At 60.8% G+C, this 57,671-nt stretch carries 49 protein-coding genes, 3 tRNA genes, 1 pseudogene and 1 riboswitch (2 of these 54 cut by a window edge); of the genes and pseudogenes, 39 read left to right on the top strand and 14 right to left on the bottom strand.

Annotated elements, in window-relative coordinates:
- Positions 1-1,224 carry the 3' portion of a DNA recombination protein RmuC gene (gene rmuC / locus CPA56_RS04380; protein WP_182040815.1) on the top strand. The gene continues 297 nt to the left of window position 1, outside the view, so the window shows 1,224 of its 1,521 coding nt (coding positions 298-1,521); its start codon lies off the left edge, out of view; the stop codon is at positions 1,222-1,224.
- Positions 1,225-1,235: 11 nt separating this feature from the next.
- On the opposite strand, the gene CPA56_RS04375 is transcribed toward rmuC, so the two are convergent.
- The 4 genes and pseudogenes from CPA56_RS04375 to CPA56_RS04360 form a co-directional block, all read right to left on the bottom strand.
- Positions 1,236-2,210 (bottom strand): flagellin, encoded by a 975-nt coding sequence (locus CPA56_RS04375; protein ID WP_182040814.1) that lies wholly within the window; start codon positions 2,208-2,210, stop codon positions 1,236-1,238.
- A 330-nt stretch (positions 2,211-2,540) separates the two neighbouring features.
- Positions 2,541-3,455, bottom strand: a pseudogene (locus tag CPA56_RS04370) (fumarylacetoacetate hydrolase family protein).
- Positions 3,452-4,561, bottom strand: a complete 1,110-nt coding sequence (locus CPA56_RS04365; RefSeq protein ID WP_182040813.1) for a glycosyltransferase — start codon at positions 4,559-4,561, stop codon at positions 3,452-3,454. Before CPA56_RS04365 ends, CPA56_RS04370 begins: the two are co-directional and overlap by 4 nt.
- 64 nt (positions 4,562-4,625) lie before the next feature.
- The gene (locus CPA56_RS04360; RefSeq protein WP_182040812.1) at positions 4,626-6,830 is read right to left on the bottom strand and encodes an FUSC family protein; all 2,205 of its coding nucleotides are present in this window, start codon (positions 6,828-6,830) and stop codon (positions 4,626-4,628) included.
- Between the two features lie 210 nt (positions 6,831-7,040).
- On the opposite strand from CPA56_RS04360, the gene CPA56_RS04355 reads away from it, so the two are divergent.
- Together CPA56_RS04355 and CPA56_RS04350 are read left to right on the top strand one after the other, a co-directional pair.
- Positions 7,041-7,523 (top strand): MucR family transcriptional regulator, encoded by a 483-nt coding sequence (locus CPA56_RS04355; RefSeq protein ID WP_182040811.1) that lies wholly within the window; start codon positions 7,041-7,043, stop codon positions 7,521-7,523.
- Between the two features lie 133 nt (positions 7,524-7,656).
- Complete coding sequence (locus CPA56_RS04350) at positions 7,657-7,944, top strand: HU family DNA-binding protein (RefSeq protein ID WP_182040810.1); 288 nt, start codon at positions 7,657-7,659, stop codon at positions 7,942-7,944.
- On the opposite strand, the gene CPA56_RS04345 is transcribed toward CPA56_RS04350, so the two are convergent.
- Positions 7,925-8,869, bottom strand: coding sequence for a LysR family transcriptional regulator (locus CPA56_RS04345; protein ID WP_182040809.1), 945 nt, complete (start codon positions 8,867-8,869; stop codon positions 7,925-7,927). The two genes, CPA56_RS04350 and CPA56_RS04345, sit on opposite strands and share 20 nt — an antisense overlap.
- A gap of 295 nt (positions 8,870-9,164) precedes the next feature.
- Entirely contained in the window at positions 9,165-10,136 is a 972-nt protein-coding gene (gene trxB / locus CPA56_RS04340) for a thioredoxin-disulfide reductase (RefSeq protein ID WP_182040808.1), read from the bottom strand.
- Between the two features lie 302 nt (positions 10,137-10,438).
- On the opposite strand from trxB, the gene CPA56_RS04335 reads away from it, so the two are divergent.
- Both CPA56_RS04335 and CPA56_RS04330 read left to right on the top strand, forming a co-directional pair.
- A complete protein-coding gene (locus tag CPA56_RS04335) occupies positions 10,439-10,903 on the top strand; it encodes an Lrp/AsnC family transcriptional regulator (protein ID WP_182040807.1) in 465 nt (154 codons plus the stop codon).
- The gene (locus tag CPA56_RS04330) at positions 10,836-12,299 is read left to right on the top strand and encodes a glycosyltransferase family 39 protein (protein WP_182040806.1); all 1,464 of its coding nucleotides are present in this window, start codon (positions 10,836-10,838) and stop codon (positions 12,297-12,299) included. Before CPA56_RS04335 ends, CPA56_RS04330 begins: the two co-directional genes overlap by 68 nt.
- A 61-nt stretch (positions 12,300-12,360) precedes the next feature.
- On the opposite strand, the gene rpsU is transcribed toward CPA56_RS04330, so the two are convergent.
- Positions 12,361-12,564 (bottom strand): 30S ribosomal protein S21, encoded by a 204-nt coding sequence (gene rpsU, locus CPA56_RS04325; RefSeq protein WP_026294133.1) that lies wholly within the window; start codon positions 12,562-12,564, stop codon positions 12,361-12,363.
- Between the two features lie 281 nt (positions 12,565-12,845).
- Between rpsU and CPA56_RS04320 the strand changes: the two genes are divergently transcribed.
- The gene (locus CPA56_RS04320) at positions 12,846-13,304 is read left to right on the top strand and encodes a MarR family winged helix-turn-helix transcriptional regulator (protein ID WP_182040805.1); all 459 of its coding nucleotides are present in this window, start codon (positions 12,846-12,848) and stop codon (positions 13,302-13,304) included.
- A 62-nt stretch (positions 13,305-13,366) separates the two neighbouring features.
- On the opposite strand, the gene CPA56_RS04315 is transcribed toward CPA56_RS04320, so the two are convergent.
- Positions 13,367-13,921, bottom strand: a complete 555-nt coding sequence (locus tag CPA56_RS04315) for an outer membrane protein assembly factor BamE (protein ID WP_182040923.1) — start codon at positions 13,919-13,921, stop codon at positions 13,367-13,369.
- Between the two features lie 264 nt (positions 13,922-14,185).
- On the opposite strand from CPA56_RS04315, the gene CPA56_RS04310 reads away from it, so the two are divergent.
- The 7 genes from CPA56_RS04310 (at position 14,186) to CPA56_RS04280 (ending at position 20,061) form a co-directional block, all read left to right on the top strand.
- The gene (locus CPA56_RS04310) at positions 14,186-14,788 is read left to right on the top strand and encodes a DUF177 domain-containing protein (RefSeq protein WP_182040804.1); all 603 of its coding nucleotides are present in this window, start codon (positions 14,186-14,188) and stop codon (positions 14,786-14,788) included.
- 220 nt (positions 14,789-15,008) lie between these two features.
- Positions 15,009-15,212, top strand: a complete 204-nt coding sequence (rpmF, locus tag CPA56_RS04305; RefSeq protein ID WP_182040803.1) for a 50S ribosomal protein L32 — start codon at positions 15,009-15,011, stop codon at positions 15,210-15,212.
- A gap of 113 nt (positions 15,213-15,325) precedes the next feature.
- Positions 15,326-16,429 (top strand): phosphate acyltransferase PlsX, encoded by a 1,104-nt coding sequence (plsX, locus tag CPA56_RS04300; RefSeq protein WP_182040802.1) that lies wholly within the window; start codon positions 15,326-15,328, stop codon positions 16,427-16,429.
- A gap of 8 nt (positions 16,430-16,437) precedes the next feature.
- Positions 16,438-17,433 (top strand): beta-ketoacyl-ACP synthase III, encoded by a 996-nt coding sequence (locus CPA56_RS04295; protein ID WP_182040801.1) that lies wholly within the window; start codon positions 16,438-16,440, stop codon positions 17,431-17,433.
- 107 nt (positions 17,434-17,540) lie between these two features.
- The gene (locus CPA56_RS04290) at positions 17,541-17,852 is read left to right on the top strand and encodes an integration host factor subunit alpha (RefSeq protein ID WP_182040800.1); all 312 of its coding nucleotides are present in this window, start codon (positions 17,541-17,543) and stop codon (positions 17,850-17,852) included.
- The gene (locus CPA56_RS04285; RefSeq protein ID WP_182040799.1) at positions 17,849-19,909 is read left to right on the top strand and encodes a MerR family transcriptional regulator; all 2,061 of its coding nucleotides are present in this window, start codon (positions 17,849-17,851) and stop codon (positions 19,907-19,909) included. Before CPA56_RS04290 ends, CPA56_RS04285 begins: the two co-directional genes overlap by 4 nt.
- Before the next feature lie 75 nt (positions 19,910-19,984).
- A tRNA-Pro gene (locus tag CPA56_RS04280) sits at positions 19,985-20,061 on the top strand.
- Positions 20,062-20,074: 13 nt separating this feature from the next.
- Here the strand turns inward: CPA56_RS04280 and CPA56_RS04275 are convergent.
- The gene (locus CPA56_RS04275) at positions 20,075-21,193 is read right to left on the bottom strand and encodes an AI-2E family transporter (protein ID WP_182040798.1); all 1,119 of its coding nucleotides are present in this window, start codon (positions 21,191-21,193) and stop codon (positions 20,075-20,077) included.
- A gap of 80 nt (positions 21,194-21,273) precedes the next feature.
- A complete protein-coding gene (locus tag CPA56_RS04270) occupies positions 21,274-22,116 on the bottom strand; it encodes an NUDIX hydrolase (protein ID WP_182040797.1) in 843 nt (280 codons plus the stop codon).
- A gap of 152 nt (positions 22,117-22,268) precedes the next feature.
- Between CPA56_RS04270 and CPA56_RS04265 the strand changes: the two genes are divergently transcribed.
- The 4 genes from CPA56_RS04265 to CPA56_RS04250 all read left to right on the top strand — a co-directional run bounded on the left by CPA56_RS04265 (position 22,269) and on the right by CPA56_RS04250 (position 28,341).
- Complete coding sequence (locus CPA56_RS04265) at positions 22,269-24,074, top strand: ATP-binding cassette domain-containing protein (RefSeq protein ID WP_182040796.1); 1,806 nt, start codon at positions 22,269-22,271, stop codon at positions 24,072-24,074.
- 134 nt (positions 24,075-24,208) lie between these two features.
- Entirely contained in the window at positions 24,209-24,514 is a 306-nt protein-coding gene (gene rpmB / locus CPA56_RS04260) for a 50S ribosomal protein L28 (RefSeq protein WP_043559888.1), read from the top strand.
- Between the two features lie 150 nt (positions 24,515-24,664).
- On the top strand, positions 24,665-26,776 hold the full coding sequence (gene fusA, locus CPA56_RS04255) for an elongation factor G (protein WP_182040795.1): 2,112 nt from the start codon (positions 24,665-24,667) through the stop codon (positions 26,774-26,776).
- Positions 26,777-26,881: 105 nt separating this feature from the next.
- Positions 26,882-26,966: riboswitch (Fluoride riboswitch) on the top strand.
- 43 nt (positions 26,967-27,009) lie between these two features.
- Entirely contained in the window at positions 27,010-28,341 is a 1,332-nt protein-coding gene (locus tag CPA56_RS04250) for a voltage-gated chloride channel family protein (RefSeq protein ID WP_182040794.1), read from the top strand.
- Between the two features lie 213 nt (positions 28,342-28,554).
- Here CPA56_RS04250 and CPA56_RS04245 read toward each other — a convergent pair whose 3' ends face one another.
- The gene (locus CPA56_RS04245) at positions 28,555-31,347 is read right to left on the bottom strand and encodes a phosphoenolpyruvate carboxylase (protein ID WP_182040793.1); all 2,793 of its coding nucleotides are present in this window, start codon (positions 31,345-31,347) and stop codon (positions 28,555-28,557) included.
- Between the two features lie 223 nt (positions 31,348-31,570).
- On the opposite strand from CPA56_RS04245, the gene CPA56_RS04240 reads away from it, so the two are divergent.
- The 8 genes from CPA56_RS04240 to CPA56_RS04205 all read left to right on the top strand — a co-directional run bounded on the left by CPA56_RS04240 (position 31,571) and on the right by CPA56_RS04205 (position 38,944).
- Positions 31,571-32,827: a DUF445 domain-containing protein gene (locus CPA56_RS04240; protein WP_182040792.1), complete on the top strand. Its 1,257-nt coding sequence runs from the start codon at positions 31,571-31,573 to the stop codon at positions 32,825-32,827.
- Positions 32,828-32,963: 136 nt separating this feature from the next.
- Positions 32,964-33,458, top strand: a complete 495-nt coding sequence (locus CPA56_RS04235; protein ID WP_182040791.1) for an SUF system Fe-S cluster assembly regulator — start codon at positions 32,964-32,966, stop codon at positions 33,456-33,458.
- Complete coding sequence (gene sufB, locus CPA56_RS04230; protein WP_182040790.1) at positions 33,433-34,914, top strand: Fe-S cluster assembly protein SufB; 1,482 nt, start codon at positions 33,433-33,435, stop codon at positions 34,912-34,914. The genes CPA56_RS04235 and sufB overlap by 26 nt, the downstream gene beginning before the upstream one ends.
- Positions 34,915-34,917: 3 nt before the next feature.
- On the top strand, positions 34,918-35,688 hold the full coding sequence (gene sufC, locus CPA56_RS04225) for a Fe-S cluster assembly ATPase SufC (protein ID WP_043559896.1): 771 nt from the start codon (positions 34,918-34,920) through the stop codon (positions 35,686-35,688).
- Positions 35,685-36,884: a Fe-S cluster assembly protein SufD gene (sufD, locus tag CPA56_RS04220; RefSeq protein ID WP_182040789.1), complete on the top strand. Its 1,200-nt coding sequence runs from the start codon at positions 35,685-35,687 to the stop codon at positions 36,882-36,884. The genes sufC and sufD overlap by 4 nt, the downstream gene beginning before the upstream one ends.
- Positions 36,877-38,088 (top strand): aminotransferase class V-fold PLP-dependent enzyme, encoded by a 1,212-nt coding sequence (locus CPA56_RS04215; RefSeq protein ID WP_182040788.1) that lies wholly within the window; start codon positions 36,877-36,879, stop codon positions 38,086-38,088. The genes sufD and CPA56_RS04215 overlap by 8 nt, the downstream gene beginning before the upstream one ends.
- 7 nt (positions 38,089-38,095) lie before the next feature.
- Positions 38,096-38,542, top strand: a complete 447-nt coding sequence (locus tag CPA56_RS04210) for an SUF system Fe-S cluster assembly protein (RefSeq protein ID WP_182040787.1) — start codon at positions 38,096-38,098, stop codon at positions 38,540-38,542.
- Positions 38,543-38,587: 45 nt separating this feature from the next.
- On the top strand, positions 38,588-38,944 hold the full coding sequence (locus tag CPA56_RS04205; protein ID WP_086441810.1) for a HesB/IscA family protein: 357 nt from the start codon (positions 38,588-38,590) through the stop codon (positions 38,942-38,944).
- A gap of 39 nt (positions 38,945-38,983) precedes the next feature.
- Here the strand turns inward: CPA56_RS04205 and CPA56_RS04200 are convergent, their stop codons facing one another.
- Both CPA56_RS04200 and CPA56_RS04195 read right to left on the bottom strand, forming a co-directional pair.
- Complete coding sequence (locus tag CPA56_RS04200; RefSeq protein ID WP_182040786.1) at positions 38,984-40,282, bottom strand: class I SAM-dependent RNA methyltransferase; 1,299 nt, start codon at positions 40,280-40,282, stop codon at positions 38,984-38,986.
- Entirely contained in the window at positions 40,279-41,871 is a 1,593-nt protein-coding gene (locus tag CPA56_RS04195) for a DEAD/DEAH box helicase (RefSeq protein ID WP_326831293.1), read from the bottom strand. Before CPA56_RS04195 ends, CPA56_RS04200 begins: the two co-directional genes overlap by 4 nt.
- Positions 41,872-41,908: 37 nt before the next feature.
- Between CPA56_RS04195 and CPA56_RS09470 the strand changes: the two genes are divergently transcribed.
- Entirely contained in the window at positions 41,909-42,622 is a 714-nt protein-coding gene (locus tag CPA56_RS09470) for a hypothetical protein (RefSeq protein WP_229707401.1), read from the top strand.
- Positions 42,623-42,793: 171 nt separating this feature from the next.
- On the opposite strand, the gene CPA56_RS04190 is transcribed toward CPA56_RS09470, so the two are convergent.
- Positions 42,794-43,237 carry a cytochrome ubiquinol oxidase subunit I gene (locus CPA56_RS04190; RefSeq protein WP_182040785.1) on the bottom strand — a complete coding sequence of 148 codons (444 nt, stop codon included), beginning with the start codon at positions 43,235-43,237 and terminating at the stop codon, positions 42,794-42,796.
- A 60-nt stretch (positions 43,238-43,297) separates the two neighbouring features.
- Here CPA56_RS04190 and CPA56_RS04185 point away from each other — a divergent pair, with 60 nt between their 5' ends.
- The 13 genes from CPA56_RS04185 to CPA56_RS04125 all read left to right on the top strand — a co-directional run.
- Entirely contained in the window at positions 43,298-44,752 is a 1,455-nt protein-coding gene (locus tag CPA56_RS04185) for an NAD(P)H-hydrate dehydratase (RefSeq protein WP_182040784.1), read from the top strand.
- 182 nt (positions 44,753-44,934) lie between these two features.
- Positions 44,935-45,019 (top strand) — tRNA-Leu (locus CPA56_RS04180).
- 66 nt (positions 45,020-45,085) lie between these two features.
- Positions 45,086-46,414: a trigger factor gene (gene tig, locus CPA56_RS04175; RefSeq protein ID WP_182040783.1), complete on the top strand. Its 1,329-nt coding sequence runs from the start codon at positions 45,086-45,088 to the stop codon at positions 46,412-46,414.
- A gap of 148 nt (positions 46,415-46,562) precedes the next feature.
- On the top strand, positions 46,563-47,204 hold the full coding sequence (locus CPA56_RS04170) for an ATP-dependent Clp protease proteolytic subunit (protein ID WP_182040782.1): 642 nt from the start codon (positions 46,563-46,565) through the stop codon (positions 47,202-47,204).
- A gap of 70 nt (positions 47,205-47,274) precedes the next feature.
- A complete protein-coding gene (clpX, locus tag CPA56_RS04165) occupies positions 47,275-48,537 on the top strand; it encodes an ATP-dependent Clp protease ATP-binding subunit ClpX (protein ID WP_182040781.1) in 1,263 nt (420 codons plus the stop codon).
- A gap of 167 nt (positions 48,538-48,704) precedes the next feature.
- Positions 48,705-51,308, top strand: a complete 2,604-nt coding sequence (gene lon, locus CPA56_RS04160; protein ID WP_182040780.1) for an endopeptidase La — start codon at positions 48,705-48,707, stop codon at positions 51,306-51,308.
- A gap of 127 nt (positions 51,309-51,435) precedes the next feature.
- Positions 51,436-51,723, top strand: coding sequence for an HU family DNA-binding protein (locus tag CPA56_RS04155; RefSeq protein WP_182040779.1), 288 nt, complete (start codon positions 51,436-51,438; stop codon positions 51,721-51,723).
- Between the two features lie 91 nt (positions 51,724-51,814).
- A tRNA-Val gene (locus CPA56_RS04150) sits at positions 51,815-51,889 on the top strand.
- A 20-nt stretch (positions 51,890-51,909) separates the two neighbouring features.
- Positions 51,910-52,656, top strand: coding sequence for a biotin--[acetyl-CoA-carboxylase] ligase (locus CPA56_RS04145; RefSeq protein ID WP_182040778.1), 747 nt, complete (start codon positions 51,910-51,912; stop codon positions 52,654-52,656).
- A gap of 10 nt (positions 52,657-52,666) precedes the next feature.
- Positions 52,667-53,500, top strand: coding sequence for a type III pantothenate kinase (locus CPA56_RS04140; RefSeq protein ID WP_182040921.1), 834 nt, complete (start codon positions 52,667-52,669; stop codon positions 53,498-53,500).
- 18 nt (positions 53,501-53,518) lie between these two features.
- The gene (locus tag CPA56_RS04135; protein WP_182040777.1) at positions 53,519-55,177 is read left to right on the top strand and encodes a ribonuclease J; all 1,659 of its coding nucleotides are present in this window, start codon (positions 53,519-53,521) and stop codon (positions 55,175-55,177) included.
- Between the two features lie 12 nt (positions 55,178-55,189).
- Positions 55,190-56,506, top strand: a complete 1,317-nt coding sequence (gene proS / locus CPA56_RS04130; RefSeq protein WP_182040776.1) for a proline--tRNA ligase — start codon at positions 55,190-55,192, stop codon at positions 56,504-56,506.
- A gap of 2 nt (positions 56,507-56,508) precedes the next feature.
- Positions 56,509-57,671 carry the 5' portion of a lipoprotein-releasing ABC transporter permease subunit gene (locus CPA56_RS04125; protein ID WP_182040775.1) on the top strand. It continues 85 nt past the right edge of the window, so 1,163 of the gene's 1,248 nt are visible here — the first part of the coding sequence; its start codon is at positions 56,509-56,511; the stop codon falls past the right edge of the window.

The raw sequence follows: 57,671 nt of genomic DNA, 5'->3' as shown, positions 1-57,671 counted from the left end.
ACGGAACGGGGCGGACAGTATGAGGCCCTCCTGCAGAAATATGGCATGCTGGAAAAAGAGCATGTGGAAATCAGGACGACGCTGGAGCGGAAAGAGGAACATTTCCGGGAGCAGATGCAGCAGCTTGGCGAAACCAGGCAGTCACTGGGGAAAGAGTTCGAAAATCTGGCCAACAGGATATTCGAGGAAAAAGGTAGGAGCTTCGCCGATGCCAGTCAGGTCAGTCTGTCGTCCATGCTGAAGCCGTTCCGGGAGCAGATCGAAGGTTTCCAGAAGCGGGTCAATGAGGTGCATGATGCGTCCCTCCAGGGGAACAGTACCCTCAATGCCGAGATCAGGAAGGTTCTGGAGATCGGCCTGAAGATGAGTCAGGAGGCCACCAACCTGACGTCAGCCCTGAAGGGGGATTCCCAGCAGCGTGGTGCCTGGGGGGAGGCGCAGCTTCGCCGGACCTTGGAGATGAGCGGTCTTGTGGAAGAAGCCCATTATGAGGTCCAGAGTTCCTTCCGGGATGCGGAGGGGCGGCAGAAGCAGACGGATTATCTGATCCGGCTGCCAGAGGGCAAACACATCATCATCGACAGCAAGGTGTCACTGAATGCCTATGACCGGGCCGTGGGGGCGGAGAGCCAGACGGAGCACGAGGCCGCTCTCAGGGAGCATGTGAAATCCGTCCGCCGGCACATGGATGATCTGGCCTCCAAGGACTACACGAACCTGATCGGAATGCGCAGTCCCGGTTTTGTCCTCATGTTCATGCCGATCGAGCCGGCCTACATCAGTGCCCTGAAGGTGGACCGGGACCTGTTTGACTACGGGTACCGGAAAGGTATCGTGCTGGTGTCCCATACGACACTCATTCCCATCCTGCGGACGGTCGCCAATTTGTGGATGATCGAGCGGAGCAACCGGGAAGCCCGTGAGATCAGCGAGAGGGCGGGGGACATCTACAATTCGGTCTGTCTTGTGGCCGAAAGGCTGAATAAGCTGGGCGGAAGCCTGAACACGGCAAGCAACCATTATAACGGTGCCGTCAGGGCACTGGCCGGGCAGCAGGGTCTGTATGGCCGGGTGGACCGCTTCAGGCAGCTTTCAGCCAAGGTCAGCAAGGACCTGCCCCGGCTGGAGGCCCAGCACATGGATTTTGAAACGGAACGTCTCGGCCTTATCGTGGAACCGGTGGAAGACGGCACCGGGCAGCCGGTACCGGTGACCGGTGCCTGAGCACACCGCCCTTACTGGAAGAGGGACAGGATGTTCTGGGACTGCCCGTTGGCGATGGACAGGGACTTGATGCCAAGGGACTGCTTGGTCTGAAGGGAGGTCAGGCGGGCGGATTCGGCGGACATGTCGGCATCCGTCAGCGCACCGGATGCCGCCGTGAGAGAATCGGACGATTTCTGGCCGTAGGAACTCATGGATTCGATGAGCTGCTGGTTGGCACCAAGGTCGGACGTGACGTTGGTCATCGCCTGGATGGCGTTCTGCGTTATCTGGATCATTCTGGGAAGACGCTGTGCCGTGGCCGCTGCATTGAAACCGTCGCTGATGCGGGCACCGTCAGGAGTGGCCGTCAGGAAGTTGTTCACGGTGGGGTCTTCCCCAGGCATTGCGCTGCCGGGTGTCATGCCGAACAGTTCCGTCATGATGTGGCCGATCCCGTAACCGGTCGTGAGGCCGATCATGTAACCGTAGCTGTTCAGGGTCTGCGTGTCTCCCTGAAGGCTGGTGACAAAGGTCAGGCTATTGGAGGTGATGCCCATTCCGTCTCCCGTGCCGCTCAGCGTGCCGCCGGAAAGAAGGTTGACGCCTTTCACCGTGGCATTGCGGGCGATGGTGTCGATGCTCTTCATGTAGCCCGTCAGCTCCTTGTTGAGCTGACCGAGAGAGGCGGCGTTGCCGATGTTGTTGCCCACGGTCGTCACGGCATTCTGGACGTCCTGCAATATCTTGATGATGCTGTTGGCCGCAGTGTTGGTGGCACTGATGACCTGGGAGGCATAGCTCAGCCCGTCATTGACGGCACTCTGCCCGGCGATGTCCCCGCCAATCTGTGAGGCGATGCCGAAAGCCGCAGGGTTGTCGGAAGAGTCGGCCACTTTCTTGCCGGTGGAAACGGCATTTTCCGTATGGGCCAGATCGGTCTGCGTGGTGTTCAGTGTTTCCAGGGCGACCATGGAAGACTGGTTTGTGTTGATGGAAAGACTCATGGTCCTTTCTCCCGGTGTCATTGAACGGAACCAACGGAACCTCTGCTGGCGGGGAGGGAGGAGAACACGAAAATTTTACGTGATTCTTAAATCCTGAATGAAAAATGGTTGTCCGTCCATTTTTCGCAAGTCATGTTAGAGCATCATTAAGATTGCCTGTGCCGATACATGATCCTTTACAATGAAACAACATGAGTGATCTTTTAACGGCATGAGCAGGTTTCTTGATGATTTTCGTCCGGTGTACGGATGTCCGTATTTATTCGGGACAGACACGGGTGCGGATTGACCTAAGCATCCGTGTCCTGAGGCCGGATCAGGCCAGACATTTCAGCGTGTCCATCGCACCAGTGTCTGCTTCTGTTCCCCCAGCCCCTCAATGCCAAGCCGCATTTCGTCACCTTCCTGCAACCACAGGGGCGGCTTGTGTCCCATTCCGACGCCGGGCGGTGTCCCGGTGGTAATGATGTCGCCGGGCAGGAGCGTCATGTACCGGCTGAGATAGGCGATGATCTCACGGACGGAGAAGATCATGGTGGCTGTCGAGCCGTCCTGACGACGGGTTCCGTTCACGTCCAGCCAGAGGCGCAGGTTCTGCGGATCCCGCAATCAGTTCAGGATATCCCAGTTCACGTTCACGTCCAGCCAGAGGCGCAGGTTCTGCGGATCAGCGATCTCATCAGCCGTGACAAGGAAGGGGCCGACAGGTCCGAAATTGTCGCAGCCCTTGCCCTTGTCCCATTGTGAGGACTGCATCTGGAAACTGCGTTCTGACACATCATTGACGATGCAGTAGCCTGCCACATGCTCCAGAGCCTTCGCTTCCGTCACATGGCGGGCTGTGCTGCCGATGACGATGCCCAGCTCGACTTCCCAGTCCACTTGTGAAGCATGGGGCGGGATGGGGATGTCGTCATGGGCACCGCAAAGGGCGGAAGGAGCTTTCAGAAAGACGATCGGTTCCTGCGGGATGGGAAGACCGGCTTCTTCGGCATGATCGGCATAGTTCAGGCCAATGCAGACGCATTTGGAGACATGGCTGACGGGCACCCCGAACCGGGGAGAGCCTTCCACGGCTGGCAGGGTCGTTTCATCAATGGCGGCCACCTGGGCAAGGGACTGTGGAGAGAGGCGTTCCGGCGTCAGGTCATCCCAGAGTCTGGAAAGGTCACGCAGCGTACCGGAACGGTCGATCAGTCCGGGCTTTTCGGAGCCGGGGTGTCCATAGCGGCAGAGTTTTGTCATGACGGGTTTTTCCCTGAGGATTGAGGATCGGCCATCCTCTCCAGTTTTTCCACGATCGTTCCGCACCGCTGCATGAAGGCCTCCCGGCTGTAATGCTGGTCGATGTGTTGTTTTGCTGCCTTGCCATAGGCGTGCAGCAGGGCCGGGTCCTGAAAAATCTCCGCCAGCGTGTCGCAGAAAGTTTCAGGAATCCTGTCAGGCTTCAGCAGGAAGCCCGCCCGGCCGGGCTGGACGCTGTTGCGCATCTCCCCGACAGGCGTTGCCACGACGGGCAGGCTCATGTTCATGGCCTCATGGGCAGCCAGACACATGCCCTCATAGCGTGAGGGCTGTGCGTAAAGCTGGAGCGTGCGGAGAAAGGCGGGAACATCCGTCTGGAAGCCCTTCAGCGAGACGTGGTTTTCCAGCCCGTGCTGACGGATGAGGGTTTCAAGTTCCGCCCGCTGGGGGCCATCCCCGGCGAATGAAAGATGCACGAGGTCCGCCCATTGGGGATGGGTCCTGCGGAACAGGGCCAGACCTTCGATGAGCAGGGGATAGTTCTTTACTTCATGAAGCCGCCCTGTGCTGCCGATGTGCAGAGGCGTGCTGCCATCCCAGTCCGGAGCCGGGTGATTTTCAGGAGCAGCGACGTAGAGAGGCCAGGACGTGATTTTCTCCGGCGGAATGTTCATCTTTTCCCGGAGGAACTGCGCCACATATGAGGAATCTGCCACCCAGAGCCGGGTGATGCGGCGGCCTGCCGTGGTGGTGAAGCGGATGCTGGCACTGTTCTTCCAGCTCACGACCGGAATGTTGAGGATTTTCCCGGCCAGCTGCCCCAGCAGCGTGGCCCGGCTCAGCGATGTCCAGATGATGTCTGGCCTGTTCCGGTGGAACAGGCGCAGGATGCGGAAAAGAGTGAGGAAGAAGCTGCGGCGTCTGGTGTCCAGCAGGCGGTAAGGGATGCCTGCCCGTTCCAGATGGGGGGCCGCTCCCATGTCACGAGGTTCGCAGGCGGTGACGTCCACCTGATGGCCGAACTCTTCCAGAGCCTTCACGATGTCGGGGATGGCAAATTCGGCACCGCCCGTTTCCAGACTGGTGACAAGATAATGAATTTTCATGGAGCGGCAGGGTCTCGGGCTGGATGGGACGATCGTGGGAGACTGACGTCATAAGGGCGGGAGATCAAGCCTTTTCCGGGACCGTTTCGTGTGGAGGTTCATGACCGGGAAAGACCGAGAATCCCGTGCCGAGGAAAGGGCGGCTGGCATCGAGGAAATCCTCGTTGGTGCGCAGCGTATGTTCGACCACCACGAGATGGGTCAGGGCACGGGTGATCTCCAGCCGGATGATGGCCTCATGGTCCTGCGTGTCCAGTTCACGCAGGCGGCGGATGGCCGCACGGGTGAGCCGGGCGGCACGGTCATGCCGACGGGACGAATGTTCGATGTGATAAAGGACGAGCGTGATGGGGCGGCGGGCACTTTCCGGCAGATATTCACGGTTCAGCAGGCCACGCAGGCGGATGACGTTCAGCCCCAGTGTCAGGGTAGCCAGCGTGCCCTGTATGCCTGCCTCCACGAGGGGGGTCATGACGGTGGCGTGGCGGAGCAGGCGGGAGAAGCGGTCTGTGCTGTGGCCGATCCATGTGCTGATCTGGGGCGTGCTGTTCAGGTTGGCGAGGTTGCGGAGTTCCCGCAGCGTGGCCTTGCGGAGGCGGAAACCTTCGGCCCGGCTGTCGAAGGGCAGGATGCTGCGGAAAATCAGGACGGCCGTGATGCCGGACAGCATGATGGCCAGATTCGTGTTGTAGAATTTCGTCTCGTCGATGATGTGGTGATTCTGTATGCCCAGCATGAGGGGCATGAGCAGGTTGAAGGCCGAGGCGGCGGGAGCCGTGGCCGGATTGGCCCGGGCGAGACCGCCTATCATCATGGCGCAGGAGAGGATGAGCACCAGCGGCTCATAGGTCGTGACCATGGGGATGAAGATGAAACAGAGCACCCACGCCACGCACCAGCCCACCGCCAGCCCCTTGAGGAACTTTACGGTGCCCAGGACGGGGTTTTCCTTCGTGGCGAACAGGCCGCAGATCAGGGCCGTGATGCTGATGAGGGTGTTGCCGTTGGACCAGGCCGTCACCTCATAGATCAGGGACGTGACCAGAATGGCCAGGGCCGCCCGGAAGCCGTTGTTGAAGGCAAGGCGGCCATCCCGGTAGGTATGATGCCGGAACTGGAAATGATCCCCGCGGATGGTGTGGGTGCTGGCATGATATTCCGTGATGGCTTCTTCCAAGTCACCGATCAGGTCCCCGAGGGATGAGAAGAGGATGCGCTCATCCAGGGCGGAATTGGTGATGACGGTGGACTGTTCCTCCTCATGCGTTTCCATCATGGCCGTGGGGATGACCCGGCGGCGGTGCGGCGTGGCATAGCGGCGGCAGATGTCGCGCAGATGCTGGAGTTCGGCCAGAAGTTCGGAGATCTCCTCCTCCTTGCCCAGCCGTTCCGAGAATGTCCGCAGGAACTGGCTGAAAGCCCGGACGACCGTGTCGAAATCCCTGTGATTGCTGGAGAGGAGGGCAAGCCGGGCCGCCATGCCGAAACTGCGGGACAGGAGGGCGGACACGGCGGCCAGGGCGGCACGGGCATGGTCGCCTTCGTGCCCGTGGGCTCCCATTTCCACCTCGGCAAATTCGATCTGGTCATTGATGGACAGGATGGTGCCGAAGAGATTGCGGGCTTCCGTCAGGGCACCGGCATCCTGCTGGAGGATGTGGTAGAGGGTGTCGGCCACCAGGGTGAGGGCTGATTCCAGTTTCTGCCGTATCTTGAGATGCGCCAGCCTGTCCTGGTTGAAGGCGAACAGAAGACCTATGAAGGCTTCGCAGAGAACACCCAGGATGATGTAGCTGGCCCGGGACACGGCAAATATGAAGATGTCGCCCGTATGGGGCACGACGTCCATGCAGATGATGGCGCAGGTATAGCCTGAAAGGACAAGGGCATAGGAGCGGAAATTGCTGACGAAGGTCGCCAGCCCGCTACAGAGGCCGATCCACAGGGCGATCAGCGGGAAGAAGAGCCACGGTGCCTGAGGATAGATGCCAACGAATATGAGGGCCGCCGTCCCGCCGATCAGCGTGCCGGCGATGCGCCAGCGGGCCTTGGAGAGACTTTCGCCCCGTGTCAGCTGCGCCACGGACCAGACCGTCATGGGGGCCCAGATGGGACTGTCCAGCTCTAGCCAGAGGGCGATGCCCAGAGAGAGACAGGCGGCAATGGTGGTGCGCAGGGCGAAAAGAAATCCGTTCAGGGACGGAACAAACAGCCAGTAGAAGAAAGGCGGTATCCGGAAATTCAGGAAGGCTAGAAAACGAGCGGTCATTGTGCATCCAGTGGCATCCAGAGCCGGAGACTACTTCCCTTTGGAGCTGGATGCGAGGGGGGACACTTATAATTGAACAGAAATGCCGGAATGCTTTGGGTAATGATGTTTTTTTATGACTCATGAATATTTTTCTTTTGTGTCCAAGGAAAAAATAGTAAAATTTTTCTGAAACCTCCCATGAAGACTTGTAGCAATGAAGGTTATTCAATGACAGACAATATCCCGGCTGAAGAAGGCCAGACATCTCCGAATGACGAGCGCAGAAAGCTTCTTGAGCTGACGACTGATATTGTCGTGGCCAAACTTGCCGGTTCTGATGTCGCTGCGGATACCCTGCCAGAGCTGATCCGTCAGGTTTATGATGCCCTTGCCGGGCAGGGGAGTGACAGGAAGGAAGTGACGGACCAGCCCAAGCAGCAGCCTGCGGTGCCGGTACGCAAGTCCGTCTATCCGGACTATATCATCTGTCTGGAAGACGGAAAGAAACTGAAGATGCTCAAGCGGCACCTCAAGAGCACCTATGACATGACCCCGGACCAGTATCGGGAGAAGTGGGGCCTCCCTGCCGATTACCCCATGGTGGCCCCGGCCTATGCGGCCCGTCGCTCCGAGCTGGCAAGAACGATTGGCCTCGGCCGTAATATTGGCGTCTCTGCCGAGAATAAACGGGACAATGAAAGTAAATCCTGAAATCTTTCATTAACCATAGATTCAAAAAGGCCGGGTTTTTTCCTGGCCTTTTTCTATGGTGAAGCGTTTTTTCTTGACGTTTCTGTCGTCCTCTTGTCACTCTTGATGAAGTGATCAGTGACGGAGAGTATGGATGACACGCTCAGAGTTTGTCGCTTTATTGACTTCCCGTCTGGAAGGCATTTCCCGGGAAAAGGTCGGTCAGGCCGTTGACGGGGTTTTTTCTTATATTGCCACTGGTCTGGCCGCTGGAAACAGGGCCGAGCTGCGGGGCATCGGCAGCTTCGGAACACGCCAGCATACGGCCCATCAGGGAAGAAATCCCCGGACGGGCCAGTCTGTTGCGGTTGAGGCCAAAAGGGTGCCGTTCTTCCGTGCGGGCAAGGAGCTGCGCCAGAGGGTCAATCAGCTGAAGAAATGAAAGGTTCCGCACTGTGTGAGGGGACATCCTTGCCGGTGCGGGCCGTGTTCAGTTCCTCGAGCAGGAAATCCCGGAACACGGATATCCGTTTGGAGCTTTTCAGTTCCTCTGGATAGACGAAGAATGCCTCCGCCAGCGGACCATGCACGTCCGGCAGGATGCGGACGAGATTGGGATGGGCGGACGCCGTGTAGAAGGGCAGGGTACCGATGCCGTTGCCCTGTGCAATGGCCATGCCCACGGCAGCAATGTTGTTGACGGCAAGGGGAACACGGGGGTGGAGGATGATTTTCTCCTTCACAAGCCGTTCGATCAGCCAGTTGACATGTGGAAGGGGCAGGTGCCACCCGGCAAAACCGATCAGGTTATGGTTGGCAAGGTCTTTCAGTGTGGTCGGGGTGCCATGTTCTTCCAGATATTCCTTGCTGGCGTAGATCGGCATGTGGAAGCTGGCGAGGTGACGCTGGATGAGGTCCGGCTGTGTCGGGGGATGCAGGCGGATGGCGACGTCCGCCTCCCTCATGCTCAGGTCGAGGTCTGAATCCTCCAGAAGGAGCGTGACCTCGACATGGGGATGATGCTCCACGAAGCGGTGCAGGCGTGGCGTCAGCCAGGAGAGGCCAAAGCCGGACGTGGTCGTGACCTTGATCTTGCCGGCGGCCTTTTCCCGGTTCTCGCTCAGGAAGGCCTGCGTCAGGGCGAGCTTGGAGAAGACTTCTCTGGCAGTCCGGTGGAGTACCTCGCCCTGTTCCGTCAGGATCAGGCCACGGGCGTGGCGGTGGAAGAGGGGAACGCCCAGCACGTCTTCCAGAGCGGAAATCTGACGGGAGACGGCGGACTGGCTCAGGTTGAGGCGGTCGCCTGCGTGGGTGAATGAGCCGGCCTCGGCCACGGTGTGAAAAATACGGAGTTTGTCCCAGTCCATTTTCTGATTCCCGTATGCCCCTTCGCAATAATCATGGCCAGCTCTGCTCATAACGCCCCACATTGTAACCTTAACTGTATGTCTAATTTGTAAAAAATTCCCGAAAAGCAACGATCGGTCAAGAGTAGAATGGCGATGGAATACGTTATCTTTGCGTTGTCATTTCAAGGAAAGACATAGGAAAGATAAATTATTTTTTCATGTTTTCTTGTTGGTGTGCTGTATCCGTGAAGACGGGCCATGTCCCGGTGTGGCTGTGGAGCCGGAAAATGACCCGTCCCGTCAGGGCGTTTTTTCAGGATATGTGGCCTGCCTCGGTAAGGTAGTGTTCGGCTTCCAGGGCGGCCATGCAGCCCGTCCCGGCGGCGGTGACGGCCTGACGGTAGACCTTGTCCTGAATGTCTCCGGCGGCGAAGATGCCGGGAATGGAGGTCGTGGCCGTTCCCGGTCGGGTCATGATGTACCCTTCCGCATCACACTCGACCTGATCCCGGAAAGGGCCGGTGCTGGGGCTGTGCCCGATGGCCACGAACACGCCGTCCACGGCCAGTCTCTCCGTTTTTGTGGGGTCCTGCGTGTCCGTCAGTTCAAGGGCCGTCACGACGGCCGGTGAGCCTTCCCCGATGATTTCCCGGACGGCCCTGTTCCAGTGGATCCTGATCCTGGGGTTGTTATGCAGGCGTTTCTGAAGGATGCGTTCGGCCTTCAGGCTGTCCCGGCGATGGATCAGATGAACGGTCGTCGCATGATGGGTCAGGTACAGGGCCTCCTCGACGGCCGTGTTGCCACCACCGATGACGGCGACTTCCTTGCCACGGTAGAAGAAACCGTCGCATGTCGCACAGGCGGACACGCCCGCTCCCTGATATCTCTTTTCGGAATCGAGGCCAAGCCATCTGGCCTGCGCCCCCGTGGCGATGACGACCGTGCGGGCCTGGAAGCTGTCCCCGGAATCGCCGGTGAGGTGGAAATAGCCTTCGGCGTCCGGCCCCTGCTTCAGATGCGCCTCGGTGATGAGATCATAGACCAGTTTCGTGCCGACATGTTCGGCCTGTTCACGCATCTGCTCCATCAGCCACGGTCCCTGGACAGGGCTGGCGAAGCCGGGGAAATTTTCGATCTCGTCCGTGATGGTCAGCTGGCCACCCGGCTGCATTCCCGTGACCAGAACCGGCTGCATCCCCGCCCGTGCGGCGTAGATGGCCGCCGTGTAGCCTGCCGGCCCGGCCCCAACGATCAGCATGTCGGTACGGTATGTTTCTGCCATGAAAAGCTCCATGATGAAGGGATGTGTCCCGCCCGCAGGGGGAGAAAATGGAATGGTCGAGAAGGGCTGGGCAATAGTATGTCCGGTCCGGTCTGGGGAGTAATAGATATAGTATATGAAAGATGTCGATAAAAATGATTATATGGGGCTAACCTGCGAAACAATCTTTCGTTTTTTCAGGTAGAGAGTTTTCACATAAGAAAGATCAGTCTATATGGTAGGGGCAGAAGCCCCGCTGCGGGCATGTCCGTTCTTCCTCCGGGCCGTCAGGAGGTCCTGTAAGCAGAGTTTCTGGGAACCGTATGAGCATTGCAGACCTTGATGATATTGACCGCAGCATTCTTGCCGAACTTCAGCAGGATGGCCGGGTCACCAACGTGGAGCTGGCCCGGCGGGTAGGGATTTCGGCTCCTCCCTGTCTGCGGCGTGTGCGTCGGCTGGAGGAAATGGGCCTCATCCAAGGCTATCATGCGACACTGGCTCCGGCGATGCTTGGCTGGTCCATCAGCTTTTTCGTCCTGGTCGGGTTGGACAGTCAGAAAAGCACCGTTCTGGAAGAATTTGAGAGGCTCGTGGCCGGATGGCCGGAAACACGGGAATGTCACATGATCCGTGGAGGAGAGGATTTTCTCCTCCGCATGATGGCCCGTGATGCCGACCATCAGAATCGCCTGACACGGGACCTGATCGAGGTGACGCATGTCGTACGGGTACAGACCTTCCAGGTCATCAGGACCAGCTGCGAGAGGGCGGGCGTCCCGTTCTGAGGAAGGTGGCGGGCTGACCTCCCGGCATCTGCTCTGGGGAGGGCTGGTCCTGCTCATGCTGCTGCGGCTCGTCGTGGCGGTGAGGATGCCCCTGGTGCCGGACGAGGCCTATTACTGGCTCTGGTCCCGGCATCTGCAATGGGGGTATCTGGATCATCCCTTCATGATAGCTTTCTGGATTCGGGTCGGCACCTTTCTGTGGGGGGATACGCCCTTCGGCGTGCGCTTCTGCGGGCTGGTTGGGTTCGGGCTGGCCATGATGTGGCTTTTTCTGGCGGCGGAACGGTTTTTCCCTTCTGGCAGAGACGTCGGTTCCCGGGCTGTCCTGCTGCTGGGTGTCACCCTGATGGCGGGGATCGGGCTTGTGCCCGCCACGCCTGATGTTCCCCTGTTCATGTTTCTCTGTCTGGCCCTGTGGTCCCTGTCCGGAGCCCTACGGGCAGAGGATGCTGGTGATCCTTCATGGGGCTGGTGGGTGCTGTGCGGGGTCGGTCTCGGTCTGGCGGCTGATTCAAAATATACGGCCGTCCTGTGGGGGGTAGGGCTGGCCGGTTTTGTCCTGTTTGGGAAAGGTGGGCTGTGGCGTCGTGCGGGCCCCTGGCTGGGAGGTATCGGTGCTGTCATCGTTTTCCTGCCCGTCCTGATCTGGAATGGAGCGCATGGCTGGGCGGGGCTGCTGAAACAGGGGGGGCGCACGTTCCAGTGGCATCCGGAACGTGCCGGGCAGTTTCTAGTGGAACTTCTGGCGGGGCAGCTTGCCCTGCTGACGCCGTGGGTGGCGGTGCTGTGTCTTGCCGGGTTATGGCGGTCCCGTCGAGATGGTGGCCTGCTGCTCTGGCTGGTCGGTCCTGCCCTTCTGGTGTTTCTGTTTCATACGATGGGAGACCGGGTCCAGCCAAACTGGGTCTGGGTGCTGTATCCTGCCCTTCTGCTCGCCGGGGCGGCCTATAGCAGACATGTCCGGGGAGCCGTGGTGACGGGAGGCGTCTGTCTGCTGTTGGTCTATGGCCAGTGCCTGACCAATTTTCTGCCTCTGTCAGCGCATCTGAACCCTGTGGCACGGCTGGGGGCAGGATGGAAAATGATGGCGGCCGACCTGTCGGCTGAAGCCCGGAGGGCGGGTGTTTCCACGATAGTGACGGATGATTACGCCCTGGCGTCCGTGCTTGCTTTTCAGGGCATGGGAACGGTCGTGCTGCTGGGGCAGGATGCCCGCTGGGCCTATCTGGAAGGGATGACACGGAAGGAGGTGTCGGCAGCCCTGTATCTGAAAGATCGTCACTATGGCCCGCTTTCTGCGGGGACGTGGAGCCTGTGGCGGAAGGACGGGAAGCGGCCCGTGCGACTCTATTCGCTGGAACTGCGGCACGACCTGTCAGGCTGGGTCATACGGTAGACATGAAAAAAGCCACCCGATCCGGATGGCTTTCTCATTCGCAAAGCGTGACAGGCTGAGATCAGAAGCCTTCACGCTCCAGACGCTTGCGCTCCATCTTGCGGGCACGACGCACGGCCTCGGCAACCTCACGGGCACGACGCTCGGAGGGCTTTTCAAAGTGGCGACGGAGCTTCATCTCACGGAAGACGCCTTCGCGCTGCATTTTCTTCTTGAGGGCCTTCAGCGCCTGGTCAACATTATTATCACGAACGAGAACCTGCACGGTGTCGTCATCTCCTTTGGGGTTCTGATCCTTCCGAGCGGTGTCTGTAGCATCACCCTTTGAAGGACGCGGATCCGATTACAGTGTGAAGTGGCCTATCATACTCCAAAACGTGAGACAATAGTTTCTGACGGGCTGAAAGAGTGGAGAAGGGCTTTATCTGTGGATTATCCAGTCTGTCTGATGGCATCGCATGGGTGAGAGGCGTATGCTGCATGTGGATTACCGTGTTGAAAGAGTGATCGGAGGGGAAGGCTGTGGCACAGAATGACAGGCCTACCATGGTCGATGCGCACCTCTATCTTAGGGAACATTCCATCAGGCAGTCCTTCGAGGGGCTGCTCGCCGTCTGGCGGTCTCTTTCATGCGCCTGTGAGGAGGGGCTGGGCCGGTACGGGCTGGGACCAGCCCATCACAGGATCATGTTTCTGGTAGGCAGCCATGAAGGGCTTCTTCCCAGCGAGCTGTGCAGGCGGCTTGGCATCACCAAACAGTCGCTGGGCCGTGCCCTGGGTGAGCTGAAGGAGAGGAAGCTGGTCGAGCAGAGGGAAGATAAGGCGGACAGGCGGAAGAAACCCGTCTTTCTCACGGAGGAGGGCAGGCAGCTGGAAGGCGAGCTGTTTGCGGCGATCCGTGCGGTGCTGACACAGGCTTACAGGCAGGTTGACGGGACGGCCGTGGATGGCTTCCGTCGTGTCCTCCATGCAGCCGGAAAGGCAGGCCAGAGTGGTGGACCGTGAAAAAGGGAGAACATGGTGATTCCACGCTCTCCCCTCATGAAATGGTCCCTGCTGTCAGGCCGTCATGGCATCGAGTTGCCGACGCCCCCGTTGCCGGTCCCCTGACCGCTCAGCGGGCCGCCGCCCATGCCAGCATTGCCCATGCCACCGAAGGTGCTGCCCATGCTGCTCATCGGGTTGTAACGGCCCACATTGCCCAGAAGTTCCTGGATGACGGAGATGTGGGTACCCGGTGTCGGGGTCCTGCCTCCGGCCATGGAGACGGGGATGGCGTCATGCTTGTTCAGCACGTCCATTTTCCGCAGGACACCGGCATTGTCGAAATTGAGGACCAGAACCTGCTGCTTGTCGATGACGGGATGGGCCAGAGGCACGAGGTCCTTCGTCATGGAAATGTAGATCCATGTGTTGTCGTTGAAGGTCGCATGTGTCGTGGGCGACCCCAGAATGCTCAGGGCGTCATTCTGGGTGCTGGAATTGAGAACCAGCTGGTCATAGTCCAGCTTCTCGATCAGGGCCCCGCGGGGGATGGGCGGCGGGCTGATCGCCTCACAGCCGCTGAGCATGAGCAGCCCTCCCGCCAGGACGCCCGTCCAGCAGCGGTGGCAAGCTGCCATCTGGCGGGTCAGGCGGGAAAAAGGGGAACTCCGGTCCGGGGCGGCGGTAGAAAGGCTGGTCATGAAGGGCAAACTGTCCTGATGATATGCGGTCAAGCCGTGCGTGTTCCTTCCGGTGCCCCAGAGAGGGGGATATGTCAATCCTTTTCGTGGGGACAGCTCGTGTCCGGCTGCCGGAAAGCCGTAGTTTTGCCTTGACTTCGGAGCGGTCCCCCTTCTGAAAGGGGGCAGTTCTGTAAATGTTCATTCGGATGTTGTGAGGTCATGATGTCATCTGGAGATAAAGACGAGGCCGGGGCACGGCGGGACGACACGGTCGTGGCGGAATTCTCCCGCCGTATCCCTCTCGCCCGGACAGGCCGTCCGCTGGAGGAGCGTGTGGAGGCCGGGGAGGCGGAACGGGCCGCCCTGTGCCGACGGTTTGGCCTGCTGTCCTTGAGCCGTCTGGTCTGTCTGTTCCATCTGGAGCGGGGGCAGGACGGCATCGTGTTGGCCGAGGGGCATATCCAGGCGGAGGTGGAGCAGGCCTGCATCATCACGGGGGAACCGGTCCGGGAGGTCATTGACGAGCCGTTCCGTCTTCGGTTCGTGCCGGCTTCCGACATGCCGGAGGATGAGGAGATCGACATCGAGAGCCTTCTTCAGGAGGATGCGGATGACGTTCCCCATGACGGACGCATGATCGACCTCGGGGAGGCGGCCGCCGAGCAGCTGGCCCTGTGCCTGACGCCTTACCCACGGAGGGATGGAGCTGGCCTTGAGCAGTTCGTGGAAGTCACGCCATCTGATGATGAGCTGGAGGTCAGGCGGGAAACAGGCCGTAAAAGTCCTTTCGACGTGTTGAAAAAACTTCAGGAGAAGCAGTAAGGGAGTGGAAATATCCTTGCCGCCCTGATAAAGTCGGGGCCGAGTAGTGATGTCATGAACGACATTGATGGCTTGCAGAGAGGCTTTCTCTCTGCTAGAGGCCCACGCCTGAGCACCGTGGCTTATGGCGGTGGTGAGAATTAGTGAGATTTCTCTGGCTTGAGGCCGCGCCGTGCGGTAGCAGAAGCCGGATACGCAACCCAGTGAGAGGCAGATACCCATGGCCGTCCCTAAGAGAAAGACTACGCCGTCCCGTCGTGGCATGCGTCGCAGCCATCAGGCTCTTCGCATCGAGGCTCACGCCGAGTGCGCTAACTGCGGCGAGATGAAGCGTCCGCATCATGTGTGCAGCCATTGCGGCCACTATGACGGCCGTGAGGTCGTGAGCGCGGAAGGTCGTGCGCTGAAGGCCGTCCGCGCCTGAGAGTCCGTACCGTACGGATTATAGCCCCGGGCCGGTGTCCGGGGTCATGTTTATGTGGTTCCTGCCTCTTGATCTGATGCAGGAAAACAGGGAATTTTCTGGGGGCTGCACTCATGACAGAGGCGTCTGGCGTCAGAGCTGAGGGTGAGGCCGGGAAGCAGGCTGTACATTCTTCGGCTCCTTTTACCCTGGCCGTTGATGCCATGGGGGGAGACAACGCCCCCAAGATCGTTCTGGCCGGATTGGAGATGGCGGCCATCCGTCATCCCAAGATACGGGTTCTCCTCATTGGTGACGAGACGGTCCTGAACGCTTCGCTTGGGGACTATCCCAAGCTTGCCGGCATCTGCACCGTGCGTCATGCGCCGGAGAGCATCCCCATGGAGATGAAGCCGACCGCGGCCCTCCGTGTGAAAGGGTCCTCCATGCGTGTCGCCATGGAGGCCGTCGCATCGGGCGAGGCCCGGGGTGTCGTTTCGGCTGGCAACAGCGGGGCCATGCTGGCCCTGGCAAAGATCATCATCAAGGCATTGCCGGGCATTTCCCGTCCCGCCATGGCGGCCGTCCAGCCGTCGGCACGGGGTGACGTGGTGATGCTCGATCTCGGGGCCAACATTGTCTGCGATGCCCGCAATCTCGTTGAATTCGCCATCATGGGTGAGGCCTTCGCACAGGCGGCTCTCTCCCTGAAGGCTCCGAGCATCGGGCTTCTCAATGTCGGGTCTGAGGAGCTGAAAGGCGATGAACGGCTGAAACAGGCTGCCGAGAGGCTGCGTGACAGCGTGCTGTCCGACCGTTTCCACGGTTTCGTGGAAGGGCACGACATTACGGCTGGCGTCACGGATGTCGTGGTGACGGATGGTTTCACCGGCAACGTGGCCCTGAAGACAGGTGAGGGGGCCCTGAAGCTTGCTTTCGGTCTTCTCAAGCATGTGTTCCAGACCAACTGGCTGACAAGGCTGGGCTATCTGCTGGTCCGTCCCGGTCTGCGTCGGATGAAGGAGTGGATCGATCCCAGCCGCTATAATGGTGCCGTTTTCGTGGGGCTGAACGGGGTCGTGGTGAAGTCTCACGGTGGGGCTGATGCCGAAGGTTTTGCCTCCGCCGTGGATGTCGCCATTGATGCCGTGGAGAACAGCCTGAACGACAAGATCCGCCACCGGCTGGAGCAGCTGGGCATGCTGGGGCATGCCGGAGAGAGTAAAGAGCAGGAGTGACGTCTTTCATGACGCAGGATCAACAGTCCTGGGGTAAAACAACGGGTACCCGTCTGATAGGTGTCGGCAGTGCTCTTCCCAGACGGGCATTCAGCAACGACGAGCTGGCCGCCGAGTTCAATCTTGATACATCCGACGAATGGATACGGACCCGGACGGGCATCCAGCAGCGTCACATCGTCTCCGGTGACGAGACGGCGGTCTCCCTGGCTCATGAAGCCGCCAGCAGGGCACTGGATCATGCCGGTCGCAAGGCTGAGGACGTGGACGCCGTCATCGTGGCGACCTCCACTCCGGATCAGGTTTTTCCATCCGTTGCCGTGCGTGTCCAAGCTGCCCTGGGCATGGAGCGGGGTTTCGGGTTTGATGTCAGTGCGGCCTGTTCTGGCTTCGTCTATGCCCTGACCGTTGCTGATTCCATGATCCGCTCAGGTCAGGCCAGACGCATCATGGTTGTCGGCGTGGAAGTTTTCTCCCGTCTTCTGGACTGGGAAGACCGTTCCACCTGCGTGCTGTTCGGTGATGGTGCCGGTGCCGTCCTCCTGGAGGCCGGAGCTGGCAAGGGTGAGGGTATCCTTTCCACACATCTCCATGCAGATGGCCGTCTCGGTGATCTGCTTTATGTGGATGGTGCCGTGGGCTGTGCGTCCGGCAAGGTCGCCCTGAAGATGCATGGGCGTGAAGTGTTCCGTCATGCCGTGATCAATCTGGCGGCTGCCGTTGACGAGGCTCTGGAGAGCAATGGTCTGACGGGGGCCGACATCCAGTGGATGGTGCCGCATCAGGCCAATCTCAGGATCATTGACGGGATGGCCAAGAAGCTTTCCCTGCCGTCCGAGCGTGTGGTCGTGACGGTTGACCGTCATGCGAACACCTCTGCTGCATCCATCCCTCTGGCCCTTGATGAGGCCGTCCGGGACGGGCGAATCAGGAAGGGTGATCTTGTCCTGATGGAGGCACTGGGTGGTGGCCTGACATGGGGTTCAGCCCTCATAAGGATGTAATTATCTCCACCGAGGTGGCTGTCTTCTGAGTGTCCCCTGCATTTATTGAGTGGGGGAACTCGTTTTTCAGTGTGCTAATCAGATGGCTCGTGATACGTCTTGTCATTATGGAGACAATTGCACGCGCTGATCTGATAGAACTCCTTCAGGAGGAACACGGCTTCTCCCGGCAGCAGGCTACCCTGTTTCTGGAAGAGATGTTCGAGCTGTTTGTCCAGACCCTTGAGCAGGGAGAGCCGCTGAAGATCAGCGGTTTTGGGACCTTTGCCGTCCGGGACAAGGCAACCCGGCTGGGGAGGAATCCCCTCACCGGCCAGGAAGCTGTCATTTCGGCACGACGGGTGCCGTTCTTCCGTCCCTCCCGCCTGCTGCGGGAAAGCGTCAATGGTAAGAAACGAGTGCAGGGGACTCAGCCATGATCTCCGTCGAATCACATCAGATACATCAGGATGGACTGCGGCCGGTCGCCAGTGTGGCAGAGGAACTTGGCCTGCCCCTGTACCGTCTGCGGTCATGGGAAAGTCTCTATCCCGTCTTCAGTACGGAACAGCGGGATGACGGACAGAGCTACTATGATGAGCAGGCCGTCACTGTTGTCAGGAATATCGCTCGCCTGCTGTATCAGGAAGGGGCGAGGAGCCATGAGGTCGTCCCCCAGCTCAGGCGTGAGGGGATCATCACGGATGAGGTGGCCTCTCCCGTTTCTCTGGTCAGGGCCGACGCCGCCGGAAATTCTTCCAGAAAGATGGCGGTGCCCGGGGGAGACAGTGCCCAGTCTGGCCGTCTGAAAGAGCTGGAGCAGGACAATAAAAGCCTGAATGATCGGCTTGAAGAATTTGGCCGCATCGCCGTTTCTTTAAAGACATTGGAGGATGAGAACCAGGCCCTGAAGCAGGCTCTGGAAGAGAGCCGGTCGGGGGCTTCCAGAGCAGGTGAGCAGAGGGCTTATGTCGGTGAGCTTGAGGAGCAGAACCTCCTGCTTCAGGATGCTGTCGAGCGTCTGACGGCCGAGGTGGAGATTCAGCAGAAGGCTGAATCCGCCCGACAGAAGCAGGATGAGGCTGACAGGGTCAAAGGGCTGGCTCTGGAAGAGAGTAACCGTGAGCTTCAGAAGGCGGTGGCGACCCTTCAGGAGGAGCTGAAGGTCCGGCAGGCCGAGCGTGATTCATCCGCTGCCCTGCAGGGAGAACTCAGGACGGTCCGGGCCGAGCTGGCGGCTCTCGTCAGCGAGAATGAGACCCTGCGTGCAGCGGGCCAGAGGCAGCGTGAGGCCGAGGCGACACATGGCCGTGCCCTGGAGGAGCGCAATCGTGAGTTGCAGAGGACTGTCGAACGCCTGACGGGTGAAGCCAGGGAGCATCAGAAAGAGGCCGAGTTCCGGAAGGAGCGGCTGGCCCAGCTGGAGGTCCTGCGGGCCAAGCTGGCCGAGATGCAGGTCGAGCACGGGCAGATACAAGCCCTGAACGAGGAGCTGGAAACCGTGCGGGCCGAGGCCGGGCGGTGCAGGACGCTGGAGGCCGAAAATGAGGCCCTGCGTGTGGCACAGCAGCAGCAGCGTGAGGCCGAGAAACAGCGGGAGAAGGAAGAGGAAACCCGCCTGCACAATCTTCAGGGAACGATCAGGCGTCTGACCGCTGAGGCCAACGAGCATCGTCAGGGTGTGGAGCAGCGTCAGGCCCAGCTTGATCTTCTTCAGAAGAAGCTTGAAACGGTGCAGGCTGCCAATGAGCAGATACAGCCGCTGCGTGATGAGCTGGAGGCCACGAAGGCCGAGGCCGAGCGGTGCACCCTTCTGGAAGCCGAAAATGAGGAGCTGCGTCAGGCTGGGAAACAGCAGCAGGCAGAGGCGCAGGAAAGGCGTCAGGAACTGGAGAGGCGGAATCTTGCCCTTCAGGCTACGGTCAAACGGCTGGAAGTCGAGACCGGAGAAAGACTTCAGGAGGCGGAGGCCCGGCAGGGTGAGCTGGCCACGCTCCGGAAGCAGCTCGCGGAGCTGCGGACCGAGCATGACAGGCTTCAGTCCCTGAAGGGTGAGGCGGAGGCCCTGCATAGGCAGGTGACCACGAAGCTTGAGGCGGCAGAGGCCGAGCGGCAGGAGCTTGTCCGCAAGCTGGAGCAGTCCGTTCTGATCATGCAGTCTCTTGAGGATGAGAATGTCCGCCTCAAACGGTCCCTCAAGACCAGTGAGGAAGAACAGGGCCGCCTGGCCGACATCGCCGGAAAGGTGGAAAAGTTTGAGGCCGAGAACAGCGAGCTGAAGCGGGTTCATGCCGGCATGGCCGGTGAGCGTGAACGTCATGCCCAGGCCGTGGAGAGAATCCGTACTCTCGAGGCGGAGGGGGTTGTCCTTCATCAGCGGCTGACGGCCCAGGAGAACGAGAACCGCCTTCAGGCCCGCCGCAAGGAGGAGCTGGACAGGCTCCTGCGTGAGCTGCTCGGCGAACTGGCCGAAATGCGGAAAACGCTTACGCTCTGAAAAAATATCAAAAAAAAGCCCCGGGCCATTGCAGGAATGGTCCGGGGCTGCTAGAGCTTCCTCACCGCAGGACGACGGGCAGTAGCGCAGTCTGGTAGCGCATCAGTCTGGGGGACTGGGGGTCGTGGGTTCGAATCCCGCCTGCCCGACCATCTCCTGCGGTTCTCATTCCTCCTCCGATCTCAGAGCACGCTGGCTCGGTGTCTTGTTGCTGGTCCAGAGCGTCCAGAGCAGATGCAGCCCTGCCATGATGGCCGGTCCGATGAACAGGCCCATCAGCTGCCATGTTTCCGCACCGCCAAGAATGCCCATCAGGACCCAGAGGAACGGTACCTTCGTGCTGCCGCCGATCAGGACCGGACGGATGAAATGGTCCGCCACGAAGAGGACGATGGCCCCGATCAGCCAGACGATGGCGGCGGCGACCATGCTGCCCTTGAAGGCGATGAGCAGGCAGACAGCGGTCACGGCGATCCAGCCCAGCATGGGCACCATGGCGGCAATGGCCGTGGCCAGGCCGAAGATGAGAGGCTGCGGGGCACCGGCCACCACATAGCAGACGCCCATGATGGCCCCTTCACCCAGCCCGACCAGCACCAGACCGGAAACCGTGCCGTGGATGGAGGACACGATCTGCCGGGCCAGACTTTCTCCCTGCGAACCGAAGAGCCGCTGTGAGGCGATCATGCACTTCCGGATGATGCTCTGGCCATCCTTGAGCAGGAAGAAGAGCGTCAGCATGGAGAAGCCGAACAGGATGCCACGATGCAGGATTTCCGACCCGAACTGCTTGCCCACGGCGACACCATGGCCGAGCTTCAGGGAGCGGAACAGCTCGTTGAACGTGTCCGGGTTGCTGAGATGTTCGGCCCAGAGGGTCTTGGCCTGGGTAGAGGCCACGGGCAGGCGGTCCAGCCAGGCCGGAACGGGCAGCCCCTGGTGGCGGACCACGTCGATCCACATGAAGGCGGAGCGCATCTCATCAGCCGTCTTGATGCTGATGAAGGACACGGGCACGAGGAAGATCAGTGCCAGAACCCCCGTGAAAAGCAGCGGGAGCCATACGGTCTGGCCGAAACGTCGTGCGGACCGCCTGTAGAGCGGCCAGAGGGCGATGGCGAAAATGCCTCCCCAGAGCAGGGCCGGTAGCATGCTCCTGAGCGTCCACAGGGCGGCCAATACGAAAAACAGGGCCAGAAACCCCCGGGCACGTTTCTGCAGGGTCTTGGAGGGAGAGGGCAGCCGGAGTGGAGGATGTGCCCTGTGATGTGGGGTGTCGTTCATGGTGCGTGATATCTCAGTCATCTTGCCAGAATAAAGTGTAGAGCCGCACTACGGCGGACTGGTCCGGAAAGGGCAGTCATTCAGCCTCGCCCATGTAAGATGTCCGCCAGAACCAGACTGTCCTGCTTATCGAACATCCCAAGGCGCAGGAAAAGGTCTAGCAGGACAAGATTGACGTTAAATTTGAACTCGTCCGTCTCCCGTACCCGCCGGAACACTTCTTCCACGGGCATGAGATGGAAGGATTCTACCTCACCATCATTGATGTGGGGAACAAAATCCTGCGGCAGGAAGAGGTCGTAGCAGTAGAGCCTGTCCCGCCTCAGCCCTTCCGGGCGGGACATGGCATAGTGCAGCGTGCTGACATGCCGGGCCTGCCGGGCCAGCGGGGCCGGGATGGCGGCTTCCTCCTCGGCTTCCTTGGCGAGCGTCTCGTCCGGGGTCAGGCCGCTGCTCATCCCGCCAGCCACCAGATGGTCCAGCTTTCCGGGGTCCAGCCGTTTCTGGGGGCTGCGGCGGGCCACCCAGAGATACAGTCCCGCCTCCTTCCGGACGAGGCCGTTCATGTGGACGCCGGAGGCTTCCACGCCGAAAACCGGGATCAGGGCACGGTCCACCTGTCCGATGATCGTGCCGTCAGGCGAACGGACATCAAACCATTCATGAAACGGAACATAGCGTTTCTGACGGGCGAGAAGGTTGCTGACCTGCCTCAGGTTCTGCCCGTCCGGCAGGGTGACGGCCCGGTCGGTCACGGTCAGGAGGCCGGTGCAGGCCGGGTCGGCCAGCCAGTCCAGGGAGGCGGGGTCCACCAGCCCGATGGACGTCCCCTCATGGAGCAGGGGCAGCCGCCCTGCCGGGAGCGTGGCGTTGCGGCAACGCTCGATGTGACGGAGGAAGGGGGATGCAGCGGAGGACAGCATAAACTCTCTCAAATATCCATCTGATGGCGGCGGCGTGCCGGTCCGGACCCAGATCATGCAGCATCCGGACTCTGGCGGAAAAAACAGGACAGTGTAAAAAGCTCTCCCATCAGCCTGTTCTGGGGCAGCAGAGGAAAATCTATCAGGTTTTTATGGCATCAATAAAGGTCAGGCGTCTGTCTCTTCGGGTATTGTGGCAGAAAATCCGTCCCTCTTCTTTGTGGGACTGGTCTCTGAGATTCTGGTTTTCTTTCATTTTTCTTGTCGTGGAGAGCGTGACATCTGTCGCCACGCCCTGGCTGTTCAGCCGGATGGTGGGGCGGCTCTCGGGGCATGAGGCTGTCATGGCGGCCATCATGGCCCTGCTGGCCCAGTATACGCTCCTGCGCATGATGGGTGCCGTGGCGGGGCCTGTCCGCAGCCTGATCATGGTGCCGGTGCGGGCAACCCTGAGGGAACGGATCAGCCTGCTGGGGCTGGAGCACGTCCACTCGCTCGGAGCCAGATTTCATGAGGGCCGTCAGACCGGGGCACTGACCCGCATCCTAGACCGGGGAGCCGATGCGGCCAGTACGATCGTGGACATGATCTTCTCCAATGTCCTGCCCAACCTTCTGGGACTGGGGCTGACCTTTCTTGTCGTGCTGCGTGTTTTCAGCGGCCTGTATCTGGTGCTGCTCTGTGGCACGATGCTTCTCTATGGAGGCGTGTCCTTTCTCTTCACCCGCTGGCGGATGCGGGCCCGCAGGGAGCGGAACCGAGCCAATGGAAATGCCCACCGTCATCTGGTGGACAGCCTCCTGAATGCCGACATCGTCAGGGCGTTCGGTAATGCCGGTCATGAACGCAGGCGGCAGGAAGAAAGCTGGAAGGAACTGAGGCGTGCGGAGATCCGTCTTCAGACGCTGATCGGAAGTTCCCAGGCGATCCGCAACATCATCATTTCTTTGGCCACGGCCTCATTACTGGGGCTGGCCGTACTGGATATTCATGCCGGTCGAATCGGTGTCGCACAGTTTGTCCTGATGGGCACATATCTTCGCAGTGTCTATGCATCTGTCGGGGCACTGAACTATGTCGGGGCGGGCTGGCGCAATGCCCGTGTGGACATGGAGGCCTATCTCGAACTCATGGCACTGGAGCCGGAAATACGCTCTTCAGCGGTCCCCGTGCCGCTGCCTGCGGGTCAGGCCGGTGGCGTGACGCTGGAAATGCGGCATGTGTCTTTCGGCTATGACCCGGAGAGGCTGATCCTGCGTGACGTCAGCTTCCGGCTGGAGGCGGGGCGGATGCTGGCCGTCGTGGGGCGCAGCGGGTCTGGCAAGTCCACGCTGGCCAGGCTTGTCAGCCGTCTTTACGACCCGCTGGCAGGAGAGGTCCTCATGGAGGGTGTCGCTCTTCCGGCCCTGTCGCTTGAGACGCTGAGGGCACAGATTGGCGTGGTGGCGCAGGACACGTCACTCTTCAATGCCACGGTGGGGGAAAACATCGCTTACGGGCGCATCGGGGCCAGCAGGGAGGCCGTCCGTCAGGCGGCGGAGGCGGCACAGCTGGGGGCCTTCATCGACAGGCTGCCGGAGGGCCTCGACACGCTGGTCGGAGAACGGGGCGTGCGCCTGTCCGGCGGGGAAAGACAGAGGATGGCGATAGCCCGTGTCATTCTCCGCAACCCTCGCCTGCTCGTGCTGGACGAGGCGACCAGTGCCCTGGACACCAGAACGGAGGAGGCCATCCAGCAGGAGCTTCTGGCTCTTTCGGCTGGCCGGACGACCGTCGTGATCGCCCACCGGCTTTCCACCATCCAGCAGGCCGACCATATCCTCGTGATGGATGGGGGAGAGGTGGTGGAAGAGGGAACCCATCACGAGCTGATGGAAAAGGCGGGCATTTATGCAGGAATGTGGAGATTGCAGGCGGGAGGGGGTTCCGTTGGAGGGCATTCGGATGTAGAGGGGTAGCGGGCTGCTTCTGTCGGTATGAAAGGCAGGAAAGACTTGACGTATCAGCGTCAGTAAGTCATAAGCCCGCCTTATTTACGGAACATGCTGGGCTGCACGTGCGGTCCTGCGTATCACAGTATCGAGGAAGTTCTATGTCTCGCCGTTGCCATGTCACGGGCAAAGGGGTACTGACGGGCAATAACGTCAGCCACGCCAACAACAAGTCCCGTCGCCGTTTCCTGCCGAACCTTCAGGAAGCCACGCTCCTGTCCGATATTCTTGAGGCCCCGGTGCGCATGCGCCTTTCCGCCAAGGGTATCCGTACGGTCGAGCACAATGGCGGGCTTGATTCCTTCCTGCTGGGCACACCGAACCGGAAACTGACACCGGAAGCTCTGGTCATCAAGCGTCGCATCCTGCGTGTCCAGGAGCGCAAGGCTGCCCAGTCAGCCGCCTGATTTTAGGGGCTGGACCCGTCCCGGAGAGGACGGGTGGCTGCACCGGGGTGACTCTGCCGGGGTGGTTGTTTTCTGGTATTCATACAGGGTCTGATGAGGGTGCCCCGGTACAGGCCGTGGGCACCTTTCCTTGCATTTTGGAGGTTTCCCGTGACCGACGACAGCGTACAGGGCGCGAAGTCCGCTCTCTCAAAGATTCGCAACATCGGTATTACCGCTCACATTGACGCCGGTAAGACGACGACAACGGAGCGTATGCTCTATTACACCGGTATGTCCCACCGTATCGGTGAAGTGCATGACGGGAACACCACGACCGACTACATGGAGCAGGAGCGTGAGCGTGGCATCACCATCACCTCCGCTGCCGTGACCTGTGAGTGGGAAGGTCATCGCATCAACATCATCGACACGCCCGGCCACATCGACTTCAACATCGAGGTGAACCGTTCTCTCCGTGTGCTCGATGGTGCCATCTTCGTGATCGAAGGTGTGGCCGGCGTGCAGCCGCAGTCCGAGACCAACTGGCGTCTGGCTGACCGCTACAACGTGCCCCGCATCATCTTCATCAACAAGCTGGACCGTACCGGTGCCGACTTCGACTACGCCTTCAGCACCCTGAAGGAGAAGCTGGACATCGTCGCCATCCCGCTCCAGCTGCCGATCGGCTCTGAAGAGAACATGGTCGGTGTCGTGGATCTGGTGGAAATGCGTGCCATCGTCTGGGAAGGTGGTGAGCTGGGTGCCAAGTTCCACTACGAGGAAATCCCTGCCGAGCTGAAGGAGCGTGCCGAGGAGGCCCGCCAGAACCTTCTGGATACGGCCCTGAGTGTCGATACCGCCGCCATGGAGGAATATTTCGACAAGGGTGAGGTGGACGTCGCCACCCTGAAGCGTTGCATCAAGAAGGGCACCATTGCTGGTGAGTTCCGCCCTGTGCTGTGCGGTACGGCCTTCAAGAACAAGGGCGTGCAGCCGCTGCTGGATGCCGTGATCGACTACCTCCCGGCTCCGGATGAGGTTGAGGGCATCCGTATTGCTCCGCCGGAAGACAAGGAAGTTGACGAGAGCTTCCTGCCGATCATCCCGGTGGACCCGGAAGGCAAGTTCGCTGGTCTGGCCTTCAAGATCATTTCCGACAAGTACGGTACGCTGACCTTCGTCCGTGTCTATCGTGGCGTGCTGAACACGGGTGACACCGTGCTGAACACCACCAAGGGCACGAAGGAACGCGTTGGCCGCATGTTCCAGATGCACGCTGACAAGCGTCAGGAAGTGAAGTCTGTCGGTGCTGGTGACATTGCCGCCTTCGTTGGTCTGAAAGACACCGTGACGGGTGACACGCTGGCCGATGCTGCTGATCCGGTTGTTCTGGAGCGCATGCAGTTCCCGGTTCCGGTGATCGACATTTCCGTCGAGCCGAAGACCAAGGATGCCGTCGAGAAGATGACGCTGGCCCTCCAGAAGCTGACGGCCGAGGATCCGTCCCTGCACCTGCGTACGGATCAGGAAACGGGTCAGACCATCCTGTCCGGCATGGGTGAGCTGCATCTGGACATCATCGTGGACCGTCTGCGTCGTGAATATGGCGTTGATGCAAACATTGGTGCCCCGCAGGTTGCTTACCGTGAGACGATCACCCAGTCCCACACCGAGACCTACACCCACAAGAAGCAGTCCGGTGGTTCCGGTCAGTTCGCTGAGGTGAAGATCACCTTCGAGCCGCTGACGGAGAAGGGTGCCGAGGAGATCCTGTTCGAGAACAAGATCGTCGGTGGTGCCGTGCCGAAGGAATATATCCCGGCTGTCGAAAAGGGCGTGCGTATGCAGTCCACGACGGGCGTGCTGGCTGGCTTCGACACGGTGGGCTTCAAGTTCACTCTGGAAGACGGTAAGTACCACGACGTCGACTCTTCCGCTCTGGCCTTCGAGATCGCTGCCAAGGCCTGCTTCCGTGAAGGCATGAAGAAGGCCGGTCCGGTCATTCTGGAGCCGATCATGGATGTGGAGATCACCACGCCGAACGATCACGTCGGTGACGTGGTGGGCGACCTCAACCGTCGTCGTGGTATCATCCAGAATCAGGAGACTTCTGGTTCCACGGTGCTGATCCGCTCCCAGGTGCCGCTGAAGGAAATGTTCGGTTACATCTCTCACCTGCGTTCTGCCACGAAGGGCCGTGCGTCCTTCACCATGCAGTTCCATCACTACGAGCCGGTGCCTCGTAACGTGCAGGATGAGATCATCGCAGAGCGTGCCTGATACGCCATCCGGTGACTGTTCTTCAGGGAAGCCCTCCGCCGGTCCGCTGGCGGAGGGTTTTCTTTTGGGGCCAGCTTGACAGACTGCCACATGATGCTGTTTCATCGGTGCCACGGTGATGGATTGCCACCGGGCCATGAGGCCGAACCGCCACCCGGCGTCGGGAAAGGCTGATGATTCCTGCCAATGAGACCTTTCATGGTGTATGTGAAAGGATGGTAAGGGAGTCTGTCATGTCGTTGCCAAAAGAATTTGCCTTGTTTCTGCTGAACCTTCTCCGCTGGCTCTGTCTGCTGCTGCCTCTGGCCGTCGTTGTCGGGAGTTCCTGTGCCCTGTTCCTCTGGATGCTGGAATGGGTGACGCAGTACCGGTTTGTCCATCCTGCCATCCTGTACGGTCTGCCTTTCGCCGGTGTGGCCGTGGCCCTGTCCTATTACTGGTGGGGTGGCCGTGCCGGTGGCGGCAACAACCTCATCATTGATGAGATTCACAGGCCTTCCGAGGGAGTGCCGCTGCGGATGGCTCCGCTCGTTTTCATTGGTACGGTGGTCAGCCATCTTTTCGGAGCCTCGGTCGGGCGTGAGGGAACGGCCGTGCAGATGGGCGGCAGTCTCGCCAGCAGTGTGGCCAGATGGTTCCGGCTGGACGACCGCAGCACGAGCATCCTGCTGACGGCCGGTGTGGCCTCCGGCCTTGGTGCCGTGTATGGCACGCCCATCACGGGGGCTGTCTTCGGGCTGGAGGTGCTGACCCTCGGTGCGCTTGATTATTCGGCCCTGCTGCCCGTGGCGGTCACCTCCATCGTCGCAGACTGGACGTGCCACCAGTGGGGTATCCATCATGCGGTCTATCCTGTCACGTTCAGGGGATTGGCGGCCCCGGGGCAGGTGCCTTTCCACGTTGATGCCGTGCTGTGGGTGAAGGTGGCCATTGCTGCCGTGGCTTTCGGTTTTGCCAGCAGGGCCTTTGCGGAAGGTGTCTACAGGCTTGGGCCGGTCATCAGGAAAATCTGCCCCACACCCTGGTTGCAGCCGGCCATTGGTGGCGTGGTGACCATTCTGCTGGTCTGGCTGCTGGGAACACGGGATTATCTGGGGCTGGGTGTCGTGGCCCCGGAAGCTGGTGGTGCTTCCATCGTCAATTTTTTCAGCACGACCCATTATGACTGGAGCTGGCTGCTGAAGCTGCTCTTCACGGTTCTGGCTCTCGCCACGGGCTACAAGGGAGGGGAGGTCACCCCCCTGTTCTTCGTGGGTGCCGGACTGGGGAACGCCCTTGCGCCTGTGCTTGGTGTTCCGGGTGACCTGCTGGCTGGTGTGGGGATGGTGGCTGTCTTCGGAGGAGCCGTGAACACGCCTCTGGCCTGCACGGTCATGGGGGTGGAGCTGTTTGGCGGGACGAACATCGTCTATTACGCCACAGGCTGTTTCATCGCCTATCTCTGTTCCGGTCACACCGGCATCTATCTCTCCCAGAAGGTAGGTGTGCCCAAGATATGGCGGTCCGGTTTCGTGCCGGGTGTCCCCCTGCGCCGTACACGGGAAGGCCTGTGGACGGAAGACTGAGCATCTCCGGAATGGACTAAAGACAGGATTATCTGTTTCTTGGCAGACCATCATGGACGGGCCAGGAGCTTTTCAGGCCAGTTTCAGGGTGACTGAGGCCCTTGGTGGGAGATCGGGAACTCTGGACTCCTGATCCTGCCATGCAGAAAGGGCCTCTTCCCGTCGGGGAGGAGGCCCTTTCTTCGTGGTCACGGTCCGTCTGACGGGTGGATGTCAGCCGAAGCAGTGGTTTGCGTGCATGATGGCCACGCCGACTTCTCGGAGCAGGTCGAAGGCATCCCGCAGAGGCTGGAAGATTTCCCGGTGTTCACGGGCAAACCCTTGGGCGACGCCAGCCCCGCCCGGTTCGCCGAAGTCGAGATCGGCAATGCTGGGGGCGGTGATGGGGAAGAGATCATCCAGCAGGCGCAGTGCTCGTGGCACGTCCAGACAGAGGATGAGCGTCGTGATGGCTTCCCGTGTCAGTCCGCCACGGGGGCCGAAATAGGGAATGTGTGTTCCCAGTGTCCAGATGCGGTCCATCAGGGCAAAGCGGATGACATGCAAGAGCTTTTCATTCACATCCATGCGGGGAGCCTCGGGCCATGCAGAACGCAGGGCAATGTCCTCCCTCTGGATGCGCCGGAACAGGGCCGGAACGCTCTTCCAGAATTCCAGCTCTTCCAGATCACGGGCGATGCTGAGGAAGTGGACACGGTCATCCGCATTGTCACAGTCCGCAGCCCGGTTCAGCCATGTGCCGGGGTCCAGCTGGTGGATGGTGGCCCGGAGCACGTCAAGGTCGGAATGTTCCAGGGCCTGGGAGGCAAAGTCCATCAGCTGGCAGAAGCGGGGCGAACTGTGGCGCAGCTGTTCGAACTGCTCCGTATGGCGGCGGGCTGCGCTGCCAAGGCCATGCAGGACATTGGCCCACCAGCCCAGCTGCTGGAGGATGGCATTGTTGGGGATGGCCCGTATCTGGCTGGGATGGGTGATGCGTGTCACCCGGGCCGTGTCGGACTGCCGTGCGGAGGGGCGGGAGCCGGTCTTGTCCACCAGCGCAGGGCCGAAGGCACTGAGGAGGGCGGTATAGCCCGGGTCGTTCACCAGATCCCCCATCTTCAGGGCGATGGTGGAGAAGAAGTCCATGGCGAAGTCAGGCTTGCTGAAGAGCGGGTCGTTCAGCTTTTCTGCCGCAATGGGTTCGCCCTGCGCGGCTACGAATTCAGCCAGCGTCGCAATGGTGGAGGAGGCGAGCCTGTCCGTCCCGAAGGGGAGATAGCCGTCCCCGCCCTGGAAGGCGGTCTCGACCCGGCTCGTGATGCCAGCCCTGTGCAGGGCATGGCGTGCATTGACGGGAGAGAAATATTCCAGACGTTCCTTCAGGCTGAAAGGATGGGCACCACGCCCGATGCTTTCGCCGTGAGTGTCGAACATGGTCAGGGCGATGTCTTCCAGCCCGTGTTCCTTCATCAGCTCCAGCGTCCGCAGGCGCAGGCGTTCGACCATGGGGCCGGCCGCCAGCTGGCCGACATAACGCCCGGAATCCGAATAGCCGAACTGGAGGGACAGACGCCCGTTGGCCCGGAGATAGGCCCGCCAGTGCGGGGAGCGGAACGCTTCCTCCAGAATTTCCGCACCGTTTTCCAGTGCCGTTTCCGTCTCGAAGAGCGGGGAAATCTCGATCTGGTCGTCCCGGATGCCGAAGAGACGGGCCAGCCACAGCGTGGCCAGCAGGGTGTAGCCGCTTTCCGTTTCGGCAATCAGGAACCGGATGGGGGAACCGGAATCAACATGCTTGAGGATCTGCGCCATGGTCATCATCAGGCGTGATGCCGCACTGGGTTCCACCAGCAGGGCACCGAAGTCGATGGCCAGTGGCTTCAGGTCATCCATGGCAGCGTCGATGTGAGACAGCAGGGCCCGCCGGTGAAAAGGCAGGGTCGGATCGTCCGTCAGGCCGAGGCGTGTGCGGGCCACGTTGTAGATCTGCGCCGCATTGAGACGGGTATGGATGTGGGACAGGCCCAGCCCGTGGTTGAGAAAGCCCGTGCGGATGACATTCAGCTGGTGGGCTATCGCCTCATCCAGCCGTGCCGCCTCTTCCCGGAACAGGGGAAGAAGCTCACCGGCATTGAGGAGGGCTCTTTCCCGCAGGTCGATGAGGACATGGGAGAAGCGGGCGATGTCCTCCGGTTTCATGGCCTGTCCGGGCACGGACCGGGGGCAGGCGTCACGCTGTTCCTGCGTGGCCTTCAGGGCGGAGGCGGTCCGCCTGCCAAGGGCTGAATCCTTCAGGCCGATCTTTTCCAGCCCCTCGATCAGGCGTTCCAGCTGGGCGATCTTGAGGCCCAGACGGATGCGGATGGTGTCCCACCAGCCAATGTCGTTGCGGCCGTCCGTGTCGAACCCGACCCAGCTGGCCAGCCTGACGGGAGCGGGGGTCAGCTCCGTCGCCTCCGGCCAGCGGCGGCGTGCCGCCCGGAAGATCTCGGCAGAGAGCTTGTCCAGCGCATCCCGCCCCCGGGTGATGGCAGCCAGGGCAAGGGCCTGTTCCTCATCCAGCGTGGGGGGAGCCTGACGGCGGTGTGTCGGCAGGGCGGGTACCGGGCAGGACGGGTCTTCCGCCCGGCGGGCCAGCAGGTCGTAGATCTCATTGGCCAGGGCGAAGGTCGGGTGGGCGGTGAAGACGGCCGCAAAGCCGGTGGTGGCGAGGTCTTCCGGTGTCCGGGCCTGGGCCACCAGCTGCTCGGCCACCTTGCGCAGGCGGGGTTCCGGCGGGCAGTCCGTGCCATTCTCCTCCAGCCCGACATAGCGGCGCAGGGCGTCGGCACGGGTCACGAAGTTGCGGTCCCGCAACAGACGTATGGCCCGTCCGACCGTTTCCAGGCCATTCCCAAAACCTGTTTTTTCCGCAATGGAAATGATCAGGCTGGAGAACTCATGCGGTGAGCGTTTCAGCGTCGTGGCACAGGATTCAATCAGTTCGGCAGGCGATGCGTCAGTCTGGGAGGCGCAATCTGGCATGGGGAACAGTCTCGCTTGGTCTTGATCTCATGTCAGCCGGAACGAGCATGGCTCAATGTACCGGCACGGTCGTTCCTGTATAGGCTTAATTATGGTAATGCGCCAAGTGTTGTTGAAAAGCGATTCCTGTCCGTATTTGCCTGCCTTCTGCTGGCATTCTTCCTGATGACAGGAACATCCAGTCAGCCCCGTGCGAGGGGCCTTTAGGAGCCTGTCTGCCATCATGTCCATTCCGGCACGTAAAAACAGGGTGTCTCTCTGGGCGGCCCTGCTGCTGGTGGGAGCCTCCCTGCTTGCGGTCATCAGTCGGCTCAGCCTGTGGCAGAAGCTCTTCGGGTCTTCCTTCTGGCTGGAGATGGTGCGGGCGGGCAGCCAGGCCGGTGTGGTAGGGGGGCTGGCCGACTGGTTTGCGGTCACGGCCCTGTTCCGGCATCCGTTGGGGCTGCCCATTCCGCATACGGCGATCCTGCCACGGCGGAAGGATCAGCTGGGGCAGGCTCTCGGGCGTTTCATGGTCGAGCATTTCCTGACGGAAGAGGAAATATTACGCCTGCTGGAGCGGGCCGACCTGCCGGGAGCCCTGGCCCGTCTGCTCCAGAAACCGGAGACGGAAGAGCAGCTTCTGCGGCATCTGCGTGGTCTGGCTCCGGCCGCACTGGAGCGGGTGGGCGACGGTCGGGGCAGCTCCTTTCTGGTCACCCTCTTTCCAACCCTGATGAAGCGGGAGGACATCACGGCCCTCGTCATCCGGGGGCTGAAAGCCATGGTGGATGGTGACGTGCATCAGGAAGTCTTTTCGTTTTTTCTTGCCCAGTTCAAGGAACTGGTCAGCACGAAGGAGGCGGACCTGCATCACTTCGTGGAACGGCGGGTGCGGGAACAGGGAGGGCGGCTGATCGGCTGGGCCATCGGGGCCTCGGTGGCCACGCAGGTCCTGACGGCCCTGAAGGCGGAGCTGGGCCGGGTGGACCCGATGGATTCCGACATCAGGCACGGCTTCACCCGCTGGGTACGGAGGAAACTTCAGGAGCTGGAAGAGGACCCGCAGAGCGCACATGAGCTGATGGACGGCATTGCGGCCTTTTTCTCTCACGACAGCGTGAAAGAATGGAGTGGCGGCCTGTGGCGGCGTCTGTGCCTGATGGTGGAGGAAGACAGCCTGCGGGATGACGGGTTCAGCATGCAGGCCCTGAGGACGGCCTACCAGCAGCTCGTGGACATGTTTGCACAGCGTACGGAGCTGGCCGGGCAGATGGACCAGGCCGTCCGACAGGCCGTCAGGCAGGCCCTGCCACAGATGCAGCAGACCGTGGCGGGCATGATCGCCCGTGTCGTGGGCCGCTGGGATGCGGAGAGCCTGTCCGCCCGCCTTGAGGCAGGCATCGGGAAGGACCTGGCCTTCATCCGTGTCAATGGCACTGTGGTCGGTTTTGTGGTAGGGGCCGTGCTGGAGGCCCTGCTCATCATGCTGGTTCCATGATGAAGGCCGCAGCAGTGCATTGGACAGGTATTACATAAAGCTTGACCCTCAGAAAAATATGGGTCACTTCCTTGAATGGGGACCGGTAGGGTCTTAAATTAAGAATCATTAGATACAGGCTGTAGGTTTTTTCATTGTGCTGAGACTGTCCAAACTGGCTGACTATGCGACTGTTGTTCTTGTGCGTCTGGGTATGCGTGGCGATCTGGCCACGGCGGCTTCTCTGGCGCAGGAGACCGGCGTGCCCGAGCCGACGGTGGCGAAGCTGCTGAAGGGGTTGGCGGCTGGCGGGCTGGTCGTGTCTTTCCGTGGGGCACGGGGCGGTTACCGTCTGGCCGAGGAGCTGAAGGACATTTCCGTGGCACGGGTCATCACCGTCGTGGATGGCCCGATATGCGTGACGGCCTGCTGTGATGGCAAGGAATGTGCGCACGGGGAGACCTGCGGCCTGTCCGGGCAGTGGGACATGGTCAATGGAGCGGTCCGTCAGGCCCTCGAGACCATCACCCTGGCGGATATGGCCAACCCCGATCTGAAATTTGATCCGTCCTCTGCCACATCGGCGGAAGCGACAATGCGTAGGCCCGAGGAACAGGGAGGATGTCATGCCGGCTGTGTCGGAAACCCGTGAAGCCGTTGAGAAACTGGCCAGGTCCAATTACGAATGGGGCTTCGAGACCAATGTGGAGATGGACCTCGCCCCGAAGGGGCTGAACGAGGACATCGTCCGGCTGATTTCCGCCCGCAAGAAAGAGCCGCAGTGGATGCTGGACTGGCGGCTGAAGGCCTTCCGTGCCTGGCAGGACATGAGCGAACCGGACTGGGCGAAGATCAGGCATCCGCCGATCGACTATCAGGACGCCCATTATTTCGCCCAGCCGAAGAAGAAATCAGGCCCGAAGAGCCTTGATGAGGTCGATCCCGAACTGCTCAGGACATATGAGAAGCTCGGCATTCCCCTGCATGAGCAGGAAATGCTGGTCGGCGTGGAAGGGGCAGGGCAGAAGACACCCGTTGCTGTTGATGCGGTGTTTGACAGCGTGTCCGTGGCCACGACCTTCCGCAAGACTCTGGCCGAGGCCGGGGTGATTTTCTGCCCGATTTCCGAAGCCATCATCGAGCATCCCGAGCTGGTGAAGAAATACCTGGGCACGGTCGTGCCAGTGGCGGACAATTTCTTCTCGGCCCTGAACTCGGCCGTCTTTACCGATGGTTCCTTCGTGTACGTGCCCAAGGGGGTGCGTTGCCCGATGGAGCTGTCCACCTATTTCCGCATCAATGCCCGCAATACGGGGCAGTTCGAGCGGACGCTGATCATCGCCGAGGACCAGGCCACCGTTTCCTATCTGGAAGGCTGCACGGCCCCGCAGCGTGATGAGAACCAGCTTCACGCTGCCGTGGTCGAGCTGGTGGCGATGGAGGATGCCTTCATCAAATATTCCACGGTGCAGAACTGGTATCCGGGGGATGAGAACGGCAAGGGTGGCATCTACAACTTCGTGACCAAGAGGGGCATCTGCAAAGGTGATCGTGCCCGTATCTCATGGACACAGGTCGAAACCGGTTCTGCCATCACGTGGAAGTATCCGTCCTGCATTCTGGCGGGGAAGGGTTCTGTCGGTGAGTTCTATTCCGTTGCGGTGACGAACGGACATCAGCAGGCCGACACGGGTACGAAGATGATCCATCTCGCCCCGGACACACGCTCCACCATCGTGGCGAAGACCATATCCGCCGGGCAGTCGGACAGCACCTATCGTGGGCTTGTCCGGATGCAGCCCAAGGCCCGCAATGGACGCAACTTCACGCAGTGTGACAGCCTGCTGATCGGTGACCAGTGCGGTGCCCATACGGTGCCTTACATCGAGAGCCGCAACATGAGTGTGCGCATCGAGCATGAGGCGACGACATCCAAGATTTCCGAGGACCAGCTTTTCTACTGCCGGTCCCGTGGTTTTTCAGAAGAAGAAGCCGTTGGCCTGATCGTGAACGGTTTCTGCCGGGAAGTCCTCAAGGAACTTCCGATGGAATTTGCTGTGGAAGCACAGAAGCTGCTTCAGATCAGCCTGGAAGGGAGCGTTGGTTAAGCTATGAGTGATTTTCTGAAGATTGAGGGGCTGAAGGCCCAGATCGATGCTGACGGCACCCCCAAGGAAATTCTGAAGGGTCTGGACCTTACGATCCCCAAGGGAGAGGTTCATGCCATCATGGGGCCGAACGGCTCTGGCAAGTCCACGCTCTCCTATGTTCTGGCGGGGCGTGAGGATTACGAGGTGACAGGTGGTTCCGCCCATTTCAAGGGGCAGGACCTGCTGGAGCTGGAGCCGGAAGAACGTGCGGCACTGGGTGTGTTTCTGGCCTTCCAGTCCCCGGTGGAACTGCCCGGTGTCAACAACGCCAACTTCCTGCGGACGGCCGTGAACGCCGTGCGCAAGGCCCGTGGTGAGGAGGAGCTGGATGCCGTGTCCTTCCTCAAGCTGGCACGGGAGGAAACCAGCCGCCTTTCCATGTCCGGCGAGATGCTCAAGCGGGCCGTGAATGTCGGCTTCTCCGGTGGTGAGAAGAAGCGCAACGAGGTGCTCCAGATGCGCCTGCTCAAGCCTTCTCTGGCCATTCTGGACGAGACGGACAGCGGGCTGGACATTGATGCGCTGCGCATCGTGGCGGAGGGCGTGAACTCCCTGCGAGGGCCGGACTTCTCATCACTGGTGATCACCCATCATCAGCGTCTGCTGGAATATATCGTGCCGGACCGTGTGCATGTCATGGCGCACGGGCGCATCATCCACAGTGGCGGCCCGGAAGTGGCAACACTGCTGGAAAAACAGGGCTACAAACAGTTTCTTGAGGCGGCAGCGTGAGTGAGAACAGTGCAGCAGCCTGGCAGGCCCTGACGGGGCGTGCCGGAGAGCGTGCAGCCCTGCTGGGAGCGGGAGGGCTGCCAACACGTCGGGTGGAGGCATGGCATTACACGCCACTCCAGTCCCTGAACGGAATTGCCTGGCAGGAGGCTCCGGCTCTTGATGCCGCCACCGTGAAGCGGCGTGTGGAAGGCCTGAACCTGCCAGAGCATGATGGTCTTCTGGTCTTTGCCAATGGCCGGTTCTGCAAGGAGCTGTCCCATCTTCCGGACTGCATGGACGTGCAGGAATATGGTGACGGTTCTGCCGTGCAGCCATTGTTGGCGGGGCGTTTCTCCGCTGGCCTGAATGCGGCCCTCCGTCAGCCGGGGGCACGGCTTCATGTTCCGGCCGGGACGGATGCCGGGCTGATCGTCATGGTCAGTCTGACGGAAGGGGATGGCGTGTCCACCCATCTTCATCACAGTGTCACGCTGGATGAGGGGGCGCAGCTGACCCTGCTGGATGTCCAGCTTGGCACGGGGCAGTATCTGACCAATCCACAGGTGGATGTCCATTGTGCGGATAAAGCACATCTCAGCCACATCACGCAGCAGGCTGAAAGCCATGAGGCTGCCCGTCTGGCCATTGTTGGTGCCCGTGTGGGTGAGCGTGGCAATTATGACAGCTTCACGCTCAATCAGGGGGGCGTGCTGGCCCGTCAGGAAGTCGTCACCCAGCTGTCTGGCCCGTTCAGCAACACGAACGTCAATGCGATCCAGCTTGTCGATGGTGCCCGGCTGAATGACCTGTCTTCCATGATCCATCATGCGTCACCGGACTGCACGTCTCGCCAGACGGTGCGGAGCGTGCTGTCGGAAAACGGACAGGGTGTCTTCCAGGGGAAGATTCTGGTGGACCGGATTGCCCAGAAGACTGATGGCTACCAGATGAACCAGGCCCTGCTCCTGTCCGAAAAGGCACAGATGAACAGCAAGCCGGAGCTTGAGATTTACGCTGATGACGTCAAGTGCAGCCATGGTGCGACCGTCGGTGCGCTGGATGAGGACCAGCTTTTCTATCTCCGCTCCCGTGGGGTCCAGGAGGAGCAGGCCCGTGACATGCTGGTTCAGGCCTTCCTTCTGGAAACGGTGGAACTGGTGGAGCATGAAAGCCTGCGGGACTATCTGCTGAAAGCGTTGCCCGGCCATGTCTGATAACGTGCGTGCCCGCTTCCCCATTCTGTCCGAAACGGCTCATGGCCGTCCGCTGGTCTTTCTGGACAGCGCAGCCTCTGCCCAGAAGCCGGACTGTGTCATCGAGGCGATGAGCGAAGCGGCACGGCACTGTTACGCCAATATCCATCGTGGTCTGTATGACATGAGCGAGCGGACCACGCAGGCTTATGAAGCCGTGCGTGATGATGTGGCCCGGTTCCTCAATGCGGCGGACCGGCGGGAGATCGTGTTTACCAAGAACAGCACGGAGGGCCTCAATCTGCTGGCCCATTCGCTGGGCAGCCAGCTTAGGCCCGGGCAGGCCGTGCTGATCTCCGCTCTGGAGCACCATGCCAACATCGTGCCGTGGCTCATGCTGCGGGACAGGCTGGGCATCGAGCTGCGTGTGGCCCCCATCAATGCGGATGGTGACATCGACCTTGCCGCCTATGAGGAGCTGCTGGGTGATGGCCGTGTTGTGCTGGTTTCCGTTACGCACATGTCCAACGTGCTGGGGACCATCACGCCCGTGAAAAAGCTGGCGGAGCTGGCCCACAGGCACGGGGCGAAAGTCATCGTGGATGGCTCCCAGTCCATCGTCCACCGCAGGGTGGACGTGCAGGCTCTGGGGGTGGATTTCTTCGTCTTTACCGGTCACAAGCTTTACGGGCCTACAGGTGTCGGCATCCTCTGGGGCAGGTTGCCCCTGCTGGAGGAAATGCCGCCTTTTCTGGGCGGGGGGGACATGATCCGCTCCGTTTCGTTCGAGAAGGCAAGCTGGGCCGATGCGCCGCATAAATTCGAGGCTGGCACGCCCGCCATTCTGGAGGTGCTGGGCCTGGGAGCCGCCATCCGTTTCGTGGAGGAGCTGGGGGCGGAGGCGATCGAAGCCCATGAGCGTGATCTGGTCGCCTATGCCCGGCAGGTGCTTGAAAAGACGGATGGTGTGAGCATCATGGGGAACCCGGTGGAGCGGGGTGGTGTCTTCTCGCTTCAGGTGGAGGGGGCGCATCCGCATGATCTCGCCGTGCTGCTGGATCAGCAGGGTATCGCCATCCGGGCCGGGCAGCATTGTGCTGAGCCGCTGATGCAGGAGCTGGGCGTGCAGGCAACTGCCAGAGCCAGTTTTGCCATTTATACGACACGTGACGAGATAGACGCTCTGGCCCACGGCATTGAGCGTGCGCGTGCCTTACTTGCGTGAGGATGTCATGACAGAAACAGACGAGCTGAAGAGCAGAGATGAGGCGGTTTCTTCCGCTGTGGAAGAGGGCGTTCCCGCCGGGCCGTCTGTTCCGACACGGGAGCAGGCCTATGAGGGGCAGGAGGAGCTTGTTCCTCCCCCTGTGGATGCGCCGCCACAGCAGGATGAGGTCATCGCCGCCATCGAGACCGTCTTTGACCCGGAGATTCCGGTCAACGTCTATGAGCTGGGGCTGATTTACGCCATCGACCTGCATGATGACGGGCGTGTGGATATTGAGATGTCCCTCACGGCCCCGAATTGCCCAAGTGCGCAGGAGCTGCCCCAGATGGTGCGTTATGCCGTGCTGTCCGTTCCGACCGTGCGGGAAGTGACCGTCAAGGTGGTCTGGGATCCACCGTGGGACATGAGCCGGATGAGCGACAATGCCCGTCTTGCCCTGAACATGTTCTGAGCCTGAATGAACACGCTGGAAACTGAAGATCGGGAGGGTACCCTCATGACAGATACTGCCCCCAAACGCAGCCTGCCACCCCTGATGACCATGACAGACCGGGCCGCCGCCCGCCTGAAGACCCTGTATGAGGGGGCCGAGAAGGGAAAGTTCCTGCGCATCAGCGTGGGCAAGCGTGGCTGTTCCGGCATGTCTTACGAGATGAATTTCGTACCGGAAATCCAGAAAGGGGATGAGCGGATCGAGGATCACGGGCTGACCCTGCTGGTGGACAGCAAGGCGACGCTTTTCCTGATCGGCACGGTCATGGATTATGAGGTGAAGGAGCTGGAATCAGGCTTCACCTTCACCAACCCCAATGAGAAGGGCCGCTGTGGCTGCGGGGAGAGTTTTCACGTCTGATGGTGGAAGCAGGCGTGACGTGATGAAGCGGAGGGGAGATCATCCCTTCCGCTTTTTTTCGGCCTTGCGGATGCGTTTCGGATCTCTGGAAAGAACCAGCACGGTCTCGACATCCGTGGACCAGAGAAACTGGTCAATCACGGTCCATGACAGCACGGCAAAACCGGCCTGCTTCAGGGCGGGGAGTTCTTTTTCCAGCGCAGCCGGATTGCAGCTGACATAGACCACATCCTGCACTTTGGAGCGCAGAAGGGAGGCCAGCTGCTTGCCTGAGCCGGCATAGGGCGGGTCCAGCACGACAACACGGGCCTGATTCAGTTCAGGCGGCAGGAGAGGCTGGCGGTTCAGGTCCCGTTCGGAGCCTTCCGCACGGCTGCCGTGGGTGGCGGCACGGAGGGAGGCGATAGCCGCCCTGTCGCCCTCATAGGCCTGCACGAAACCGTGCTGTGCCAGCGGGAAGGTCAGGGTTCCGCATCCAGCATACAGCTCGATGATCCGGTCCTTCCGGTTCAGCGGCGGCAGACCGGCAAGAACGGCCTCACGGATGGCCTGCTCACCTTCCTGACTGGCCTGAAGAAAACTGGCTGGCGGGGGTGAGACCCTGACACAGCCAAAATGATGGAAGACCGGTCCCGTCTGTGCGGCCGTTTCCATCACCCTGCCGGGAGCCGGACGCCATGTGATGCGTGGAATCCCATGCTCCCGTGCAAAAGCGGCCAGTTTCTCCCTGTCAGAACCACTCAGGGGAGCGGGTGTCTCCAGTGTCAGGTCCGGGCCGCTGTCCAGAAGGTTGATGGCCAGACTGCCACGCCCTGTCAGGGCACCAAGGGAGGAGAGGCACTCACGGAGCGGAGGAAGCAGCTTCAGCAGTTCCGGGCGGATGAGGGGACATTCCGTCATGTCCACCGGGTCCCCACCCCGTTGATGAAGCCCGAGAATGATGCCTCCCGGTACCCTTTGCAGGGCCACGTCCAGCCGCTGGCGGCTGTGAGGGGGCGTCTGGTACAGGGCGGGTTCTGGCAGGTCCGTAAAGCCGCTTCTGTTCAGGGCACGCTGGACCTGATCCTTTTTCCATTCCAGCAGGGCCGTCTGGTCCATATGCTGGAGGGCACAGCCCCCGCAGAGGTCGGACAGGGAGCAGGGCGGTTCTACCCGATGGGGGGATGTGCTTTCCCGCTCCAGAAGTTCCGCTTCGCCGTCATGGAACCGCAGATGCAGTCGCTCGCCCGGCAAGGTTCCGGGAATGTACCAGGCCCGTCCTTCATGGCGCACCATCCCGTCTCCCGAACGGCCCAGCTGTTCGACAGTGGCGTGAACCTGCGTGGATGTTTCCATCATGATTCGGACGGATCACGTGGTTCCGGTAGGAAGCTGACCTTCATGAAAGCAGGCACATTCTCGCCAAAGCCATCCTGCATCCCGTTCTTTTCCGGTACGGGCGGCAGCAGTTCGGCTCGGCCGGACCGCTTGTGGTCATGCTTGCGGGCTTCCGGCAGAGGATCACGCTCCGGCTGCTTCTTGCGGGCCGGACGGTCTTCCTGCTTCGGTTCGGCAGTTTTCCTGTTTCTGCCACCCCGCTGCTGACCCTTGCTCTCATCCTTGGCGGAGGCAGGGGAGGCATCCTCCTCTCCACGCCATTCAAGATGGCGGAAGCCTTTCACGGTCAGTGGCTCGATGGTCTTACCCGTCAGGCTCTCGACGGCCTCGAGCAGCTTCTGCTCATCAGGTGTGGCCAGACTGTAGGCCTTGCCTTCCTTGCCAGCACGGCCCGTACGGCCAATGCGGTGGACATAGTCCTCCGCATTGAAGGGCAGGTCATAGTTGAAGACATGGGACAGCCCGCCAATGTCAATGCCACGGGCCGCCACGTCAGAACAGACGAGAATCTGGAGGTCGCCCGTGCGGAAGCGTTCGAGGGTTTCGAAGCGCAGGTCCTGCGTCAGGTCGCCATGTAGGTGGCCGACAGAGAATTTCTGCCGTGTCAGATGGCGTTCCAGCGTGTCCACATCACGTTTGCGGTTGCAGAAGATGATGGCGTTCTGCACGTCATCCTGCCGCAGCAGGGCGCAGAGGGCACGGTTCTTGTCCTTCTTCTCCACGACCAGCAGGCCTTCAGTGATGGTGCTGGCCACGGAGGACTGTCGGGCGACGGTGATTTCCTTGGGACTGTTCAGGAAATTGTCGGCCAGACGGCGGATTTCCGGTGCCATGGTGGCGGAGAAGAAAAGGGTCTGACGCCGTCTGGGCAGAAGGCTCACGATACGTTCGATATCGGGAATGAAGCCCATGTCCAGCATACGGTCGGCCTCATCAATGACGAGAAGGTCAGTCTGCGTCATTAGCAGCCCGCCCCGTTCAAACATGTCGAGCAGCCGCCCCGGGGTGGCGATGAGGACGTCCACGCCACGGTTGAGCAGCTCTTTCTGCTCGTTCATCTTGCCACCGCCGATCAGCAGGGCGTGCGTGAGGCGCAGGTGCGCTCCGTACTGCTTGAAGTTCTCGGCAACCTGGAGGGCAAGCTCACGGGTGGGCTCCAGAATGAGCGAACGGGGCATCCTGGCCCGGGCACGGGACTTGGAGAGTTTCTCCAGCATCGGCAGGGTGAAGGACGCCGTCTTGCCGGTGCCTGTCTGCGCCACGCCAAGGACGTCACGCCCGGCCAGAATCTCCGGCACGGCCTGCGCCTGGATGGGCGTGGGGTGGGTATAGCCCATTTCCTCAACGGCCCGGAGGATCGGCTCGGAAAGGCCAAGATCGCTGAAGAGGATGCCGCCGTCGGTTTCCGTCACGGCCTGTCCGTCAGCTGGAGTCTCATCCTGCTGCGGTGCATCCGCCGTTTCTGTTTCCACCGTTTCGGCGGCCTTGCGCCGCTGCCGTGCCGGTCTGGCGGGTGTCTTCTTCTCCGACCGGGGAGAGGCCGGGGTCACGTCTTCAGGCGTTTCGGCTGCTGGCGTATCCGTCTTCGTGGAAGTTCGTCGACGTGATGTTTTTTTTGCAGGCTGGGGAGCCGTCACAGGAGCGTCGTTTTCAGAAGCCGGAGCAGGAGCGGCAGGCTCTTCGGCCGCTGCGGCTGCCTTCCGGCGTGTCCGGGCGGATTTCTTTCCGCTCTCAGAGGTGTCGGCAGCGGAAACGTCTGTTTCAGCCTTCCTGCTTCTGGAAGAGCGGCTGCTGGCGGTGGCTTTTTTCGACGTGGCGGCTGTCTTGCTGCGTGTCGTCGTCCTGCGGCTGGCGGCTGGGGCCTCTTCTTCGACTGCCGGGGTTTCTTCCGGGGTAACGTCCGTGGCTTTGGCCGTTCTGCTGCGGGTGCGCTTTGCCGGTTTCCTGGCAGGGGCTGCCGGAGCCTCGTCTTCAGAGGTGACCGTTTCTTCCGGTTGCGCCCTCACGCTGCTGCGGCGTGTCGTCTTTTTGGGTTTTTCCGCAGTGGATTCTTCATCGGCAGGGGCTGCGGCAGACGGAGTCGCCGTTTTCTTTTTTGTGCTGGTGGTGGCACGGCGGCGTGTGGCCGTCTTCTTTGTCGGGGTGGCAGCATCCTCCTGCACGGTCCCGTCCTCCGGCCGTTCCGTCTCGACCTCTGTCCCTGTCTGGGGTGTTTTCGCACGGGAGGGAGACGTTTTCCGCGTGCGGCTGGTGCTGCTGCGGGTCTTGGACGGACCAGAGGATGGTTTACTGCTCAAATGACTCTCGGAATGTTTCTGTTACGGGTCGGACTGCCCGGCAACCCCTGTCGGGCGGGTGGGAGGGTGTCGGGGAAGACGGGTTGGCATCATCCCCGGTTCATTACCATCCGTTATCGGTAAATACTGTTTTTGGCAAGATAATAGGCTGTCAGATCAGGGCCGGTGATCGGAGTCAGGCCCCGCCACCAAGGGCACCGGCAATGATGGCGATGGCACCCACCAGTGCCATGAGAGCCGCCCGTCTGTGCAGGGAGCTGAAAAGCTGGGGCTGCGGGCGGATGGCCCGGCGTGCGGCACGCAGGGGGCCGAACAGCATGCTCAGGAAAATGGCGATCATCACGAGACCGCAGAAGGCCATGAGGTGGAAGGGCCACGGCAGGTGGGCCCCGGCATGGATGATGAGGGCGATTCCGCTGATGATGGCCACGGGAACGACGTGGCAGAGTGCCCTGAGATAGCGGCCGTAGGTCTGGAGCAGCACGGTGCTGGTCTGCTGGGCTTCCAGCAGACGGGTGGTGCGGCGGGACTGGAGGCAGAAGATGGCTCCGCCGACCCAGTAGGTGATGCAGAGAAGATGCAGGGCGAGGACGAGACCCCAGAGAAGAGAACTGGTCATAGTCAATCCGTAGTGTGTAACTGAATGATCGGTCACGACTTATAGAGGGAAGATTCCATTATGTCCTGTTTTCCGTACGGGCAAGCGTCAGCCTCGCTTCTTCTGGGGCCGGAAGACACGCAGCGGATGGATCGTGACATGGCGTCGGTCCTGCCGCTCATCATGGAGAGGGCAGGCATGATGGCGGCCCGGATCATACGGCAGAAAAGTGCGCCATGCCGTGTTCTGGTGGCCTGTGGACCGGGCAACAATGGTGGCGACGGGTACGTGCTGGCCCGTCATCTGGCGGACCGGGGATGGCCGGTCCGTGTGGCGGCCCTGCATCCGCCAGCGGCGGGCAGTCTGGCGGAAGCGGTGGCGCAACGCTGGCGGGGGGAAGTGGTCGCCTTCACGCCCGACGAGGCCCGGAGGGCCGATATGGTGGTCGATGCGGTTTTTGGAGCGGGCGTGAACCGTCATCTGCCCGAGGTCGTGGAACGGTTCTTCGCAGCGGCAGGGCGGATCGTGGCCATTGATGTTCCGTCGGGGCTTGATGGGGGAAGCGGCCTCTGTCTGGGACGTGTGGCCCCCTGCTGGATGACCGTTGCCCTGATCCGGAAACGGCCGGGCCATCTTCTGTCTCCCGGGCGTTCGCTCTGCGGTGAGGTTGTCCGTGCCGACCTGGCCATTCCGCAGGATGTCATGGACGGGGTGGAGGCCCGCATCTGGGAAAACGGGCCGTCTCTCTGGCACATTCCGGCACAGGCACCAGACGATCACAAATACAGGAGGGGGGTCGTGAGCCTCTGTGGAGGGGCGGAGATGCCGGGAGCGGCCCTGTTCGCTTTCGAGGCGGCCCGGCATGTCGGGGCAGGTCTCGTGCGCCTCACCGTGCCGCCCGGAGCGGACCTCCTGTATCGACTCGCTTCTCCTGCGGCGATTGTTGATACGCAGCCGCTGGTGCAGGCCCTGGAAGATGACCGGCGTCATGTCTGGGTCTGTGGTCCCGGTCTCGGGAAGGATGAGGTGGAGCAGGCCCTGCCGTGTCTGCTTGAAGGAGGACGGCAGGTCGTGGCGGATGCGGGGGCACTGTCATGGGCGGCCGGAGAGCCGGAACGTCTGAAGGGCGTGTCCGTCATCACGCCACATATGGGAGAGTTCACCCGTCTTTTCGGACAGGGAAACGGGAACCGTCTGGAGATGGCCAGACTGGCGGCAGCCAGGCTGGATGCTGTGGTCGTGCTGAAAGGGGAGGACACGGTCATTGCCGCACCGGACGGGCGGGTTGCGGTCAATGTCCATGCGACCCCGGCCCTTGCCGTGGCAGGGTCGGGGGACGTGCTGAGCGGAACGGTCGGTGCCTTCCTTGCGGCCGGGATGCCTGCATGGGAGGCCGCCGCAGCTGGCGTATGGGTGCATGGCGAGGCCGGACGGCGGGCGGCCAGCAGGAAGGCAGGTTGGATCGTGCCCGAGGACCTTTTTGGCGAGCTGGGGCCTGCCCGCCACGCTGCCACCGTCCCTGGAGAGGGAGGGTGAGGGGGAACACGCTGCCCGTTTTGTCATGGGGGAGGGATACAGGACCATTTCTGCCGTAAATGATATATTTGCAAACGCAGCCCCTTGCCGATGCCGACCTCATGCGCTAAATCCGCAAGCTAATGAAGGTTCCGCCCCTGAAGGCTGGGGACGGGTACTGGGGAATAGGCCGTATGGTTCATGCGGGCGTGGTGAAATTGGTAGACACGCCAGATTTAGGTTCTGGTGGCGCAAGCTGTGGGGGTTCAAGTCCCTCCGCCCGCACCAAGGCATTCTCCATCTGAAATATGATGTCAGTGATCCCCTTGATTATAGAGAAGGACTAACGGATTCATGCAGGTTACGCCCACACTCACTGAAGGCCTGAAGCGGTCCTTCACCGTAGTTATTCCCGCTGCTGACCTGCAGGGCCGTTATGATGCCCGTCTGGCTGAAGTCAGCCGTGATGTGAAGCTGCCGGGTTTCCGTCCGGGCAAGGTTCCGGCTGCCGTCATCAAGCAGCGTTTCGGTGAGTCCGTCCAGGCGGAAGTGACCGAGAAGCTGGTGCAGGAGAGCGTGCGTTCCCTGCTGGAGGAGCAGGACATCCGTCCGGCCATGCAGCCGAAGGTTGATCTGGTCTCCGCCGGTACGGATGGCAAGGACCTCGAGTTCACGCTGGAAATGGAAATCCTGCCGGAAATTCCGACCCCTGACATGTCCGGCACGAAGCTGACACGGTACAGTGCCAAGGTTGCTGACGATGTGGTGGAGAAGGCCCTCGGTGAGGTTGCCCAGCGTAACCGCAAGTTCGAGACGGTTGACGAGCAGCGTCCGGCCGTCAAGGGTGACGTGCTGAACGTCAACTTTGTCGGCAAGAAGGATGGTGTGCCGTTCGACGGTGGCACGGCCGAGGATGTCAATGTCGAGATTGGCGGTGCGGGCTTCATCCCCGGTTTTGCCGAACAGATGGAAGGCATGAAGCCGGGCGAGGAGCGGACCATCACCGTGACCTTCCCCGAGAACTATCAGGCCAAGGAACTGGCAGGGCAGGAAGCCACGTTCGACATCAAGGTCAATGCCCTGAAGAAGGCTGTCGAGCCGACCATTGATGATGAGTTCGCCAAGTCTCTCGGGCTGGAAAGCGTCGAGCAGATGCGCAAGCTGATCACCGAGCAGGCCGAGGGTGAGTACAGGCAGCTGTCCCGCATGCGCATCAAGCGTGACCTGCTGGATGTCCTGTCCGAGAAGGTCGATTTCGAGGCTCCCCAGGGCATGGTGGATGCCGAGTTCGGCCAGATATGGAGCCGCATCGAGGAAGAGCGCAAGAATGGCGGCCTCGATGAGAAGGATGCGGCCAAGGATGAAGAGACCCTGCGTGCCGATTATCGCAAGATTGCTGAACGCCGCGTGAAGCTGGGTCTGCTGCTGGCGGAGATCGGCCGCAAGCAGGACATCCAGATTTCCCAGGAAGAGCTGCTTGCCGCCCTTCAGCAGGAAGCCCGTCGCTACCCGGGTCAGGAGCAGGCCGTGTTCGAGTTCTTCACGAAGAATCCTCAGGCGATCGAGAACCTGCGTGGTCCGATCCTCGAGAACAAGGTCGTGGATTACCTGATCGAGCTGGCCGAGGTGACGGACAAGGAAGTGACGGCAGAGGAGCTGGCTGACATGCCAGACGCTGACTGACCGTTGAGTCCGAGGGAAAAGGGGCAGCAGCCGCTGCCCCTTTTTTTTGCTCTTGGCCGGAAAAATCCCCCTTCATAAGTCCACTCTCCGCAGAGACAGGGGGGGAGTGGCTGTGCTAGGCTAGGGGGAGCTGTAAAGGAAAATACCTATGGGCATTGAAGACCGTAATCCTCTGGACGTGTTCGACAGTACGCTTGTTCCAATGGTGGTGGAGCAGACCTCACGGGGGGAACGCTCTTTTGACATTTATTCCCGGCTTCTGCAGGAGCGCATCATCTTCCTGACGGGGCCTGTCTATGACCAGGTGTCATCCCTGATCTGCGCACAGCTGCTCTATCTTGAAAGCGTCAATCCGAACAAAGAAATTTCCTTCTACATCAACAGCCCGGGTGGTGTCGTCTCTGCCGGACTGGCGATGTATGATACCATGCAGTATATCCGCTCCCCGGTCAGCACGGTCTGCATTGGCCAGGCGGCATCCATGGGGTCGCTGCTGCTGGCTGCGGGTGAGGCCGGGCGACGTTTCTGCCTGCCGAATGCCCGCGTGATGGTCCATCAGCCCTCCGGAGGGGCGCAGGGGCAGGCCTCCGACATTGAGATTCAGGCCCGTGAAATCCTTCAGATCCGTCACCGCCTGAATGAAATCTACCGCGAACATACCGGCCGTGCTCTGGAAGAGATCGAGGAAGCGTTGGAGCGTGACCGCTATCTGTCCGCTCTGGAGGCCAAGGAGTTCGGTCTGGTGGATGAGGTTGTGGTGCGTCACCCCACGGAGAAGAGAGGGGCCTGACCTGATTGTTTCAGCAGGGCATTCAGAGGTCTGAACACACCCGTTTTTCATGCGGGTTTGAGGAGCTGTAATGAGCGGAAAAGAGAGCGACTCCAAGAATACGCTTTATTGTTCATTCTGCGGGAAGTCCCAGCATGAGGTGAAGAAACTCATCGCCGGGCCGACCGTATTCATCTGCAATGAATGTGTCGAGCTGTGCACGGACATCATCCGTGAGGAGCGTGGCACAGGCCCTGTGACCAGTGGTGAGGGAGTGCCCACTCCCCGTGAGATCTGCCAGATTCTCAATGATTACGTGATCGGGCAGAGTGAGGCCAAGAAGGTGCTGTCGGTCGCCGTTCACAATCACTACAAGCGGCTTGAGCAGGTTGAGAAAGCTGGTGATGTCGAGATCGGCAAGGCCAACATCATGCTGATCGGGCCGACCGGGACGGGCAAGACCCTGCTGGCCCAGACACTGGCCCGCATTCTCGACGTGCCCTTCACGATGGCGGATGCCACCACGCTGACCGAGGCCGGTTATGTAGGTGAGGATGTCGAGAACATCATCCTCAAGCTGCTTCAGGCCTGCGATTACAATGTCGAGCGTGCCCAGCGTGGCATCGTCTATATTGACGAGATCGACAAGATTTCCCGCAAGGCCGAGAACCCGTCCATTACCCGTGACGTGTCCGGTGAGGGGGTCCAGCAGGCCCTGCTGAAGCTGATGGAGGGCACCGTGGCCTCCGTGCCGCCGCAGGGTGGGCGCAAGCATCCGCAGCAGGAGTTCGTGCAGGTTGACACGACCAACATGCTGTTCATCTGCGGTGGTGCGTTTGCCGGACTGGACAAGGTCATCAGTGCCCGTGGCAAGGGCAGTGCGATCGGCTTCGGGGCTGACGTGAGGGCCGAGGATGACCGCAAGCTGGGAGACATCCTCAAGGACATCGAGCCTGAGGACCTCATGAAATATGGCCTCATTCCTGAATTCATCGGGCGTCTTCCGGTCATCGCGACACTGAATGACCTTGATGAGGCAGCCCTGGTGCAGATCCTGACGGAGCCGAAGAATGCTCTGGTCAAGCAGTACCAACGTCTTTTCCAGATGGAAGGCGTGGAGCTTGTCTTTGAGGAAGAGGCCATCAAAGGTATCGCCGCTCGTGCGATCGAGAGGCAGACGGGGGCCCGTGGTCTGCGGTCCATCATGGAGAAAATCCTGATGGAAACCATGTTCGACCTGCCGGGGCGTAAGACCGTCGAGAAGGTCGTGGTCAACCGTGAGGTGGCCGAGGGCAAGGCTGAACCGGTTTATGTTCATGGCCAGTCGGTCGATGAGGAGCAGGTGGCCGACTGACAGGAAGAGGCTGGCAGATTTTCTTTTTCTGCCAGCACTTCATGGCGGCAGGGTATTGTTCCACATGCCCTGATACCCCACATAGAGACCAAGAATGAAAGAGCCTTTGCCGTGCCTTTCATATAGGGCGGTGAAGGTTTGATCGTCCGTTATGGAGATCCTGAAGCATGAGTGATGAAAAGAAACCGAAGACTGTCCGTCGCAGAACGGCCGACAGTAAAGAATCTGGCAGCAGGACCACGACGGGCCGCACACGGCGCAAGGTTTCCGCTTCCGTAGAAACAGGCAAGGCAAAGACGGCCAAGGCGGCACCCCGCAGGAAGGCGGCCGCTCCGGTGGATGATGGCAAGGTGGCGGTGGAAAAGAAGGCCGTGCGTGTCATCAGGCCCGTCCTGCCCGTTCTGCCCCTGCGGAACATTGTCGTTTTCCCGCACATGATCGTGCCGCTCTTCGTCGGACGTGAGAAATCCATCCATGCGCTGGACCAGATGCCCGAGGATGGACGTGAGATCATTCTCGTCTCCCAGAAGGATGTGGGCAAGGACGAGCCGACAGTCGATGACGTGTTCCGTGTCGGGACGGTTGCCAGCGTTCTTCAGCTGCTGAAGCTGCCGGATGGGACGGTGAAGGTTCTCGTGGAGGGGCTGCGCCGTGTCCGTCTGGTCGGGCTGAAGGAAAAGGACGGTTACTTCCAGAGTTCTGTCGAGGACCTGCCGGATGAGCTGAATGGTCGGGAGGGGGAGCGGGAGGCTCTGGCCCGGTCCGCCATGAAGCGTTTCGAGGACTATGCTCGCCTGAACAAGAAGGTGGCCCCGGAAGTTCTGGCGTCGGTGAGCCAGCTGGAGGACCCGTCCCGTCTGGCCGACACGATTGCCAGTCACCTCAATCTGAGGATTCCGGAGCGGCAGGAGCTGCTGGAAATTCTCTCCGTCGAGGAGCGTCTGGAACGCATCTTTGCAGGCATGGAAGCGGAAATCGACGTTCTTCAGGTGGAGAAGCGCATCCGCAGCCGCGTGAAGAAACAGATGGAGAAAACCCAGCGGGAATACTATCTGAATGAACAGATGAAGGCCATTCAGAAGGAGCTGGGTGAAGGCGAGGATGGTCGTGACGAGCTTGGCGAGATCGAGGAAAAGATCGAAACCCAGGGGCTGAGCAAGGAAGCCAGGGAGAAGGCCCGTGGCGAGCTGAAAAAGCTGCGCAACATGAGCCCCATGTCGGCTGAAGGCACGGTGGTCCGCAGCTATCTGGACTGGCTGGTGGCCCTGCCGTGGAAGAAGCGTTCCAAGCTGACGAAGTCACTTCAGAAGGCGGAGGAGGTTCTCGAGGCCGATCATTACGGTCTGGAGAAGATCAAGGAACGCATTCTGGAATATCTGGCCGTCCAGAGCCGGGCAAAGAAGCTGAAAGGCCCGATCCTCTGTCTGGTCGGTCCTCCGGGGGTGGGCAAGACGTCTCTGGCCCGTTCCATCGCCCGGGCGACGGGCCGGAAGTATGTCCGCATGTCCCTTGGAGGGATGAAGGATGAGTCCGAGATCCGTGGCCATCGGCGCACCTATATCGGGGCCATGCCGGGCAAGATCATCCAGGGCGTCAAGAAAGCCGGGGTGAGCAATCCGCTTTTCCTGCTGGACGAGGTGGACAAGCTCGGTTCCGACTGGCGTGGTGACCCGTCCTCCGCCCTGCTGGAGGTTCTGGACCCGGAGCAGAACAACACGTTCGGGGATCATTACCTCGAGGTGGAGTATGATCTGTCGGACATCATGTTCATCGCCACGGCGAACTCTCTTGACATGCCCCAGCCGCTGCTGGACCGCATGGAGATCATCCGTCTGTCCGGTTACACGGAAGACGAGAAGCTCGAGATCGCCAGGCGGCATCTTCTGTCCAAGCAGGAGAAGGAGCATAATCTGCGCCCGGGTGAATGGCATGTGACAGACGCAGCCCTTCTGGCTCTCATCCGTTCCTACACACGGGAGGCCGGGGTCCGCAGTCTGGAGCGGATGATCGCCCGTCTGGCCCGCAAGGCCGTGCGTGAGATCATGTCCGGCAAGGTCAGCAAGGTCGAGGTGACGCCGGAGACGCTGGAAACCTACGCTGGTGTGCCCCGTTACCGTCACAGTGAGGCTGACAAGGAAGATCAGGTCGGTATCGTGACCGGTCTTGCCTGGACACAGGTGGGCGGTGAGATACTGACAATCGAAAGCCTGACCATGCCCGGCAAGGGAGCGATCCGCCAGACCGGCAAGCTCGGGGACGTGATGAAGGAAAGCGTTTCCGCAGCATTCTCCTATGTGAAGTCCCGTGCAGAGGCGTTCGGGATTGATCCGGCCGTGCTGGAGAAGACGGACATTCATGTCCATCTGCCGGAAGGGGCGGTGCCCAAGGATGGACCCTCAGCCGGTTCGGCCCTGACGACCTCGCTTGTCAGCGTACTGACACGCATCCCGGTCCGTCATGACGTGGCGATGACGGGTGAGGTGACCCTGCGTGGCCGCGTGCTGGAGATCGGCGGGCTGAAGGAAAAGCTTCTGGCGGCCCTGAGGGCTGGTATCAGGACGGTGATGATCCCGGACATGAACGTCAAGGATCTGGCCGAGATACCGGAGAACGTGAAGCAGGGGCTGGAGATCATTCCCGTCCAGCATATGGATGAGGTGCTGGGCATTGCCTTGACATCCGCCCCTAAAGCCTTGCCTGCAAGTCATGTGGCGGGAACAAAAAGCAGGAAAGCAAACGGGGAAGGAATTTCTCGCTCAATTCGGCACTAAGTGCGGGTATCTTGCCCTCCGGCTGTTGACGCAGGCGAAAACCGCTTCATAGTGCAGATGTAAATTGCAATATGTGATTCTGGCCCCTTTCCGGGGCCGTCTCACCCAACCATTGGAAAGGCTTACCATGGAGAAACCTCTGAACAAGCAGGAACTTATTGCTCAGGTTGCCGAGGCTGCAGATCTTCCCAAGGCAAAGGCTGGTGATGTCGTGGATGCCGTGTTCACCAGCATTGAGAAGACCCTGGCCAAGGGGCAGGAAGTCCGTCTGGTAGGCTTCGGCAGCTTCGTGACGGCCACCCGTAAGGCTGCCAAGGGCCGCAACCCGCGCACTGGCGAAGAGATCGACATTCCGGCTTCCACGTCCGTGCGTTTCAAGCCGGGCAAGGGCCTGAAAGACGCTGTCAGCAAGTAAGGCCGCTGATGCAGGACGGGGAAGATAGTTTTTTGAAAAAAATGAACATTCCCCGTTGCGCTCACGAAGCGTTTTACCTATAAACCGGGGCGGGCAATTAGCTCAGCGGTAGAGCGTCTCGTTTACACCGAGAGGGTCGGCGGTTCGATCCCGTCATTGCCCACCACCCACATATCAAGTTTTTCTATGACCTGGCGTTTCGAAGAATATGAAACGCTGGCATCCACTTCCGATTTCTGTCGGGAACGGGCTGAAGCCGGCGAAGAGACAGGGCTGGCTGTACTGGCACGGCGACAGAGTGCCGCACGGGGAAGCCGTGGGCGCACATGGGACAGTGGCGAAGGAAACCTTGCCTTTTCCTTCCTTTTTCACTTTTCTGACAGTCAGGATTTTCGGGCGGTCCTGCCCTATCTGGTGAGCCTTGCCCTTCATGACGGGCTGGTCATGGCGGCGTCTTCCTGTGCAGGCCTGCCTGCCCGGCTGAGGCTGAAATGGCCCAATGATCTCCTGCTTTCCGGTCGCAAGATGGCTGGCATTCTCATAGAAACAGGCTCCCTGACACGGCCCGGTCCTGCGGACCGCTGGGCCGTCATAGGCATGGGGGCCAATCTGCGGCAGGCTCCCCAGGTGGAGGGGCGCAGTCCCGCCGCTCTGGCAGAAGTCTGTTCTCCTCCGGAGGCTGCCGCCTGTGCCCGTTCCATCCTGCACTCCTTTGACGGATGGATGGAACGCTGGCACCGTGAGGGAAATGGCGTTATCTGGAATGGCTGGATGGACCGTGCCCATCCGCCGGGTACTCGACTGATCCTCCGCAGACATGGTAGGGAGACGGCAGGCCATTTTGCCGGACTTGATGAACAGGGGCATCTTCTGCTCACGCTGGATGATGGTACCATGATTTCAGTTGTGACGGGCGACGTGATCTGTGAGTAAGGGAGGCGACGTGCTGCTCGTCATTGATGCTGGCAATACGAATGTTGTTTTTGCGGTTCATGACGGCAGGTCGTGGGTGGGACGCTGGCGCATCTCGACGGATGACCGAAGGACGGCGGATGAATATGCCGTCTGGCTTCTGGGGCTGATGGAGCGGGCGGGTCTTGGCCCGGATTGTGTGACGCAGGCCATCATCGGTACGGTGGTGCCGGCTGCGTTGTATGATCTGCGGCGTTTCTGCCGGTGCTGGTTGCATGTGGAGCCGCTCGTGGCCAATCATGAGCTGGACTGGCAGATGGACGTTCTGGTGGACACGCCAGCCGAGCTGGGGGCGGACCGCCTGCTGAACGGTCTGGCAGCCCGCCAGCTTTATGGTGGCGGACCGCTTGTGGTTGTGGATTTTGGTACGGCAACGACGTTTGATGTCGTGGATGCCCAGGGCCGGTACTGTGGTGGTGCGATTGCCCCGGGGGTCAACCTCTCGATGGATGCGCTGCACCAGGCGGCGGCGCGGCTGCCCCGTGTCAGTGTCGGGCGGCCGGTGGAAGCGATAGGCCGCAGCACGAGTGTTGCGATGCGATCAGGCCTCTTCTGGGGGTATGTTGGTCTGGTTGAAGGAATTGTCCGCCGGATTGCCGGCGAGATGGATGCAGAGCCTCGGGTTGTGGCGACGGGCGGTCTGGCCCCACTCTTTTCCGAAGGAACGACGTTATTTGATGAAGTGGCACCCGACCTGACGCTGGAAGGGCTGCGGATGCTGGCAGCGCAGAACAGGGACCGCTTCATCACCGATTTTTCTGGGCAACAGGCCCACGATGCCTCCGGGCACCCTGACAACGCTTGAACAGGACATGATGCGTTTATGACAGAACAGACAGGTGATTTTGCCTTCCTTCCTCTGGGAGGGACGGGCGAAATCGGCATGAATTTCAACCTCTACCGTCTGCGTGAGGACGGTGAGGAACATTGGCTGGCCATCGACTGCGGCATCGGCTTCTCCGGCAATGACACGCCGGAGGCCGACGTGCTCATGTCTGATCCGACCTTCATTGCGGAGCGGAAGGACAGCCTGCACGGGCTGGTCATCACCCATGCCCATGAGGACCATGTGGGGGCGGTGGCCCATCTCTGGCGTTACCTGCGCTGTCCGGTCTATGCCACGCCGTTCACGGCGGCCGTGTTGCGGCGCAAGCTGGGTGAGGCCGGGTTGCAGAATCAGGTGGTCATCCACATCATCATGCCCGGCTCCCGCTTCGAGGTCGGGCCGTTTGACCTCCAGTTCATTCCGGTGACGCACTCCATCGTGGAGGGGCAGGCTGTTGCCATCCGTACGCCGCATGGCATCGTCGTCCATACCGGGGACTGGAAGCTGGACCCGACGCCGCTGGTCGGCCCCGTGACGGACGAGGAGGCGTTCCGGGCATTGGGGGATGAGGGCGTCCTCGCCATGGTGGGTGACAGCACCAACGTCATGAAGGAGGGGCGGTCCCAGTCCGAGGCGGATGTCCGTGTCGGGCTGACGGAAATGATCGCCGGGCTGGAAGGGCGTGTGGCCGTGACGTGCTTCGCCAGCAACGTGGCCCGTGTGGAGAGCATTGCCAAGGCGGGGCTGGCTTCCGGTCGTGAGATCATGGTGGTGGGCCGCTCCCTGCGCAATCTTGAGTCGGCTGCCCGTGAGTGTGGCTATTTTGCCGACCTGCCGCCTTTCCTGACGGAGTATGACATCAAGGACGTTCCGGATGAAAACCTGCTGATGATCATTACGGGGAGTCAGGGCGAGGCCCGGTCTGCCCTGTCTCGTATTGCCTCCGACACCCATTCCGCCATTTCCTTGGGAGAGGGGGACACGGTGATTTACAGCTCCCGTGTCATTCCGGGGAATGAGCAGGCCGTCATGACGGTGCAGGACAACCTGACCCGCCGCGGCGTGACGGTGCTGACGGACAGGGACGGCATGGTGCATACGTCCGGCCATGCGACGGGTGGTGACATCCGTCATCTCTACAGTCTCGTCCGTCCCCGTTACAGCATTCCCACGCACGGGGAATGGCGTCATCTGACGGCTCATGGTGCCCTAGCCCGTGAATGTGGGGCCGAGGCCGTGCTGCTGGAAGATGGTGACATCCTCAATCTAGGGCCGGGACCGGTCGAGGTGGTCGATACGGCTCCGACGGGCCTGTTGGCCCTGGATGGTGACCGCCTCCTGCCCATGACGGGTGGTGTGCTGGCGGCCCGTCGCCGGATGCTTTTCAACGGTGTGGTGCTGGCCAGTTTCGCTGTTGATGATGAGGGGTATGTCATCGGTGACCCCCGCATCAGCGCACCGGGTCTGCTGGAGCGGGATGACCCCGAGAGTGCCCGCATCCGTGAAGAATTCGCCTATGCCATTGATGAGATTCCCGATGAGTTCCGTCAGGATGATCAGGCCTTCCGTGATGCGGCCCGCACGGCCCTGCGGCGGGCACTGGGCCGCAAGCTGCGGAAACGTCCGCTGGTTGATGTCCACCTCCTGCGCGTCTGAGGAAAGAAGAACATGCGGTTAAGTCAGGCATTCCAGCCTACACTGAAAGAAGTCCCCGCCGAGGCGCAGATCGCCTCCCATCGGCTGATGCTGCGGGCGGGGCTTGTGCGGCAGACATCCTCGGGCATCTACACATGGCTGCCCGCCGGGCTGCGTGTCCTGCGGAACATCGCCACTATCGTGCGGCAGGAGCAGGACCGGATTGGCGGGCAGGAAGTCCTGATGCCGACCGTTCAGTCCGCCGATCTGTGGCGGCGTTCCGGCCGTTATGATGCGTACGGGCCGGAAATGCTGCGTCTTGAGGACCGGCACGGGCGTGAGATGCTTTACGGTCCGACCAATGAGGAGATGGTGACGGACCTCTTCGGCAGTACGGTGAAATCCTACCGTGAGCTGCCGAAGATGCTCTACCATATACAGTGGAAATTCAGGGACGAGGTCCGCCCCCGCTTCGGTGTGATGCGTGGCCGTGAGTTCTACATGAAGGACGGTTACAGCTTCGACCTGTCCTATGAGGATGCGGTGAGCAGCTATTACCGCATCATGCTGTCCTATCTGAAGATTTTCCGTCGGCTGGGTGTGCAGGCCGTGCCGATGGCGGCCGACACGGGGCCGATTGGTGGCGAGCTGAGCCACGAGTTCCTCGTTCTTGCTCCGACAGGGGAGAGCGAGGTCTTCTATGACGCTGGCTGGGATGAGATTGACTGGGACAGCATCGGTCTGGACCCGCAGAAGGAGGAAGACCTCCAGAAACTCCGTGAGATCGTGAAGACGACCTATTCCGCCACGGATGAAAAGCATGACCTTTCCGCTTGGGAGGCCGTGCCGGAAGACCGTCGCCGTGGTGGCCGGGGCATCGAGGTCGGTCATATCTTCTATTTCGGCACGAAATATACCGAATCCATGGGTGTGGAAGTGAGCGGTGCCGATGGTGCGCCCCTGCATCCGCACATGGGGTCCTATGGCATCGGGGTGTCCCGTCTGGTCGGAGCCATCATCGAGGCGTCTCATGATGAAGCCGGGATCATCTGGCCAGAAGAGGTGGCTCCCTATCGGGCGGTTCTGCTCAACCTCCGCCCCGGTGACGAACTGTGTGACCAGCTCTGTGAATCCATCTACAGCCGTGACCCGGAAGGGCTGCTCTATGATGACCGGTCCGACCGTGCCGGGGTGAAATTCAATGATGCCGACCTGATGGGTCATCCGTGGCAGATCATTGTCGGTCCCCGTGGGGCCAAGGCGGGCATGGTGGAGCTGAAGCATCGTGCCTCCGGCGAGCGCAGCGAACTGCCTCTTGATGAGGCTCTGGCGAAACTGGGGCTTGGCTGAGCATGTTCGGGCGGTTTGAGCGTACGGTCGCCCTGCGTTATCTGCGGGCCCGCAAGGGAGAGCGTTTTGCGTCGGTCATTGCGCTGTTCTCCCTTGTCGGCATCTCTCTGGGGGTGGCGACGCTCATCATCGTCATGGCCGTGATGAACGGCTTCAAGGCCGACCTCATGGGCCGGATTCTCGGCCTGCATGGAGACCTGAATGTCTATGCCTACGGGCAGGTCATCCGGGACTACAAGGATGATGCCGTATTGATCCGCAGGGTGCCCGGCGTGACGCAGGTCCTGCCCATGACGCAGGGCACGGTCCTTGCGGAGGCGGGGCGTTATTCCACCGGGGCGATGCTGGAAGGGCTGGCACAGGAGGACCTGCGGAACTGGAAGGCTCTCAGCGATGGAATCATGGAAGGCAGTCTGGATGACTTCCAAGGGGATTCCGCCGTTGCCGTGGGGGTCACGCTGGCCGAGCGGGCCGGGCTCCATGTCGGTTCGCCGCTGACCATTCTCTCGCCCAACGGGCAGGCCACGCCATTCGGCACGATGCCACGGGTGCGGAAACTGCACGTGGCCCTGGTCTTTGATGCCAACTGGAATGATTACAACAGCAACATCATTCTCATGCCACTGGCAGCCTCCCAGAAATTCCTGATGATGGGAGACGGGGTCTCGCTGATGCAGGTCAGCACCTCCGACCCGCTGAATGTCAGGCCGGTCAGCCGCCAGATCACGGAGGCCCTGAATGATCCCCGTCTTCAGGTGCTGGACTGGACACAGAGTGCCAACGGTTTTCTGGATGCCGTGACGGTAGAGCAGAACGTGATGTTCCTCATCCTTACGCTCATCATTCTGGTGGCGGCCTTCAACGTGATCTCCTCGCTCATCATGATGGTCAAGGACAAGACACGGGACATCGCCGTCCTGCGGACCTTCGGTGCCAGTCGTGGCAGCGTGATGCGCATTTTCCTCATGTGCGGAGCGTCCGTCGGCGTCGTGGGGACCGTGGTGGGGACGGGGCTGGGCATCTGCTTCGCCCTGAACATCGAGCGGATCCGTCACGTTCTGGAATCCCTGACGGGCACGGACCTGTTCAATCCTGAGGTCTATTTCCTGGCCCGGCTGCCGGCCCGTCTGGTCTGGTCGCAGGTTGTGGAAGTCGCCGTGCTGTC

This window comes from Bombella mellum, from assembly GCF_014048465.1.
GTDB lineage: Bacteria > Pseudomonadota > Alphaproteobacteria > Acetobacterales > Acetobacteraceae > Bombella > Bombella mellum.
This window is presented reverse-complemented; position numbering and strand designations above follow the sequence as displayed.

Coding starts and splice junctions, on each gene's coding strand:
- CPA56_RS04375 (WP_182040814.1), bottom strand. CDS start 2,210: ATGAGTCTTTCCATCAACACAAACCAGTCTTCCATGGTCGCCCTGGAA.
- CPA56_RS04365 (WP_182040813.1), bottom strand. CDS start 4,561: ATGAAAATTCATTATCTTGTCACCAGTCTGGAAACGGGCGGTGCCGAA.
- CPA56_RS04360 (WP_182040812.1), bottom strand. CDS start 6,830: ATGACCGCTCGTTTTCTAGCCTTCCTGAATTTCCGGATACCGCCTTTC.
- CPA56_RS04355 (WP_182040811.1), top strand. CDS start 7,041: ATGACAGACAATATCCCGGCTGAAGAAGGCCAGACATCTCCGAATGAC.
- CPA56_RS04350 (WP_182040810.1), top strand. CDS start 7,657: ATGACACGCTCAGAGTTTGTCGCTTTATTGACTTCCCGTCTGGAAGGC.
- CPA56_RS04345 (WP_182040809.1), bottom strand. CDS start 8,869: ATGGACTGGGACAAACTCCGTATTTTTCACACCGTGGCCGAGGCCGGC.
- trxB (WP_182040808.1), bottom strand. CDS start 10,136: ATGGCAGAAACATACCGTACCGACATGCTGATCGTTGGGGCCGGGCCG.
- CPA56_RS04335 (WP_182040807.1), top strand. CDS start 10,439: ATGAGCATTGCAGACCTTGATGATATTGACCGCAGCATTCTTGCCGAA.
- CPA56_RS04330 (WP_182040806.1), top strand. CDS start 10,836: ATGTCGTACGGGTACAGACCTTCCAGGTCATCAGGACCAGCTGCGAGA.
- CPA56_RS04320 (WP_182040805.1), top strand. CDS start 12,846: ATGGTCGATGCGCACCTCTATCTTAGGGAACATTCCATCAGGCAGTCC.
- CPA56_RS04315 (WP_182040923.1), bottom strand. CDS start 13,921: ATGGCAGCTTGCCACCGCTGCTGGACGGGCGTCCTGGCGGGAGGGCTG.
- CPA56_RS04310 (WP_182040804.1), top strand. CDS start 14,186: ATGATGTCATCTGGAGATAAAGACGAGGCCGGGGCACGGCGGGACGAC.
- rpmF (WP_182040803.1), top strand. CDS start 15,009: ATGGCCGTCCCTAAGAGAAAGACTACGCCGTCCCGTCGTGGCATGCGT.
- plsX (WP_182040802.1), top strand. CDS start 15,326: ATGACAGAGGCGTCTGGCGTCAGAGCTGAGGGTGAGGCCGGGAAGCAG.
- CPA56_RS04295 (WP_182040801.1), top strand. CDS start 16,438: ATGACGCAGGATCAACAGTCCTGGGGTAAAACAACGGGTACCCGTCTG.
- CPA56_RS04290 (WP_182040800.1), top strand. CDS start 17,541: ATGGAGACAATTGCACGCGCTGATCTGATAGAACTCCTTCAGGAGGAA.
- CPA56_RS04285 (WP_182040799.1), top strand. CDS start 17,849: ATGATCTCCGTCGAATCACATCAGATACATCAGGATGGACTGCGGCCG.
- CPA56_RS04275 (WP_182040798.1), bottom strand. CDS start 21,193: ATGAACGACACCCCACATCACAGGGCACATCCTCCACTCCGGCTGCCC.
- CPA56_RS04270 (WP_182040797.1), bottom strand. CDS start 22,116: ATGCTGTCCTCCGCTGCATCCCCCTTCCTCCGTCACATCGAGCGTTGC.
- CPA56_RS04265 (WP_182040796.1), top strand. CDS start 22,269: ATGGCATCAATAAAGGTCAGGCGTCTGTCTCTTCGGGTATTGTGGCAG.
- rpmB (WP_043559888.1), top strand. CDS start 24,209: ATGTCTCGCCGTTGCCATGTCACGGGCAAAGGGGTACTGACGGGCAAT.
- CPA56_RS04250 (WP_182040794.1), top strand. CDS start 27,010: ATGTCGTTGCCAAAAGAATTTGCCTTGTTTCTGCTGAACCTTCTCCGC.
- CPA56_RS04245 (WP_182040793.1), bottom strand. CDS start 31,347: ATGCCAGATTGCGCCTCCCAGACTGACGCATCGCCTGCCGAACTGATT.
- CPA56_RS04240 (WP_182040792.1), top strand. CDS start 31,571: ATGTCCATTCCGGCACGTAAAAACAGGGTGTCTCTCTGGGCGGCCCTG.
- sufB (WP_182040790.1), top strand. CDS start 33,433: ATGCCGGCTGTGTCGGAAACCCGTGAAGCCGTTGAGAAACTGGCCAGG.
- sufC (WP_043559896.1), top strand. CDS start 34,918: ATGAGTGATTTTCTGAAGATTGAGGGGCTGAAGGCCCAGATCGATGCT.
- CPA56_RS04215 (WP_182040788.1), top strand. CDS start 36,877: ATGTCTGATAACGTGCGTGCCCGCTTCCCCATTCTGTCCGAAACGGCT.
- CPA56_RS04210 (WP_182040787.1), top strand. CDS start 38,096: ATGACAGAAACAGACGAGCTGAAGAGCAGAGATGAGGCGGTTTCTTCC.
- CPA56_RS04205 (WP_086441810.1), top strand. CDS start 38,588: ATGACAGATACTGCCCCCAAACGCAGCCTGCCACCCCTGATGACCATG.
- CPA56_RS04200 (WP_182040786.1), bottom strand. CDS start 40,282: ATGATGGAAACATCCACGCAGGTTCACGCCACTGTCGAACAGCTGGGC.
- CPA56_RS04190 (WP_182040785.1), bottom strand. CDS start 43,237: ATGACCAGTTCTCTTCTCTGGGGTCTCGTCCTCGCCCTGCATCTTCTC.
- CPA56_RS04185 (WP_182040784.1), top strand. CDS start 43,298: ATGTCCTGTTTTCCGTACGGGCAAGCGTCAGCCTCGCTTCTTCTGGGG.
- tig (WP_182040783.1), top strand. CDS start 45,086: ATGCAGGTTACGCCCACACTCACTGAAGGCCTGAAGCGGTCCTTCACC.
- CPA56_RS04170 (WP_182040782.1), top strand. CDS start 46,563: ATGGGCATTGAAGACCGTAATCCTCTGGACGTGTTCGACAGTACGCTT.
- clpX (WP_182040781.1), top strand. CDS start 47,275: ATGAGCGGAAAAGAGAGCGACTCCAAGAATACGCTTTATTGTTCATTC.
- lon (WP_182040780.1), top strand. CDS start 48,705: ATGAGTGATGAAAAGAAACCGAAGACTGTCCGTCGCAGAACGGCCGAC.
- CPA56_RS04155 (WP_182040779.1), top strand. CDS start 51,436: ATGGAGAAACCTCTGAACAAGCAGGAACTTATTGCTCAGGTTGCCGAG.
- CPA56_RS04145 (WP_182040778.1), top strand. CDS start 51,910: ATGACCTGGCGTTTCGAAGAATATGAAACGCTGGCATCCACTTCCGAT.
- CPA56_RS04135 (WP_182040777.1), top strand. CDS start 53,519: ATGACAGAACAGACAGGTGATTTTGCCTTCCTTCCTCTGGGAGGGACG.
- proS (WP_182040776.1), top strand. CDS start 55,190: ATGCGGTTAAGTCAGGCATTCCAGCCTACACTGAAAGAAGTCCCCGCC.